The organism is Lelliottia sp. WB101 (assembly GCF_003051885.1).
Lineage (GTDB): Bacteria > Pseudomonadota > Gammaproteobacteria > Enterobacterales > Enterobacteriaceae > Enterobacter > Enterobacter nimipressuralis.
In genome coordinates this window covers 690,267-747,937 of the sequence record NZ_CP028520.1, presented here as the reverse complement: position 1 = coordinate 747,937, position 57,671 = coordinate 690,267, and the positions used below count along the sequence as shown (strand labels likewise).

Here is a 57,671-nt window from a genome sequence, read left to right as displayed (position 1 = left end):
CGGAACAGTGCTGCGAAACCACCGCGCGAGTGGCCTCGGATTTGGGCTATGCGGTGACCTTCGTCACTGAAGCGACGCTGACCTTCCCGATGACCTGGAAGGGCATCACGCTCGATACCCACGAGCTACGCCATCGTACCGAAACGGTACTGGCCGGGCGTTTTGCAGAAATTAAAACTGTGGCGGAGACGCTGGAGTCGCTCTGATGAGTATCGACGTCTGGTTTGTGATGTTGCCGGGAGTACTCGCGCTGGATATGTCCGGCCCGGCAGAAACCTTTGTGCTGGCAGGCGATGCGTTTCGCCTGCATTACATCGGCCCGCAGCCGGAGGTCCCCACTTCGATTGGCCTGACGATGGGCGGAATTGCGCCTCTTCCCGAGACGCTGCCCGAAGGAAGTTTGCTGGTTTTGCCGGGCGTGAGCGATTCGCGCCATCAGTTTTCGACGCCTCAGGCACAGAGCGTTCAGCACTGGCTGATGCGCCTGCAGCCCGAGATTCACCGTCAGGCCATCACCGTTATGTGCGTTTGCTCCGGAGCACTGCTGGCAGCGAAGTCGGGTTTACTCAATGGCAAGCAGTGCACAACGCATCACGATGTTATCGGGCGTCTTCGCGACGCGGCCCCCGGTGCGCTAATCAAAGAGAATCGTATTTTTGTGCAGGACGGTAACATCTGGACCAGTGCCGGGATCACCTCAGGGATTGATCTCGCTCTGCACCTGATGAGCCGCCTGTGTGGGCCGGAAAAGGCGCTGGCTGTAGCCCGAGAAATGGTGGTGTGGTTCCGACGTTCGGGCGACGATCCGCAGCTCTCGCCGTGGTTGCGTTATCGCAATCATCTGCACCCGGCCATCCATCGCGCGCAGGATGCGCTGACCGCCGAACCGCAAAAAGGCTGGCAACTGGCCGATATTGCGGCTCTGGCGCATGTCAGCCCCCGTCATTTAACACGTCTTTTTCAGGAACATCTGGGGATTAGCGTGCGCGATTATCTGGAGCAGCTGCGGCTGGCGATTGCACAGCAGTGGCTGTTGCAGGGGCGCGGCGTGGAGCAGGCGTCCATCGCCGCAGGGTTTTCGTCTCCACGCCAGTTTCACCGGGCAAAGCAGCGTGCAATCAGCTGACAAACCGGCGCGTGTCCACGCGCTGCAGTAGCATCGATAGCAGTAGGCTGATGAGCAACGTCGCGGCGAAAATCCAGACGATATCCAGCAACGGCCAGCTTTTCAGCTCAAGTCCCCGCGTGCGCAGGGCGTGGATCACCAGTGCGTGAAAGCCATAAATCCCGAGGGAGTGGCGTGAAATCAGCCCCAGTACCGGAAGCGGGCGCGCGTTCAGGGTGTTTTTGACCAGCGTCAGCAGCGAAACGGCGCAGATAAAGACCATCGGGCCGCAGTACACATACCAGGTGTCGGCAAAATTCCCGCGCCAGCGCAGCTCATAGAGGGTTCCGCGTGAGATCACAAACACCGCCCCGATGAATAGCGCGGCGCAAAGCCACGTCAGCCAGGGCTTGCGCGTATCCAGCATTCCGATTGCCCGCCCGAGCATTCCATAAATCACGTAGTAAAACGTGTCGCCGTTAATATAGAGATTGATCGGCAGCCATTCGAAGCCGCCTATTTTCTGCGAGACGGTATTAGGGTTGGCGAGCAGTCCAATCACCACCATCAGCGCCAGTAGCATCTTCCCGCCGACGTTTTTGACCTGAATCAGCGGGGAGACCAGATAAATTACGATGATGGCGAAGAAAAACCACAGATGGTAGAAAACAGGTTTTTGCAGCAAATTCTTCAGCGACAGTTCGGCGTTTATCGACGTAAACAGGCTGATATAAAGCAACGCCACGGCGCTGTAAAACAGCAGGCACAGGCCAATGCGCAGGAAATGGCGCGGTTGTGCGCTGCGCTCACCGAAAAACAGATAACCGGAAATCATGAAAAACAGCGGGACGCTGACGCGCGATGCCGAGTTGAGGATATTGGCGATATCCCAGTTCATAGGGCTGATGCTGTGGGCATTGGTGATGTACCAGGTCGTGGTATGAATCATCACGACCATCAAACAGGCTATCCCTCGCAAATTATCAATCCAGCTAATTTTTGACTGCATCAGTTCCTCTGTTTTGGTGGTAAATACGGTCTGACTGTCATTGTGTGCTAGCCTCTCACTGGATAATTCTGAGTTTGCCTGGGCGCGCTTGAACGAAAGTCGCGAGATTCGCAGAATGCCGGGCCATAATCTATAAAGTTTTAATACTAAAAATAACAGCCAGAAAATAGGGCGGTAATAAAAATGATGATCACGCGCGCTGCGTCACTGATTCTGCTGGTTTTACTTGCAGGGTGCAGCTCACAGGAAGACGCTCCGGTACAGCGGGCGCAGAAAAGCAAAGTCAGCCCGGAACGTTCGTTAAATATGGAGCAGCTGTGTAAGGATCAGGCCGCCCATCGCTATAATACCGGCACTCAGAAAATTGATGTGACAGGCTTTGAGCAATTTCAGGGCAGCTATGAGATGCGCGGGTCTACGGCACGTAAAGAGGGCTTTGTCTGCTCTTTTGACGCAGACGGGCAGTTTTTGCATCTCTCAATGCGCTAAGCGCCTTATTTCCCCAATTTTCCCTAAACAAACCCGTTTCGTACTGTATATCTTGCAGTCAGCGGGTATACTGATCCCTTCCATTTAAAACCACACGTATCCAGCACGAAATACTATGCAAAAGTTTGATACCAAGACCTTCCAGGGCCTGATCCTGACGTTACAGGATTACTGGGCTCGTCAGGGCTGCACCATTGTTCAACCTTTGGACATGGAAGTTGGCGCCGGCACTTCACACCCGATGACTAGCCTGCGTGCGCTGGGGCCTGAACCTATGGCAACCGCGTATGTGCAACCATCCCGTCGTCCGACCGATGGCCGCTATGGCGAAAACCCGAACCGCTTACAGCACTATTACCAGTTCCAGGTGGTGATTAAGCCTTCTCCGGATAATATCCAGGAGCTGTACCTCGGTTCCCTGAAAGAGCTGGGCGTGGATCCAACCATTCATGACATTCGCTTCGTGGAAGATAACTGGGAAAACCCAACGCTGGGTGCCTGGGGTCTGGGCTGGGAAGTATGGCTGAACGGCATGGAAGTGACGCAGTTCACTTACTTCCAGCAGGTTGGCGGTCTTGAGTGTAAGCCAATCACCGGTGAGATCACCTACGGTCTGGAACGTCTGGCCATGTACATTCAGGGCGTAGACAGCGTTTACGACCTGGTCTGGAGCGACGGCCCGCTGGGTAAAACCACCTATGGCGACGTGTTTCATCAGAACGAAGTGGAGCAATCCACCTATAACTTCGAATACGCGGATGTGGACTTCCTGTTCACCTGCTTCGAGCAGTACGAGAAAGAAGCGCAGCAGCTGCTGGCGCTGGAAACTCCGCTGCCGCTGCCAGCCTACGAGCGTATTCTGAAGGCCGCCCATAGCTTTAACCTGCTCGACGCCCGTAAAGCCATCTCCGTGACTGAACGTCAGCGCTATATTTTGCGCATTCGCACGCTGACCAAAGCCGTTGCAGAAGCTTACTACGCGTCCCGTGAAGCCCTTGGCTTCCCGATGTGCAATCGAAATAAATAAGAGGCGGCCATGTCTGAGAATACTTTCCTGGTGGAAATCGGCACTGAAGAGCTGCCACCAAAAGCCCTGCGCAGCCTGGCGGAATCCTTCGCTGCAAATGTCACGGCTGAGCTGGATAACGCTGGCCTGGCGCACGGTAAAATCGAATGGTTTGCGGCTCCACGCCGTCTGGCGCTGAAAGTTGCAAATCTCGCAGCCTCCCAGCCAGACCGTGAAGTCGAAAAACGCGGCCCGGCCATTGCTCAGGCGTTCGACGCGGAAGGCAAACCGAGCAAAGCCGCCGAAGGCTGGGCACGTGGTTGCGGTATCACCGTTGACCAGGCTGAGCGTCTGGCGACCGACAAAGGTGAATGGCTGCTGTATCGCGCCCATGTGAAAGGCGAAAGCGCAGAAGCGCTGCTGCCAAACATGATTGCCACGTCGCTGGCTAAACTTCCAATCCCGAAACTGATGCGCTGGGGCGCGAGCGACGTGCACTTTGTGCGTCCGGTTCACACCGTGACCCTGCTGCTGGGCGACAAGCTGATCCCTGCGACAATCCTGGGTATTCAGTCCGATCGCGTGATCCGTGGCCATCGCTTTATGGGCGAGCCTGAGTTCACCATCGAGCACGCCGATCAGTATCCGCAGATCCTGCTGGAACGCGGCAAAGTCATTGCCGATTACGAGCAGCGTAAAGCCAAAATCAAAGCAGATGCGGAAGAAGCGGCACGCAAAATCGGTGGCAATGCCGATCTAAGCGAAAGCCTGCTGGAAGAAGTGACCTCGCTGGTGGAATGGCCAGTGGTCCTGACGGCGAAGTTCGAAGAGAAATTCCTCGCCGTTCCGGCTGAAGCGCTGGTTTACACCATGAAGGGTGACCAGAAGTACTTCCCGGTTTACGCGGCGGACGGCAAACTGCTGCCAAACTTTATCTTTGTGGCGAATATTGAGTCGAAAGATCCGAGCCAGATTATCTCCGGTAACGAGAAAGTGGTTCGTCCTCGTCTGGCGGATGCTGAGTTCTTCTTCAATAGCGACCGTAAAAAACGTCTGGAAGATCACCTGCCGCGCCTGCAAACCGTTCTGTTCCAGCAACAGCTCGGCACGCTGCGCGACAAAACCGATCGTATCGCGGAGCTGTCTGGTTGGATCGCCCGTGAAATCGGTGCCGATGTTAACCACGCGACTCGCGCGGGCCTGCTCTCCAAGTGCGACCTGATGACCAACATGGTGTTCGAATTTACCGACACCCAGGGTGTGATGGGCATGCACTACGCACGTCACGACGGCGAAGCGGAAGATGTCGCGGTTGCGCTGAATGAGCAGTATCAGCCACGCTTTGCGGGCGATGAACTGCCGTCTAATCCGGTGGCCTGTGCCGTCGCGATTGCCGATAAAATGGATACCCTTGCGGGGATCTTTGGTATCGGTCAGCATCCAAAAGGCGACAAAGACCCGTTTGCACTGCGTCGTGCGGCGCTCGGCGTGCTGCGTATCATCGTTGAGAAGAACCTGAATCTGGATCTGCAGACGCTGACTGAAGAAGCGGTGCGTCTGTATGGCGACAAGCTGACCAACGCCAAAGTAGTGGATGACGTTATCGACTTTATGCTGGGCCGTTTCCGCGCCTGGTATCAGGACGAAGGCTACACCGTCGATACCATTCAGGCCGTTCTGGCACGCCGTCCAACGCGTCCGGCAGATTTTGATGCACGCATGAAGGCGGTTTCGCACTTCCGTACGCTGGAAGCCGCGTCTGCGCTGGCTGCGGCTAACAAGCGTGTTTCCAATATTCTGGCGAAGTCCGATGAACAGCTCACCGAACGTGTCAACGCCGCCACCCTGAAAGAGCCAGAAGAGATCGCGCTGGCGATGCAGGTTGTGGTATTGCGCGACAAGCTGGAGCCGTTCTTCGCGGAAGGCCGCTACCAGGAAGCGCTGGTGGAACTGGCGGAACTGCGTGACGTGATCGATGCCTTCTTCGAAAAAGTGATGGTGAACGTTGAGGATAAAGAGCTGCGTATTAACCGCCTCTCGATGCTCGAAAAACTGCGTGAACTGTTCCTGCGCGTGGCGGATATTTCGCTGCTGCAGTAATCGGTTATCGATATAAAAAACCCGCTGAAAGGCGGGTTTTTTATTTTCTGAACGTGTTCTCTTTTAAAGAATATATGATCTGTCAGACACTATTCAGTGTGTGAAAGAGTAATATAATGATGCTCATTTAATTGGCTCAGGGAATGTTGCCAGATAAGGACATCAACATATGAGTAATACCGTTTATTTAAGGATGAAAGGCGAACGTCAGGGTGAAATATCTTCAGGCTGCGGAACAGAAAAATCCATTGGTAATCGCTACCAGTATCAGCATCGGGATGAAATTCTTGTTTACCAGCTTGCCTCCAGTATGACGAGCACCGCATATGGCATGAACCACCCGGGCCTGCGCTTTACTAAACCGATAGATAAAAGTACGCCATTACTGACGACAGCGATTAATGAGAATGAAAAGCTGCAGCTGATCTTCGATTTTTATCGCACTAATCGCTACGGGCGACAGGAGAAATACTATCAGATAGAACTCCGTGGGGCATCTGTTCAGGGGATTATGCATTCTATAAATCCGGGTGTTCTCGATAGCGAAAATATCACTGTGAGTTATGAATATATTCGCAGCAAACATCTTAGCGCTAACACGGAATACAGTGACCTGATCCTACCGGATAACTATAAACAGCTTTTTCCGCCGAATGAAAAGCCGCAGCCAGAAATACGTCATATTATTTTGACACTGGGCGTCTTTTTTGATGGAACCGGTAATAATGCCGTGAACACGCAGAATATGTTAGCTGCCTGTACCGCTGCCCATTTCGAACTCTCCGATCCGGATGCTGAAATTATTCTGGCCCGTACTGCCGAGGAAAAGATGGGCATTTCAGGTACCAGCGCTACCAGCTATATCGGGGGCTATACAAATATTCACTGGTTAAATACGTTGTACAAAACGGATATCCCCATTGATACAGGGCAAGTGCAGGCAGCAATTTATGTGGAAGGGATTGGTACTGAAGCGGGCAAACCGGACAGTATGCTTGGCCTGACCTTAGGCGTGGCGGATACCGGGGTGATTGCGAAGACGGACCTTGCGGTGAAGCAGATTGCGGGGGCGATAAATAGGTTTTTTGACGAAATCGGAAAAGTTGTCTCCCTACCTTCACTTAAGGTCACAGAGCTGAGGTTTGATATCTTTGGTTTTAGCCGTGGGGCTGCTGCCGCACGCCATTTTGCCAACCGTATTCAGGATAAAGACAGAGTGATCGCCAATGCCATTCGCTACGGAATGGGGGAGGTCAATTATGTCGGTGCGCCAGCCGGGAAAACGCGTTTCATCGGCATTTTCGATACAGTCGCCGCCATCGGCACGCCACAGAACGGCCTGAACCCGCACACGGCGAACACCGGCGAGGTCAATATCATGCTGCGTCCTGGCGTGGCGGAGAAAGTGTTTCATATCACGGCACAGAACGAATGCCGCTTTAACTTTGCGCTGAACAGTGTCCAGCCCGCCTGGCCTGAACTGGCGCTGCCCGGCGCTCACTCCGATATTGGCGGTGGTTATTTGCCAGTGGTGCGCGAAAATATCTTCCTTACACGCCCCGAGGGTGAAACGGTGCCACTCAATACACCTCCTCACAAGTCGCGGGCGTACCGTCATGCCGTAGCACAATTGTCTGTACTTGAGGCTTCCGCAGTAGTGGCCCCGCTTATCCGCACCAACGACATTAGCGCGGATGTGTGGGAAGACGAGCGAATGCCAGCCCATCATATCGAGGGGATGCAAAAACGGGCATTTGCGGCGCTGACCATGAAGCAAAGGCTGGTGAAGAACGACTGGTCCAAAGTGGTGCTACGGGTCATGCTCGATGCGGCGCAGGAGGCGGGAGTCGTGTTTGATCCAATTAAAACATCAGATAAGGAGTTGAGCTTTGCTTCTACCCTTATCCCGCTTTTTACAAAAGCGATTGAATCAGGAAAGGCCATTCGTGAAGGAGGTAACGGATTACTTTTAACCTCGTCTGACATAGATCTTCTGGCAAAAGAGTTTGTCCACTGCTCGGCAAACTGGAACAGCATTACTCTCGACTCACACAGGAAGATTTATGGTGGTATGTCTCCCTCGCAGATAATTGGTTTTGTAAATCGCCCGGATGATAGCTGGAAACGGACAACTTATGACATGGATGGGAATAAAAAATGAAAATGGGCAAACAGTTCTTTTTTTTACTCTTGCTTGCTGTTGCAGGTTGCCATTCGACCGAAGCCATAACCCCGGAAGATACCGGTGAAATGCCTTATGGAATGTGGGAATTTGCGTTTTTTACACCGAAAGCGCTTCCGGCTTTTGTCAATTATGTTGGCATTATTGATGATAAAAACATCCTATACTCATTCAGAACGCTGGACAGTACTCAGGATAGCTACCTGACCGTTGGGAAATGGAATAATAAGGTCGGACGGCATGGTCAATTTAATAAAGCTCGTCATCCACCTGTGGCTATGTTGTTTTGCTGGGATTCGATTATTGATAAAAAAACCTATGAGACGCGTATCATTTTCCCTGCGTCCATGAGGGAAAAAATGGGCATTGCGACAGGGATAGACCGTTTAGGACAAAAGGCCTGGTACAACACTATTCTCTTTGGCCTGGCACCAGAGGGTAAGGTCAAAGTCTGGTTGCAAAACAGTGGCGGGGGAGACAACCTGCCGGTAGAACCTAAAAAAATTACAACGCTGTCAGGCGATAAACTGGAGGGATGTAAAGGGATAAGTCGGCTTGATATGTCTTACAAAATTCCGGAGGGATATGATCCGGATACAAAAGACTTTATCAAGGGCAAAACCTACCCTTATGGCAACTGGTGAGGCTGTGAACTCACGTTTAACTCCATGGATGGCAATAAATGAAATCTGGCAAACGGTTCTTTCTTTCACTCTTTCTTGCTGTTGCAGGTTGCCAATCGGCTGGATCTCTAATTCCGGAAGAAACCGGTGAGATGCCTTATGGGATGTGGGAATTTGCATTTTTTACACCCAAGGCTTTACCCGCTGATGTGACTTATGTCGGCATTATCGATGATAAAAATATTCTCTACTCATTCAGAACGCTGGACAGTACTCAGGATAGCTGGGTCACAGTTGGCACATGGAGTAATAAGGTAAGACGGCATGCACAATTCAACAAAGCCCGCCATCCCCCTGTCGCTATGCTGTTTTGCTGGGACTCAACAATCGATAAAAAAACGTATGAAACGCGCATTATATTTCCTGAATCACTTAGGAGCAGAATGAGTGTTTCGACAGGAGTTGATCGCTATGGCGAAAAAGCCTGGTATGACACTCTATTGTTTGGGCTTGCGCCCGGGGGAAAGGTAAAGATCTGGTTGCAAAATACCGTTGGGGGTAATGGAAGCATCGAGGTGGAGCCAAAAAAAATCACCACATTATCAGACGATAAGTTGGATGGTTGTAAGGGGATAACCCAACATCCAAATGGTTATGTGTATTTTGGTGAAACACCCGAATTTATCAAAGGCAAAACCTACCCTTATGGCAACTGGTGAGGCTGTGAATTCACGTTTAACACCATGGATGTTTAGCAAACAGTTCTTTCTTTCACTCTTACTTGCAGTTGCAGGCTGCCACTCGGCTGAATCTATAACCCCTGAAGAAACCGGTGAAATGCCTTATGGGCTATGGGGATTTGTGTTTTTTACACCAAAAGCACTTCCAGCACGAGTGACGTATGTTGGCATTATTGATGAAAAAAAGGTCCTTTACTCCTTTAGGACTCTTGACCGAGTTAATGGAGATTATTCAAGCATCAGGAAATGGGATAACCGCTACATGAATTTCGCGCAATTTAACAAAGCACGCCATCCACCGGTGGCCATGCTGTTTTGCTGGGATTCGATTATCGATAAAAAAACCTACGAGACGCATATTATTTTCCCGGCGTCTATGAGGGAACAAATGAACACCTCAACGGGCCTGGACTGGCTGGGTAAAGAGGCCTGGTACAGCACCATCCTGTTTGGTCTGGCTCCCGAGGGGAAGGTCAAAGTCTGGTTGCAAAATAGCGGAGGGGGCGACAACCTGCCGGTCGATCCTAAAAAAATCACGACCCTCTCTGGGGATAAACTGGATGGATGCAAGGGGAGCACTCTGGCGAATTTCGACTACGAAATCCCTGATGGATATCCTGAAGAAACTAAAGACTTCATTAAAGGCAAATCCTACCCCTACGGTAACTGGTGAGGCTGGAAACTCACGTTTAACACTATGGATGGTAATAAATGAAATCTGGCAAACGGTTCCTCCTTTCACTCTTACTTGCAGTTGCAGGCTGCCACTCGGCTGGATCTATAACCCCAGAAGAAACCGGTGAGATGCCTTATGGGCTGTGGGAGTTTGCATTTTTTACGCCGAAAGCACTTCCGGCCCTCGTGACATATGTCGGCATTATCGATGATAAAAATATTCTCTACTCATTCAGAACGCTGGACAGTACTCAGGATAGCTACCTGACCGTCGGCACATGGAATGACAAGGTCGGTCGGCATGGGCAATTTAACAAAGCGCGTCATCCGCCTGTAGCCATCCTTTTTTGTTGGGATTCCAGTATTGATAAAAAAACCTATGAGACGCGTATTATTTTTCCAGCATTCATGAGGGTAAAAATGAGGATATCTACAGGGATAGACCGCTTAGGAGAAAGGACCTGGTACAACACCATCCTGTTTGGTCTGGCTCCCGAGGGGAAGGTCAAAGTCTGGTTACAAAACAGTGGCGGGGGAGACAACCTGCCGGTAGAGCCTAAAAAAATCACAACGCTGTCAGGCGACAAACTGGATGGTTGTAAAGGCATCACCAAACATTCAAAAGGGTATCGGTATTCGAAGACGACGCAGGAATTTATCAAAGACAAAACCTACCCATATGGCAACTGGTGAGGCTGGAAACTTACGTTTAACACCATGGATGGCAATAAATGAACTTTAGCAAACAGTTCTTTCTTTCACTCTTACTTGCAGTTGCAGGCTGCCACTCGGCTGGATCTCTAACTCCGGAAGAAACCGGTTAATCACTGCCTAACTTTTAACCTTGAAACCTTGGCCCGAATGCGGCTATCCTTTGTCGCGACGAACCCTTCGTCATTTCTGGAGCACATAACGAAAAATGAACAATCACGACTGATGAATTTCGATCCTTGCTAAACGCTTGTGCGTCGGCAGGGGATGTTTTGATTTCATTCAGGAGTGCTTATGGCTCATTTTTGTGCGCAATCCCCCTCTTTTATTTTGCATCAGGTCACCTGTCAGTTTGCGACGGGCGATACCCTTTTTGGTCCGCTGAATTTAGCGCTGGAACCGTCGCTATGTGCGCTGGTCGGGCGTAACGGCAGCGGCAAAACACGCCTGTTACGCCTGCTGGCCGGGCTGGACTCACCGACAAGTGGTCATATCGAGCGTCGCGGGTCGCATGTTTACGTCGCGCAGCAGCATGATATTTCTGCGCAGACCACCCTGGCCGAACTGCTTGGCTACGACGACATCTTCGCGGCCCGCCGACGCATCGACAGCGGTGACTATCAGCCGGACGATCTGGAACGTCTCGACGGTTACTGGGACTTAGCTGAACGGTTAACCGCGGCGTTTCTCACGGCCAATCTTCCTCCTTTCGATCCCGAAAACCTCGCTTCTTCCCTTAGCGGCGGCGAACGCGTGCGGGCTTTGCTGTGCGGGGCTTTTACCGCTAATGCCGATTATCTGCTGCTTGATGAGCCGACGAACCACCTCGACAGGCAGGGGCGTGAATGGTTTTACGCCCAGCTCGCGCGTTGTAGCTGCGGCGTGATGGTCGCGACTCACGATCGCGAATTACTGGCGCAGGTGCCGCGCATACTGGAACTTAGCGGTACCGGGCTGCACGTTTATGGCGGCAATTACGACGACTATGAACGCCAGCGGGATGCCGAACAGCAGGCGGCGCGTGCGGCGCTGGACCATGCTGCCACAGAGCGCAAACGCACCCGCGCCCGTATGCACAAAGAGCATGACGCCAGCCAGCGGCGGTCGGCGCAAACGCTGCGCACGGTCGATTCCATGAACATCGCCTCCTTTGAGCGGATTAAATATAAAATGGCGGCGAAGGAGCGGCCCGGTACGTGGCGCAAGCAGCATCATGAACAAACTGACGCCCTGAATACTGCCGTAAAACAGGCGCGTGAGCGGGTGGAGGAAGAGAATCCGGTGATGTTTACCCTGCCGGGCAGTTGCATTGCCGAGGGCAAACAGGCGATCGTCCTGCAGGAGCTGGTTCTTCCGTACGTGAACATGCCCCCTGTTAACTGGCGCATGGACGGGCCGATGCGCGTGGCGCTACGCGGGCCGAACGGCTGCGGGAAATCGACATTATTGAAGATTATTCTCGGTGAGCTGGAAGCTGTTTCAGGAACCTGCCGCGTGTCGGTGCAAAGTGCGTATCTCGATCAGCACCTGTCGCAGCTGGATCTTACACAGTCCGTCATGACGCATCTCAATCTGCATGACACGCCGCTGGAAGAGGGCGTGTTGCGCAGTCGTCTGGCGCAGCTTCAATTGGGTGCGGATAAAGTCTCCCTGCCGCTGAGGGAGCTGAGCGGCGGCGAACGTCTGAAAGCGGCGTTGGCGTGCGTCCTGTGGCGGGAAGAGGCTACCCAACTACTACTGCTGGATGAACCGACGAACCATCTGGATTTGGCGTCTGTACAGGCGATTGAAGCGGCGCTGGCCGGTTTTCCCGGTGCGCTGCTGGTGGTGTCCCACGATCAGGCTTTCCTTAATGGACTCCAGCTGACCCATGAGATGGTGTGGGATGAGAAAGGATGGCGTTGTGAACGGCTCTAGAATACAAACCCCCGCAATTGCGGGGGCGATAAGATGAACGTCTTACTGCGTACTGACTGTTCGAGCGACCTGAATCATGCGCATCAGTTTCAGCTCGGTCGTGGAGGGTTTTACACGTTTTGATTCCCACTCATGGACCAAGGCCACACTGACGCCCATCTCTCGGGCGAAATCATCAATTTTTAACCCTGTCCCTTTGCGTAATCGCTCAAATTCAGTAAAGGGATTCGTCTTTTGGGACGGGGTAACGGTCTGCGATAAATCTTTAAAAACAATTTGTTCCAGGCTGCTTAACAGCTCAAGCATAGGATCTTTAGATTCCATTAAGAACTCCTCTTAAATCACACAGCGGGATCGTGAACATCAGAGAGCCAATTAAGGATAGCCTCAAAAGAGTGCAAAAGATTGTCACGTCTGTGATTAATCGTGCGGTAACGATCGCCTTATTCGTTTCAGCAAAAGAGAGCGTGACGCTAATTGCCTGATTAATCGAAACAGGCTTTGCGCAGTATTTTTTTGTAAATCGTAAGAAATAAACCGGCAATAGCCGTTTTGCATGAAAAGAGTATCCTGACGGCCTGACCTGGACTATCCTAATCAGCGTCGGGCACGCGTGTGCCGGTGTGCGTTTTTTGGGTGAAAGGAGTATTAAAATGGCGACAGGAAAGTCCTGCTCTCGCTGGTTTGCGCCTATTGCGGCGTTGTTGATGGTAGTTAGCCTGAGTGGGTGTTTCGATAAAGAAGGCGATCAGCGTAAAGCGTTTATCGATTTTCTACAAAATACCGTGATGCGCAGTGGCGAGCATCTGCCGACGCTGACTGCGGATCAGAAAAAACAGTTTGGTCCCTTCGTTTCCGATTACGCCATCCTTTATGGTTATTCACAGCAGGTGAATCAGGCGATGGATTCCGGTTTGCGTCCGGTTGTGGACAGCGTTAACGCAATCCGCGTTCCACAGGACTATATGACTCAGCGTGAACCGCTGCGTCAGTCTAACGGTGCGCTCGGCGTGCTGAGCCAGCAGCTGCAGAATGCGAAAATGCAGGCTGATGCGGCGCGTTCTGCGCTGAAACAGGGTGAAGATCTGAAACCTGTGTTTGATCAGGTGTACGAGAAAGTTGTCACCAAACCATCAGATGCGATGCAGCCGCTGATCCCAGCCGCGCAGATCTTTAGCCAGCAGCTGGTACAGGTGGGTGATTTTATCTCCCAGCAGGGGACGCAGGTGAGCTTTGTCTCTAACGGCATTCAGTTCCCAACGTCTCAGCAAGCCAGCCAGTACAACACGCTGATTGGGCCGCTTGCCTCTCAGCACCAGGCCTTTAGCCAGGCGTGGAGCGCGGCAGTCACCGCGACGGAATAAAAGAAAACCCCGCCTGGTGCGGGGTTTTTTACAAGCTGATAAAAATAATGCTTGTCATTCATCTACCACATCGGTATAACTATTCCTGTCGGTTTGTTACACAGACCTAAAGCAGTTTAGTTAAGTAGTCCAGATGAGTTATCCAAAGATACCTTCGTAGTGACCCTTCCTTCATCGCTTAAAAATCTGTAACACATTCCATCATCGCGCCGGAAGGCAAAACGTATTTTAAAAAGGTAATTTCTATGTCTGGTAAAATGACTGGTCTGGTAAAATGGTTCAACGCTGATAAAGGCTTCGGCTTCATCACTCCTGACGATGGCTCTAAAGATGTATTCGTACACTTCTCTGCTATCCAGAACGAAGGCTACAAATCTTTGGACGAAGGTCAGAAAGTTTCCTTCACCATCGAAAGCGGCGCTAAAGGCCCAGCAGCTGGTAACGTTGTAAGCCTGTAAGCTTCCAACTCAGCAGCACAAGAATTTAAAAACCCGCCTCTGGCGGGTTTTTTTCGTTTCAGGCTTTGTGATTATTTTACCTGCGGGTTCACGCAGTTCTTCTCAACTTTCCCGTTAAGCGCATCGATCAGGTTATCCACCGCCGTGGACGCCATATTGTATCGCGTCTCATGAGTGGCCGAACCGATATGCGGCAGCGCAACCACGTTAGGCAATGTCAGCAGCGGCGAATCGATCGGCAGCGGCTCCTGCTCGAACACATCCAGACCCGCCGCGTGGATCTCACCCTGTTGCAAGGCTTCAATCAACGCTTTCTCATCCACGACTGGCCCACGGCCTGCGTTGATGAAAATGGCCGTTTTTTTCATTTTCTTAAACTCAGCTTTACCGATCAGATGATGTGTCTCATCCGTCAGCGGCAGGATCAGGCAGACATAATCCGCTTCCTGTAGCAGCGTATCCAACTCACAGTAACGGCCATTGAAACGCTCGTCAGCTTCTTTATGCTGACGGCGTGCATTGTAGAGAATCGGCATGTTAAAGCCGAAATGCGCGCGCTGAGCCAGCGCCAGCCCGATCCGGCCCATGCCGACAATCCCCAGCGTTTTGCCGTGAACGTCCACACCAAACCAGTCGGGACCGATGCTTTTAGTCCATTCGCCTGCTTTCACGCGCTCAGCCACTTCCACAACGCGACGCGCGGTGCTCAACACCAGCGCCATCAGCGTATCCGCAACCGTCTCGGTGAGTGCGGTTGGCGTGTGCATCAGCAGAACATTGCGTGCGTTAAGCGCCTCGACGTCAAAGTTGTCGTAGCCGACAGAGATCGTCGAAGTCGCACGAAGCTTCGGCATTTTCTCCAGCAATGCGCTATCCACTTTTTCGCTTGAGCCCAGCAGCCCCTCCGCGCTGGCAAAGGCTTCCGCGTGCTGCGCCACGGTCTCCTGGCTCAGGTTTTTCACCTGCGTGACGGTGAAATGTTCCTCAAGACGTTTGTGTAGATCGTCGGGCAGTGCTTTATACAAAATGACGGACGGCTTCATGCTAATCTCCGTTGATTATAAAAGGTTCAGGCGTGACGTGCGCCAGCAGGAATTTGTTGATTATTAGCAGGCTTAACAATCAAAGTAAGCCACACAGAAGCGAAAAGTGCCACCCCCATAAATATGTACGAGGCTGCCGGGCTGCCGGTGGCACCGTTGAGATAGCCAACAAACCACGAGCCGAAGAACGAACCTAACGCTCCCATGCTGTTGATCAGCGCCATCGCGCCACCGGCTACGTTACGCGGTAGCATTTCCGGGATGATGGCAAAGAACGGACCATATGGCGCGTACATGGCCGCACCAGCGATCACCAGCAGCGTGTAAGAGACCCAGAAATGGTTTGCGCCTACCGCCCATGAACCGATAAAGGCGAAAGCGGCAATCAACAGCAGCGGCCAGACGAATAATTTACGGTTTTGCAGCTTATCCGAGGCCCACGACACCACGATCATCGCAATCGTTGCCGCCAGATACGGTACCGACGACAGCCAGCCCACTTCCACCATGCCGAGGTTTTCGCCGCCGCTGCGAATAATCGACGGCAGCCACAGCACGAAACCGTACACCCCGATGCTCCATGCGAAATATTGCATACACAGCAGGATAACGTTGCGCGAACGGAAAGCTTCACCGTAGTTACGCACCGCTTTCAGCCCCTGCTGTTCTTTATCCAGCTCGGCCTGCAGCGCGGCTTTTTCACTGGTGGAAAGCCAGGTCGCCTGCGACGGTTTATCTTTCACCAGCACCCACCAGCAGAATGCCCAGATGATCGCCGGGAATCCTTCGATGATGAACATGTGACGCCAGCCGAATGACTGAATCAGATAACCCGAAACCACGGACATCCACAGGACCGTCACCGGGTTACCGAGGATCAGGAACGTATTGGCGCGTGAGCGTTCAGATTTGGTAAACCAGTTGCTGATGTAAATCAGCATCGCAGGCATCACGGCGGCTTCAACGACCCCGAGAATAAAACGAATGGCGGCCAGTGCCGGGATATTATTGACCATCCCGGTGAGGGATGCGCAGGCGCCCCACAAAATCAGGCAGACAAAGATCAGTTTGCGCACGCTGCGGCGCTCGGCGTAAATCGCTCCAGGGATCTGGAAGAAGAAATAGCCAAGGAAGAACAGGGCGCCTAACAGGGACGAGACGCCTTTGGTGATCCCCAAATCTTCGGTGATCCCTGCGGCAGACGCGAAGCTGAAGTTCGCGCGATCAAGGTACGCCAGGCTGTACGTGATAAACACGATAGGCATGATGTACCACCAGCGTTTAACTGCATTGGTCGATGTGTTCATGGGCTTGCCTCTGTTGTTGAGGTTTATACCGCCGTTGTCTGTAGGGTACACGGTGGCTGATTATTGTTACTCGGACAGTTGTGCGCGGGTCGGCAATCCTTCGCTGTCGCCTTGCACCTGAATGGCCAGCGATCCGATCTTATTCCCGCGTGCGACGGCCTGTTGTAGCGTTTTGCCTTCCAGCAGGGCGCTAATCACCCCGACTGCGAATCCATCTCCTGCGCCGACGGTGTCGACAACGTTATCGACTTTCACCGCAGCGACAGCACCTTTCTCGCCGCTGGCGGTTTTGAACCAGGCCCCGTCAGCGCCAGTTTTCAGCACCACGGCTTGCACGCCGTGCGCCAGATAAAAATCGGCGATACCTTCCGGGGTTTTCTGCCCGGTGAGGATCATGCCCTCTTTCAGACCGGGCAGAACCCAGTTTGCCTGGAAGGCCAGGTGATTGAGCTTTTCAACCATCTCGGCTTCGCTTTTCCACAGCACCGGGCGTAGGTTCGGATCGAAAGAGATCGTCTTACCCTGGGCTTTCAGGGTACTGGCCGCGTGATCGAGCAGATCGTACGAGCTGGCCGACAGCGCCGCTGCGACGCCACTCAAATGCAGGTGCCGCGCTGAAGAAAAGTAAGCAGGATGAAAATCTTGCGTGGAAAGATGGCTGGCGGCAGAGCCTTTGCGGAAATACTCCACAATGGGATCGGTTCCATTTTCGACTTTAGATTTGAGCTGAAAGCCGGTCGCGAAACGGTTGTCGAGAGTGACGCCCGCCGCGTCGATCCCCTCTTTTTTCAGCGAATCCAACACAAAATGGCCAAAACTGTCGTCGCCCACGCGGCTGACCCAGCCAACGTTGAGTCCCAGGCGCGCCAGGCCGGTTGCTACGTTCAGCTCTGCGCCGGCAACGCGTTTGATAAAGTGTTCAACCGAGCGCAGCTCGCCCGTTTCCGTGGCCACAAACATGGCCATGGCTTCACCGATGGTGATGACATCCAAAGAATCAGACATGGCGTGTCTCCTCACGCAGCAGATTGACGTAATGGCGGGTGACCGCCGCTAAATCTGGCCCTTCCAGCGGGAATTCAATGCCGCGAGGGGCGTCGGCCGGAAGCTGGTTCAGCAGATCCATCCAGCGGGCATCGGCATTATCCGGTGGAATAGCGCGGAAGTGTTGGTGATGCGGGACAGCCGCTTTGACATGGATATAGCTCACCGCCGGGGCCAGATGGCGCGCGGCTTCTTCCGGCGATTCGCCGACCCACAGCCAGTTTCCGGTATCGAAGGTGAGGGTGACAGGCAGTTCCATCACCCGGCAGGCCGCCTTGAAACGCTGCATTGGCGCAAGCTGCCCGCAGTCGGTCTGATCATTTTCCACTACCAGCGTCATCCCGCTTTCCAGCAGCAGTTCGCGTAAGGCTTCAAGGGGCTGCTTATCGCGAAAATGCCCCAGCGAGACTTTCAGCCACAGGGCATTGAGGGTGCTGGCTTCTGCGAGATAGCGCGGCAGATCCGGGTTCAGTGTGCCGTCTGGCATCAGTAACGCGGCGGGGGCGGAGTAACAGGCGAACAAACCGAGCAGTTCGATAGACTGAGCCAATGTCGGCAACGCCTGTAGCTCCTCATCATTAAACAGCTCCCGGCGGATCTCGACGCCGTCGGCTCCCCCGGCGGCAATGACCGGTAATATGGCCCGCTGGCCGCCCACCTGACGGACGTGATCTGCGCCATACGCGGCGGTGACGACGATGATTTTCCTGCCCATTGGCTGACTCCCATTCATAGCTGATAGGTATTACGCTAGATGGAACCGGTTCCAAAGAAAAGGTCAGGATGTTGAATTTATGATCGTCATCACGAAGGGGGGTTAACGCGACGTCGAGCCGCGTACGATCAGCTCACCGGAAAAGACCTGCTCGCGCACGGTGTCGGTAATGCCTTCGATGCGGCGCACCACCTGCTCGACGGCGGCGTAGCCAATCTGCCAGGTCGGCTGTTTGAGAGTGGTAATGCCAACGCCTGCCAGCTCGGCCCATTCGAGTTCGTCGAATCCGAGCAGGCCAATATCGCTGCCCCAGTTCAGGCCAATACGTTTGAGGGAGCGGGCCACCTGCAGCGTGAGCGCGCCGTTGGCGGAAATGACCGCTTTGCGCATCCCGCGATGACGGGTATGGAACTGGCGCAGGGTATTATCCATTTGATCGGCTTCGTGCAGCGGAATTTCGGCATTCTCGGCGATCACGCCAGGATAACGCGCCAGGGTGGCGCGAAATGCGCTGAGACGGTCGCGACGGGTATTCACCATGCCCAGCGGCTCGCTCATGAACAAAATCGCTTCGAAACCTTGCTCGATCAGGTGCTCTGTTGCCGTTGTGGCGGCCTGAGTGTTGTCCAGCCCTACCACGTCGCAGGCGAATTCCGGGATTTTGCGATCAATCAGCACCATCGGCAGGGACGACTGTTGCAGGCGGTTAAGCCCCTCTTCGCGCATCCCCACGGCATTAACTACGATGCCTTCGACCTGGTAGCTGCGCAGCAGATCGAGGTAGTGCAGCTCCTGGTCCACTTCGTTGTTGGTGTTACACACCAGCGGGGTGAAGCCCTTTTCGCGGCACGCGGCTTCGATGCCACTGAGCACGTTGACGGAGTAGGGGTTGGTGATGTCGGCGATGATCAGACCGATGAGGCGAGTGCGACCATGCTTCAGGCCGCGAGCCATCAGGCTTGGGCGGTAATCCAGTTCGGCGATGGCTTGTTCAATACGGGCCAGCAGCGCGTCGGAAAGCAGATGTTTCTCGCCATTAAGATAGCGCGAAATACTGGTTTTTCCGGTTTTGGCGGCTTTCGCCACGTCGCTGATGGTGGGCCGTGCTGATTTGCTCATCGCTGATTCCCTTAAGATTAGTGAGAACACCTTAGCGGGAAAATCAACGATGGCAAGCGCTTCATGCCGGATGGCGCAGCCGCCACCCGGCATTTCAATTACTGAATGGGGCTTAATGTGATCTCAACGCGGCGGTTCTGCGCTTTGCCTTCTGCCGTGCTGTTGCTGGCGATTGGATTCGCCGGGCCCATGCCGCTGGTGCGGATGCGGTTTGCGGCAACGCCCTGAGTGATCAGCGAGCTGGCGACGGAATCCGCGCGCTGCTGAGACAGACGCATGTTCAGGTCCTGGCTCCCGGTGCTGTCGGTGTAGCCAATAACGTTAACGGCTGTTTTGCTGTACTCTTTGAGCACCGTTGCCACGCCGGTCAGCGTGTTGGCTCCCGCCGGTTTCAGCGTTGCGCTGCTGCTGTCGAAGGTCACGTTGTTCGGCATGTTCAGAATGATGTTGTCGCCACTTCGCGTCACGCTCACGCCCGTTCCCTGCATTTTGTCGCGCAGTTTAGCTTCTTGCACATCCATGTAATATCCTACGCCGCCGCCCAATGCGGCACCCGCTGCAGCACCGATCAGCGCGCCTTTGCCGCGATCTTTCTTCGAGGAAGAGAGTGCGCCAACGCCTGCGCCGACCAATGAGCCAATACCCGCGCCAATGCCGGATTTGCCCGCTTCACGTTCGCCGGTGTAAGGGTTGGTTGTGCAGCCAGAAACCGCCAGTGCTCCACTGACCAGAGCCGCAATGACAAGTACGCGTTTATTCATCTTATTTCCTTAATCCTTTTTATTCTTTGCCACGAAGCGTGTGGCGGTTGATTATGACGCCCTAAGAGGAAGAAAATTCCAGGGCTAACTCTGAAATTTGTGTCCAAATCTTAAATAGCCTCAAAGAAGGCCGTCATACCTGCAACAGACAAACCCAGGAGCGCACGCTTGACCACTTCAATAAAAACGATTCTGACCGCCGCCCACTGGGGCCCGATGCTGGTTGAAACCGATGGCGAGAATGTCCTGTCCTCGCGCGGGGCGCTGCCAACGCAGCACCCTAATTCGTTACAAACTGTGGTGCGCGATCAGGTGCACAGCAAAACCCGCGTGCGCTGGCCGATGGTGCGTAAGGGTTTTCTGGCCTCGCCGGATAATCCGCAGGGTACGCGCGGGCAGGATGAGTTCGTTCGGGTGAGCTGGGACGATGCGCTGGCGTTGATCCACACGCAGCACAAACGTATTCGTGAAACCCATGGCCCGGCGTCTATTTTTGCGGGTTCTTATGGCTGGCGTTCGAACGGTGTGCTGCACAAAGCGGCGACGCTCCTGCAGCGCTATATGAGCCTGGCGGGGGGATACACCGGGCATCTCGGTGACTACTCAACCGGCGCAGCGCAGGCGATCATGCCGTACGTTGTCGGCGGAAATGAAGTTTATCAGCAGCAGACCAGCTGGCCGCTGGTGCTGGAGCACACGGATGTGGTGGTGCTGTGGAGCGCCAACCCGCTCAACACGCTCAAAATCGCGTGGAACGCGAGCGATGAGCAGGGGATTCCCTATTTCGATGCGCTGCGTAAAAGCGGTAAACGCCTGATTTGTATTGACCCGATGCGCTCCGAAACCGTCGATTTCTTCGGCGATAGCGTCGAGTGGCTGGCCCCGCACATGGGGACCGACGTCGCGATGATGCTGGGTATCGCCCATACGCTGGTGGAAAACGGCTGGCACGACCAGGCGTTTCTCGCCCGCTGCACAACCGGGTATGACAAATTCGCTGACTACCTGACGGGCAAAACCGACGGAATCGCCAAAACCGCCGAGTGGGCAGCGGACATTTGCGGCATTGATGCGGCGAAAATCCGCGAACTGGCGGCGCTGTTCCACGAAAATACCACTATGCTGATGTCCGGGTGGGGAATGCAGCGCCAGCAGTTTGGCGAGCAGAAACACTGGATGCTGGTGACCCTGGCGGCGATGCTCGGCCAGATTGGTACGCCGGGCGGTGGCTTTGGTTTGTCGTATCACTTTGCTAACGGCGGAAACCCGACCCGTCGCGCTGCGGTTCTGGCCTCGATGCAGGGTTCCGTGCAGGACGGGATTGATGCGGTAGATAAAATCCCGGTGGCGCGCATCGTCGAAGCGCTGGAAAATCCTGGTGGTTTCTACCAGCATAACGGCCTGGACCGCCACTTCCCGGATATCCGTTTTGTCTGGTGGGCGGGCGGCGCAAACTTCACCCATCATCAGGATACCAACCGACTGATCCGCGCCTGGCAAAAGCCGGAGCTGGTGGTGATTTCCGAATGCTTCTGGACGGCGGCAGCCAAACACGCCGATATCGTTCTGCCAGCGACCACCTCCTTTGAGCGTAACGATCTCACCATGACCGGCGACTACAGTAATCAGCACATGGTGCCGATGAAGCGCGTCGTTGCGCCGCGCGATGAAGCCCGGGATGACTTTGAGGTGTTTGCGGAGCTGAGCGAACGCTGGGAAGAGGGCGGTCGTGAGCGTTTCACCGAAGGGAAATCCGATCTCGAGTGGCTGGAGACGTTTTATCAGATTGCCGCGCAGCGCGGTGCCGCTCAGGGGGTAACATTGCCGCCGTTTGCCCAGTTCTGGGAAGCGAATGAGATCGTCGAAATGCCGGAGAGTGAGCAGAACGCGCAGTTTGTTCGCTTCGCGGACTTCCGCCGCGACCCACAATCTCATCCGCTGAAAACCGAAAGCGGCAAAATTGAGATCTACTCGCAACGTATCGCCAGCTTTAACTATGCCGACTGCCCACCACACCCGATGTGGCTGGAGCCGGATGAGTGGCACGGCAATGCGCAGCCAACACAGTTGCAGGTGCTCTCTGCGCACCCGGCGCACCGTCTTCACAGCCAACTGAACTATTCGTCCCTGCGCGAACAGTACGCCGTGGCCGGACGCGAGCCGATCACGCTGCATACCCTTGATGCGAAAGCGCGCGGAATTGCCAATGGCGATGTGGTGCGCGTCTGGAACGCTCGCGGGCAGGTGCTGGCCGGGGCGGTGGTGAGTGAGGGCATTAAACCGGGCGTGATCTGTATCCACCAGGGGGCGTGGCCGGATCTGGAACTCACGGCAGGCGGGATTTGCAAAAACGGCGCAGTAAACGTGCTCACCAAAGATCTCCCCAGCTCGAAGCTGGGGAACGGGTGCGCGGGGAACACGGCGCTGGCGTGGGTGGAGAAATATCAGGGCCCTGAGCTGACGCTTACGGCGTTTGATCCGCCTGCCAGCTCATAATCCACGTCGGGTGTTGAGTCTCTTCTTGCCAGGCGCTGTCTTCAATGCGAAAACCCTGAGCATGGTAGAAATTCACCGCCCGACTGTTTTTCTGGTAAACCTCGAGACTGAGATAGGGGTACTGCTGCTGCACGTGGTGGATCAGCGCGTGGCCGATGCCTTTCCCCGCATGAGCGGTGGCGACAAAGAGCGCGCCGATAAACTGTGACTCCATCACGCTGATTAACCCACGCACGTCGCCTTCCTCTTCCCATACCCAGGTTTCTGCACCGGGGAGATAGGTGTCGCGTACCAGCGGTTCACTCTCAATCCAGTATTGCGCGTCGATAAACGGGTGCGCCTCGGTGGTGCTTTCAAGCCATAAACTGAGCAGCGGCGCAGTGTTTTCACTTTGCCATTTGCGAATCATGTTGGCCTCCTGGGTGGCAAAAACAGGCCGTGATGTGATCGTTCACCAGACCGCAGGCCTGCATAAATGAGTAGCAAATCGTGGTGCCAACAAATTTGAAACCACGCTTTTTCAGTGCCTTAGACAGGGCATCGGAGGCGGACGTGGAGGTCGGGATTTCACCCATCGTCGCGGCCTGTGTCACCTGCGGCGTGTTGTCGACAAACGACCAGACAAAATCGGAGAAAGGCTCGCCGTTTTCGGCCATCGCCAGGTACGCTTTTGCGTTGCCAATAATGGCCTGAATTTTCCCGCGATGCCGGATAATACTGGCATCCAGCACCAGCCGTTCAACGTCTTCCTCAGTCATGGTGGCCACCGCAACGGGATCGAACTGATGGAAGGCGTTGCGATAGTTTTCCCGTTTTTTTAGCACCGTAATCCACGATAAACCCGCCTGCTGGCCTTCCAGGCAGATCATCTCAAAGAGCTTTTTACCGTCGGTCTCCGGCACGCCCCATTCTTTATCGTGATAGTCGATATAGAGCTGATCCTGGCTTACCCATCCGCAACGTTGCATTGGTTTTCATCCTTAATGATTTAACCCGTAAAAAAATCAACCCACCTGGCTTGACGTGTGCCTCAAAAAGACAATATTTAATTAAGGGCTTTGCCCTCATACCTCTTTCTAACAATGACAAATATCGCCGAATTCGGCTCTTTCTGGAGTCGCTTTGATGATGATAAAAATAATCAGTGGTCGCCATGCTGTTACTGGCCTGGCGGGAGTCTCTGTCTGTTTGTTTTTTTGTAGCACAGCTTACGCCTGGCAACAGGAATATATCGTTTCGGATGCGCAAAATAATACGACCGAACGCTATACATGGGACGCCGATCACCAACCGCGTTATGACGATATTCTCGCGGAGCGTATTCGTTCTTCCCAGAACGTTCCGGGGCTGGCGTTGAACATGCCGGAAAATTATCCTGCGGAATCTGACAGTACCCTGTCGCTGAGCCTGACGATTCCGGTGACGCAGAAGGTGACCACGGGGCCAGTTGCCGCGTGGCATTACGACGGTTCGTCGCCCATGGCGTACAACGAATACGGTGACAATGGCAGCCAGTCGCTTACCGACCCGCTGTGGCATGCCAGCGTGAGTACGCTCGGCTGGCGCGTCGATACGCGCGTGGGCAGTTTTCGGCCATGGGCGCAGATTAGCTACAACCAGCAGTTTGGTGATAATCAGTGGAAGCCGCAGTCGGGGATGAGCCGCCTGCCGGCCTCCATGCAGTACGATAACTGGATGGATGTGACCGTGGGTGCCGACGTGCTGCTTTACCCGCATATGGCCGCGTACGCCTCTTTGTCTCAGGCGGATAACACCATGACCGGCGCGGATTATTTATATACCCTGGGTGTGAGCGCCAGATTTTAATATTGTTATATAATTCAACCTTGCTGTAACATCTTAAATACAAGAATGGCCGTGCTTGTGGCGATAGCGGGCACTAACAAACTCGTTATCTTTCGCCCGGCAAGGTCATTCATTCCTGATTCCAGGCATTTCATTCCGTCTCCACTGCATTTCATGCCGTTTTCCCCCAGGCCTTTTGAGGTTTTGTTTATCGTTGTCTGCAGCGAATTCCTTTAATTTCTCTTGCAGGACAACTGCCATGAACACATCAACATACAACCGCACTCGTTGGCTGACCCTATTTGGCACCATCGTGACGCAATTTGCGTTGGGATCGGTTTATACCTGGAGCCTGTTTAACAGCGCGCTCTCTGACAAACTCGGCGCGCCGGTGAGCCAGGTGGCGTTCTCGTTCGGCTTGCTGAGCCTGGGGCTGGCGTTGTCCTCGTCCATCGCCGGGAAATTGCAGGAGCGTTTTGGCGTGAAACGCGTGACCATGGCTTCGGGCATCCTGCTGGGCGTCGGCTTCTTCCTGACGGCGCACTCCAGTAACCTGATGATGCTCTGGCTGAGCGCCGGGGTGCTGGTGGGGCTGGCAGATGGCGCGGGCTACCTGCTGACCCTGTCGAACTGCGTGAAGTGGTTCCCGGAGCGTAAAGGCTTAATCTCAGCTTTCTCCATTGGCTCTTATGGTCTGGGTAGTCTCGGGTTTAAATTTATCGATTCGCACCTGCTTGCCTCCGTGGGCCTGGAAAAGACCTTTATGATCTGGGGCGCTATCGTGCTGGTGATGATTCTGTTCGGCGCGACGCTGATGAAAGATGCCCCGATGCAGGAAGTGAAAACCGTTAACGGCGTAGTGGAAAACGACTTCACCCTGGCGCAGTCCATGCGCAAACCTCAGTACTGGATGCTGGCGGTTATGTTCCTGACAGCCTGCATGAGCGGTCTGTATGTAATTGGCGTGGCGAAAGATATCGCCCAGGGGATGGTGAAACTGGATGCGATGACTGCGGCGAATGCAGTAACGGTGATTTCCATTGCCAACCTGTCTGGTCGTCTGGTGCTGGGTATTCTCTCCGACAAAATCGCCCGTATCCGTGTGATTACGCTGGGGCAGGTGATCTCCCTGGTCGGTATGGCGGCCCTGCTGTTTGCGCCACTTAATGAGATGACCTTCTTCGCGGCGATTGCCTGCGTGGCCTTCAATTTTGGCGGCACCATTACCGTGTTCCCGTCACTGGTGAGCGAGTTCTTTGGCCTGAATAATCTGGCGAAGAATTATGGGGTGATTTACTTAGGTTTCGGTATCGGCAGCATCTGCGGGTCCCTCATCGCCTCGCTGTTCGGCGGCTTCTATGTCACGTTCTGCGTCATCTTCGCCCTGCTGATTATCTCACTGGCGCTCTCCACTACGATTCGCCAGCCGCAGCGGCAGGTATTTAACGAAGCGCATGCGTGATGACTGACTGAAAAGGCTGGATTTTCCGGCCTTTTCTTTTATCAACATGCTGAGCGTTCTTTGACCCAATCTGCTTTCGAACTTGATTTTTTGTAAATATCTACTGCAATCACACTCTCTGCTGCCACTTTTTCCTGTCACTGTGGTCTACTTACCACGCTTTAGACGTTTCTGATAACGATCCCCTGAGCGAATATCTACTCTGTTCACTTTTAAAGCTAAAAGTGGATGGCGTGACTGTCCCTTTTTTCGGGTAGCCTGCATGAAATACATTAAATCGATGACGCAACAAAAGCTGAGCTTTTTGCTGGCGTTGTACATCGGCCTGTTTATGAATGGCGCTGTTTTTTTCCGTCGGTTTGACGGGTTCGCGCAAGACTTTACCGCCTGGAAAGGAATCGCAGCGGTTGTTGAGTTGGTTGGTACCGTTCTGGTTACCTTTTTCTTATTACGTCTCCTCTCACTGTTTGGACGCCGCATCTGGCGCGTTCTGGCATCTCTGGTGGTGCTCTGCTCGGCAGGTGCCAGCTATTACATGACTTTTATGAACGTGGTTATTGGCTACGGCATTATTGCCTCAGTCATGACGACGGATATTGACCTCTCGAAAGAGGTGGTCGGCCTGCACTTTATCCTGTGGCTGGTGGGCGTCAGTGCGCTGCCGCTGCTGCTCATCTGGAGTAACCGCTGCCGCTATACCCTGCTGCGTCAGATGCGCACGCCAGGGCAACGCGTCCGAAGCGTCGCGGTGGTACTGCTGGCGGGGCTGATGGTCTGGGGCCCGATTCGTCTGCTTGAAGTGAAGCAGAAGAGTGACGAACGTACTTCTGGCGTGGATTTGCCGAGCTACGGCGGCGTGGTGGCGAACTCCTATCTGCCTTCTAACTGGATTTCCGCGCTGGGCCTGTACGCTTGGGCGCAGGTGGATGAGTCTTCCGATAATAAATCTCTCCTCAATCCGGCGAAGCAGTTCACCTACGAAGCGCCTAAAGATATCGACGATACCTATGTGGTCTTTATCATCGGTGAAACGACGCGCTGGGATCATATGGGGATTTTAGGCTACGACCGCGATACCACGCCGAAACTGGCGCAGGAGAAGAACCTGATCGCTTATCGGGGCTACTCATGTGATACGGCGACCAAGCTGTCGCTGCGCTGCATGTTTGTTCGCGAGGGCGGGGCGGATGACAATCCGCAGCGTACCCTGAAAGAGCAGAACGTCTTCTCGGTGCTGCATCAGCTTGGATTCAGTTCTGATCTCTACGCGATGCAGAGCGAGATGTGGTTTTACAGCAACACGATGGCGCAGAACATTGCCTATCGTGAGCAGATCGGCGCTGAGCCGCGTAACCGCGGCAAGAGCGTTGACGATATGCTGCTGATCGATGAGATGAAAGGCTCGCTGAGCAACAATCAGGATGGGAAGCATATGATCATCCTGCATACCAAAGGTTCGCACTTTAACTACACCCAGCGTTACCCGCGCAGTTTTGCCAAATGGACGCCGGAGTGTGTGGGCGTAGACAAAGACTGCACCAAAGAGCAGCTGATTAACTCTTACGATAACTCGGTGATGTATGTGGATCACTTTATCGAGAGCGTGATTGACCAGGTGCGCGACAAGAAAGCGATTGTTTTCTATGCCGCCGACCACGGTGAGTCGATCAACGAGTATGAGCACTTGCACGGCACGCCGCGCAAGATGGCGCCACCGGAGCAGTTCCGCGTGCCGATGATGGTGTGGATGTCGGATAAATATCTGGAAAACCCGGATAAAGAGAAGATGTTCCAGCACCTGAAACAGCAGGCTGAGATGAAGGTGCCTCGCCGTCACGTTGAGCTGTATGACACCATCATGGGTTGTCTCGGCTATACCTCGCCAGACGGCGGGATTAATGAGAACAACAACTGGTGCCATGTCCCTGATGGTCCGGCGAAAGCCACTAAGTAACCGAGCTGGCGAGTTTCTCGCCAGTCGAATGGCTTTTTGAAGATAAGGGATTGACGAGGGCGCACCCCAGCAGTAAGATGCGCTCCGCATTCGGCGAGTAGCGCAGCTTGGTAGCGCAACTGGTTTGGGACCAGTGGGTCGGAGGTTCGAATCCTCTCTCGCCGACCACATTTAAAAAAGGGCTAACCGCAAGGTTGGCCCTTTTTGCATTATGGACTTATCCACGCCGACTCCCTAAAACGCTCCTTATCCCCGCATTACCCTGCCTGTTAACGATTTTGTGACATAATCCATTGTATTTTTTTATATATGGATTGATCTTTTTTCGCGTTGCTTATGGATAACCTCAGCATTTTCCGCTGTGCGTTTTAACGTTCGCGGCATTTACTGCTCAGATAATCACCATTCTGTAAGAAAATTTACGCGATCTGAATAAATGTTAATCACTGATTGTTGCGAAATATGAAGAGATTTGTGCTGCAAGATGGCGAGTAGCATAAATTTCCCTGCTGAAAATAGGTGACTAAAGTTTTTTTAATCTTTGTTTGCCGTTTCTCACCCTCAACGTAAATCCCCGTCACCTGTATTGACGTTTTCACATTCTGTTGACAGATTGTAGGGCACGAGGGGCATTTCAGGGAGGATCTGCGCTGCAACTCCGACGCTCTTCTGAAAGGAATCTCCATCCCTTATCACGCCTTCGGGCATCACCGACCGGACCGGGTAAAAAATAAATAAAGGTCAGGCGGCGTAACACAACAAAGCAAAACATCACATTGGAGCAGAATAATGAGTATTTCCTTGAAGAAGTCAGGGATGCTGAAGCTTGGTCTGAGCCTGGTCGCTCTCACCGTCGCGGCAAGCGTGCAGGCAAAAACCCTGGTTTACTGTTCTGAAGGCTCGCCGGAAGGCTTTAACCCACAGCTGTTCACCTCTGGTACAACCTACGACGCTAGCTCTGTACCAATCTATAACCGTCTGGTTGAATTCAAAATCGGTACCACGGAAGTTATTCCGGGTCTGGCTGAGAAGTGGGAAATCAGCGAAGACGGCAAAACCTATACCTTCCACTTACGCCAGGGCGTGAAGTGGCAGGACAATAAAGATTTCAAACCAACGCGTGAACTGACTGCGGATGACGTTGTGTTCTCCTTCGACCGTCAGAAAAACGCACAGAACCCGTACCATAAAGTTTCTGGCGGCAGCTACGAATACTTCGAAGGGATGGGTCTGCCGGACCTGATCACCGAAGTGAAAAAAGTGGACGACAAAACCGTTCAGTTCGTTCTGAGCCGTCCTGAAGCGCCATTCCTTGCTGACCTGGCTATGGACTTCGCCTCTATTCTGTCAAAAGAGTATGCGGACAACATGCTGAAAGCAGGCACCCCGGAAAAAGTGGATCTGAACCCAATCGGTACCGGTCCATTCCAGCTGCAGCAGTACCAGAAAGACTCCCGTATTCTGTACAAAGCATTCGAAGGTTACTGGAGTACCAAGCCGCAGATCGACCGTCTGGTCTTCTCCATCACGCCTGACGCGTCCGTGCGTTACGCGAAACTGCAGAAAAACGAGTGCCAGGTGATGCCGTACCCGAACCCGGCTGATATCGCTCGCATGAAGCAGGACAAAAATATCAACCTGCTGGAGCAGGCGGGCCTGAACGTAGGTTACCTCTCCTTCAACACCGAGAAGAAACCGTTTGATGACGTGAAAGTGCGTCAGGCGCTGACTTACGCGGTGAACAAAGAAGCGATCATTAAAGCGGTTTACCAGGGTGCAGGTATTGCTGCCAAGAACCTGATCCCACCAACCATGTGGGGCTACAACGACGACGTTAAAGACTACACCTACGATCCTGAGAAAGCGAAAGCGCTGCTGAAAGAAGCGGGCCAGGATAAAGGCTTTACCGTTGAGCTGTGGGCAATGCCTGTTCAGCGTCCGTACAACCCGAACGCTCGCCGTATGGCTGAGATGGTTCAGGCTGACTGGGCTAAGGTAGGCGTTCAGGCCAAGATCGTCACTTACGAGTGGGGCGAGTACCTGAAGCGTGCTAAAGCTGGCGAACACCAGGCGGTGATGATGGGCTGGACCGGGGACAATGGGGATCCGGACAACTTCTTCGCCACCCTGTTCAGCTGCGCGGCTGCGAAAGATGGTTCTAACTACTCTCGCTGGTGCTACAAGCCGTTTGAAGATCTGATTCAGCCGGCGCGCGCAACGGACGACCACAACAAGCGTATTGAACTCTACAAACAGGCTCAGGTAGTGATGCATGACCAGGCTCCGGCGCTGATCGTGGCTCACTCCACCGTTTACGAGCCAGTGCGTAAAGAAGTCAAAGGCTATGTGGTTGATCCGCTGGGCAAACACCACTTCGAAAACGTCTCTGTTGAATAATTAAAAGCGTCAGGGGTGCATGAGCACCCCGTGCCGGCGGCGCTGCGCGAGCGCGGACCTACAGCGGTAGGCCGGGTCAGCGCAGCGCCCTCCGGCAGCAGTGCTTTATTCCCTCTTCGCGGAGGGAATAAGATTTGTGAGCAATACAGACGTCACCGCCTGCGGGCAGTACGTCATTAGAGAGAATCCGGGATATGTTGCAGTTCATCCTCCGACGTCTGGGACTTGTCATCCCCACGTTTATCGGTATCACCCTTCTCACTTTTGCCTTCGTCCATATGATCCCCGGCGACCCGGTAATGATTATGGCGGGTGAGCGTGGTATCTCCCCTGAACGCCATGCGCAGCTGCTGGCCGAACTCGGCCTCGATAAGCCGATGTGGCAGCAGTATCTCCATTACATTTGGGGCGTCCTGCACGGTGATTTAGGGATTTCGCTGAAAAGCCGTCTTCCGGTGTGGGACGAGTTTGTGCCGCGTTTTAAAGCGACGCTGGAACTCGGTATCTGCGCCATGATTTTTGCCGTTGCTGTCGGTATCCCCGTTGGTGTTCTGGCTGCCGTTAAGCGCGGTTCAATCTTCGATCACACCGCGGTTGGCCTGGCGCTGACCGGTTACTCCATGCCTATCTTCTGGTGGGGCATGATGCTGATCATGCTGGTCTCCGTGCAACTCAACCTGACGCCGGTCTCTGGACGGGTGAGCGACATGGTGTTCCTTGATGATTCCAACCCGCTCACCGGCTTTATGCTGATTGATACGGCCATCTGGGGCGAAGAGGGCAACTTCATTGATGCGCTGGCGCATATGATCCTGCCTGCGATGGTGCTCGGGACAATTCCTCTGGCTGTAATTGTACGTATGACGCGCTCGTCAATGCTGGAAGTACTGGGAGAGGATTACATCCGTACCGCCCGCGCCAAAGGTCTGACCCGTATGCGCGTCATCATCGTCCATGCGTTGCGTAACGCGATGCTGCCTGTCGTGACGGTGATCGGCTTGCAGGTGGGGACATTGCTGGCCGGGGCGATCCTGACCGAAACCATCTTCTCCTGGCCGGGCCTGGGACGTTGGCTGATCGATGCGCTGCAACGCCGTGACTATCCGGTTGTGCAGGGCGGTGTACTGCTGGTGGCGACGATGATTATCCTCGTCAACCTGCTGGTCGATTTGCTGTACGGCGTGGTGAACCCGCGTATTCGTCATAAGAAGTAAGGGGCCATCATGTCACAAGTTACTCAAAATAAAGCTGTTGCTGCCCCGGTGCCAATGACGCCGATGCAGGAGTTCTGGCATTACTTCAAACGCAACAAAGGCGCCGTGGTCGGACTGGTGTATGTCACCATCATGATCATTATCGCCGTGTTTGCGAACGTGCTGGCGCCGTATAACCCGGCGGATCAGTTCCGCGACGTGCTGCTGGCTCCGCCAGCCTGGCAGGATGGCGGGACCTTCGCCCATCTGCTCGGCACGGATGACGTGGGCCGCGATGTGTTATCGCGTCTGATGTACGGTGCGCGTCTGTCGCTGCTGGTAGGGTGCCTGGTGGTGGTACTGTCGCTGATCCTCGGGGTTATCCTCGGACTGGTTGCCGGCTACTTCGGCGGTCTGATCGACAACATCATTATGCGTGTGGTCGACATCATGCTGGCCCTGCCAAGCCTGCTGTTGGCGCTGGTCCTTGTGGCGGTGTTTGGGCCATCGATAGGTAACGCGGCGCTGGCCCTGACGTTCGTGGCACTCCCTCACTACGTACGATTAACACGTGCGGCGGTGCTGGTGGAAGTGAACCGCGATTATGTCACCGCTTCACGTGTGGCGGGCGCGGGCGCGCTGCGCCAGATGTTCGTCAATATTCTCCCGAACTGCCTTGCGCCGCTGATCGTTCAGGCGTCGCTCGGTTTCTCTAACGCCATTCTCGATATGGCTGCTCTTGGCTTCCTTGGCATGGGTGCGCAACCGCCAACACCGGAGTGGGGCACGATGCTCGCCGATGTGTTGCAGTTCGCGCAAAGCGCATGGTGGGTCGTGACCTTCCCGGGTCTGGCGATTCTGCTGACGGTGCTGGCATTTAACCTGATGGGTGATGGTCTGCGTGATGCACTTGATCCCAAACTGAAGCAGTAAGAGGCACGAGATGGCGTTATTAAATGTAGATAAATTATCGGTGCACTTCGGTGACGTGGGCTCCGAGTTTCGTGCCGTAGACCGTATCAGCTACAGCGTGAATCAGGGTGAAGTGGTTGGCATTGTGGGTGAGTCTGGCTCGGGTAAATCTGTCAGCTCACTGGCGATCATGGGTCTTATTGATTACCCCGGCCGCGTGATGGCGGAAAGCCTGGAGTTCAACGGCCAGGATCTGAAGCGCATCTCCGAGAAGCAGCGCCGCCAGCTGGTGGGCGCTGAAGTGGCGATGATCTTCCAGGACCCAATGACCAGTCTGAACCCGTGCTATACCGTCGGTTTCCAGATTATGGAAGCGATCAAAGTGCATCAGGGTGGGAATAAGAAAACCCGTCGCCAGCGCGCGATCGACCTGCTTACGCAGGTGGGGATTCCCGATCCGGCATCACGTCTGGATGTTTATCCGCACCAGCTGTCTGGTGGGATGAGCCAGCGCGTGATGATCGCTATGGCGATTGCCTGTCGACCGAAGCTGCTGATTGCGGATGAACCGACCACGGCGCTGGACGTGACCATTCAGGCGCAGATCATCGAGCTGCTGCTGGAATTGCAGCAGAAAGAGAACATGGCGCTGGTGCTGATTACCCACGATCTGGCGCTGGTGGCCGAAGCCGCTCACAAAATTATCGTGATGTATGCCGGTCAAGTCGTGGAGGCCGGAAGCTCGCACGATATTTTCCGCGCGCCGCGTCACCCGTATACCCAGGCGCTCCTGCGTGCGCTGCCGGAGTTTGCTCAGGATAAAGCACGTCTGGCGTCGTTGCCGGGCGTCGTCCCAGGTAAATATGACCGCCCGACGGGCTGTCTGCTGAATCCGCGCTGCCCGTACGCGACAGATAAGTGTCGTGCTGAAGAGCCAGAACTGAACACCCTCCCAGGTGGTCGTCAGTCTAAATGTCACTACCCACTTGATGATGCCGGGAGGCCAACACTATGAGTACGCAAGAGGCCGCCAAACAACAGCCGCTGTTGCAGGCCATCGATCTGAAAAAACACTATCCGGTGAAAAAGGGGATTTTTGCCCCTGAACGCCTGGTGAAAGCGCTGGATGGGGTGTCGTTCACTCTGGAACGTGGCAAAACGCTGGCTGTGGTCGGTGAATCGGGCTGTGGTAAATCCACGCTGGGTCGTCTGCTGACGATGATTGAAACCCCGACCGGTGGCGAGCTGTACTATCAGGGCCAGGATCTGCTCAAGCACGATCCCCAGGCACAGAAGCTGCGCCGTCAGAAAATCCAGATTGTGTTCCAGAACCCGTACGGTTCTCTGAACCCGCGTAAAAAAGTGGGACAGATTCTGGAAGAGCCGCTGCAAATTAACAGCGATCTCAACAAAGAGCAGCGCCGTGAAAAAGCGCTGGCGATGATGGCGAAAGTGGGTCTTAAAACCGAGCACTACGATCGCTATCCGCACATGTTCTCTGGCGGTCAGCGTCAGCGTATCGCTATCGCGCGTGGTCTGATGCTGGACCCAGACGTGGTGATTGCCGATGAACCGGTCTCTGCGCTCGACGTGTCCGTGCGTGCGCAGGTGCTGAACCTGATGATGGATTTGCAGCAGGATCTGGGGCTGTCGTATGTGTTTATCTCCCACGACCTGTCCGTGGTGGAGCACATTGCTGATGAAGTGATGGTGATGTATCTCGGGCGCTGCGTGGAGAAGGGGACCAAAGACCAGATCTTTAATAATCCTCGTCATCCGTATACGCAAGCACTGCTGTCGGCCACACCGCGTCTGAATCCGGACGATCGCCGTGAGCGTATTAAGCTGACGGGCGAGCTGCCAAGCCCGCTGAATCCACCGCCGGGTTGTGCGTTCAACGCCCGCTGCCGTCGCCGCTTTGGTCCTTGTACTCAGTTACAGCCGCAGTTGAAAGATTACGGCGGTCAACTGGTGGCCTGCTTTGCGGTCGATCAGGATGAAAACGGTGAGAAACCGCACGCATAATGCGTAAACAAAAAAACCGGCGATTATCGCCGGTTTTTTTATGTCTGCTAATCCACTATTTTCGCAGGCGAATCTGGTCTACGGCGTGGTTTTCACTTTTCGTTAGAATCAGGCTCGCGCGCTCGCGCGTCGGCAGGATGTTCTCTTTCAGGTTCACGTAGTTAATCTCATTCCAGAGCGATGTCGCTACGTTGACCGCTTCCTCTTCAGAAAGCTGGGCGTAGTTATGGAAGTAAGAGTCAGGGTCGGTAAACGCCCCTTCACGGAACTTCAGGAAACGGTTGATATACCAGTTTTGCAGCAGATCTTCCGGCGCATCGACATATATAGAGAAGTCGACGAAGTCGGAGACAAACACATGATGTGGGTCGTGCGGGTAATCCATGCCGCTTTGCAGCACGTTTAGCCCTTCGAGGATCAGAATATCCGGTTGTGCCACCGTTTTATCGCCATCTGGGATGCGGTCGTAAATCAGATGGGAATAGACCGGCGCCGTGACGTTTGGTGCGCCAGATTTCAGATCTGAAACGAATTTCACCAGGCGGTGCATATCGTATGAAAGAGGAAAGCCTTTCTTCTTCATCAGGCCGCGCTCTTTCAGCACCTCGTTCGGATGCAGGAAGCCGTCTGTGGTGATCAGCTCGACGCTGCGATGTTCAGGCCAGCGGCTCAACAGCGCTTGCAGAACACGTGCAGTAGTACTTTTACCGACCGCCACGCTGCCCGCGATGCTGATGATATAAGGAATACGCTGGCCGTTAGTGCCAAGGAACTGCTCCAGTACCGCCTGACGACGCAGGTTGGAGCTTATATAGAAGTTAAGCAAGCGGGACAGTGGCAGATAGATCTCTGCAACCTCCTCCAGCGACAGGTCTTCGTTGATCCCCTTTAACCGCGCAATTTCCCCTTCCGTTAAGGTCATGGGGACGGAGTCACGCAGAGCGGCCCACTGGCTGCGGTTAAACTGAAGATAGGGTGTCATTAACGATTGCTCTTTTTTGCTCATAAGCGTGTTCAGTGAACCCTTTGTCTGCGCGGCAACGCGTTCGTGGCGGCAGCGGTTCATCACTTAGTAGTTAAATTTGGACAATGGGCAGGAGGTTAACACCAGATGGCGGGAATAATAAGAAAAAATATAGACAAGTGATGCTTTACGCGGAGGGCATCACGATACGCTATAGGTGGGTTATTTGCGGTGCTTATGCTGAATATTTGAACGGCAATGAACGAAATATCAGCGTTTTTCCCTTCTGGCGCACAAAATCTGAGCGAAAGAACATTTTATGCAATTTTTTAGTTGCATGACTGCTCATGCCCCCATAGAATGCGCGCTACTTGATGCCGACTTAGCTCAGTAGGTAGAGCAACTGACTTGTAATCAGTAGGTCACCAGTTCGATTCCGGTAGTCGGCACCATCAAGTCCGGTGGGGTTCCCGAGCGGCCAAAGGGAGCAGACTGTAAATCTGCCGTCACAGACTTCGAAGGTTCGAATCCTTCCCCCACCACCACTTTCTGGCAGCGTTATCGCCGCCTGAGCTGGCTAAAACATTAATCAGCTCAAAACATAAAAAGAGAGAAATCTCTTTTTTGTTACAGAAAGAACTGGGTAGCCGAGTTTCAGGATGCGGGCATCGTATAATGGCTATTACCTCAGCCTTCCAAGCTGATGATGCGGGTTCGATTCCCGCTGCCCGCTCCAAGACGTGCTGATATGGCTCAGTTGGTAGAGCGCACCCTTGGTAAGGGTGAGGTCCCCAGTTCGACTCTGGGTATCAGCACCACTTCACTTCTCCTCCCTGTTTCTCTCTGTTACCTTTAAAAAGCATTCAACAGTTCAGGCATATTGCCTGGTTGATGTGGTGATATCACCGATTTATCCGTGTCTTAGAGGGACAATCGATGTCTAAAGAAAAGTTTGAACGTACAAAACCGCACGTTAACGTCGGTACTATCGGCCACGTTGACCATGGTAAAACAACGCTGACCGCTGCAATCACTACCGTTCTGGCTAAAACCTACGGTGGTTCTGCTCGTGCATTCGATCAGATCGATAACGCACCAGAAGAAAAAGCTCGTGGTATCACCATCAACACTTCCCACGTTGAATATGACACCCCGACTCGCCACTACGCACACGTAGACTGCCCGGGCCACGCCGACTATGTTAAAAACATGATCACCGGTGCTGCTCAGATGGATGGCGCAATCCTGGTTGTTGCTGCGACTGACGGCCCTATGCCTCAGACTCGTGAGCACATCCTGCTGGGTCGTCAGGTTGGCGTTCCTTACATCATCGTGTTCCTGAACAAATGTGACATGGTTGATGACGAAGAGCTGCTGGAACTGGTTGAAATGGAAGTTCGTGAACTTCTGTCCCAGTACGACTTCCCAGGTGATGATACTCCAATTATCCGTGGTTCTGCTCTGAAAGCGCTGGAAGGCGAAGCAGAGTGGGAAGCTAAAATCGTTGAGCTGGCTGGCTTCCTGGATTCTTACATCCCAGAACCAGAGCGTGCGATTGACAAGCCGTTCCTGCTGCCTATCGAAGACGTATTCTCCATCTCCGGCCGTGGTACTGTTGTTACCGGTCGTGTAGAGCGCGGTATCGTTAAAGTTGGCGAAGAAGTTGAAATCGTTGGTATCAAAGAGACTGCTAAGTCTACCTGTACTGGCGTTGAAATGTTCCGCAAACTGCTGGACGAAGGCCGTGCTGGTGAGAACGTTGGTGTTCTGCTGCGTGGTATCAAACGTGAAGAAATCGAACGTGGTCAGGTACTGGCTAAGCCAGGCTCTATCAAGCCGCACACCAAATTCGAATCTGAAGTTTACATCCTGTCCAAAGATGAAGGCGGCCGTCATACTCCGTTCTTCAAAGGCTACCGTCCACAGTTCTACTTCCGTACAACTGACGTGACCGGTACCATCGAACTGCCAGAAGGCGTAGAGATGGTAATGCCAGGCGACAACATCAAAATGGTTGTTACCCTGATCCACCCAATCGCGATGGATGACGGTCTGCGTTTCGCAATCCGTGAAGGCGGCCGTACTGTTGGTGCAGGCGTTGTTGCTAAAGTTCTCGGCTAATCGCTGATAACATTTGACGCAATGCGCAATAAAAGGGCATCATTTGATGCCCTTTTTGCACGCTTTCGAACCAGAACCTGGCTCATCAGTGATTTTTTTTGTCATAATCATTGCTGAGACAGGCTCTGTAGAGGGCGTTTAGTCCGAAAAGCGATTGGTTTTTCGGGTTGGATCGCCTCGCTCTCGCGGGGTGAAATTGTTTGTAGAATACTTCTGACAGGTTGGTTTATGAGTGCGAATACCGAAGCTCAAGGGAGCGGTCGCGGCCTGGAAGCGATGAAGTGGGTAGTTGTGGCCGTGCTGCTGATTGTGGCTATTGTTGGCAACTACCTCTATCGTGACATGATGCTGCCGTTGCGTGCGCTGGCCGTAGTAATTCTTATTGCTGCAGCGGGTGGTGTCGCGCTGTTGACGACAAAAGGTAAAGCGACCGTTGCTTTTGCCCGCGAAGCGCGAACCGAAGTTCGCAAGGTCATTTGGCCGACTCGCCAGGAAACATTGCACACCACGCTGATTGTGGCAGCAGTGACAGCAGTCATGTCACTGATTCTGTGGGGACTGGATGGTATTCTGGTTCGCCTGGTTTCCTTTATCACTGGCCTGAGGTTCTAAGATGTCTGAAGCCCCTAAAAAGCGCTGGTACGTCGTTCAGGCGTTCTCCGGTTTTGAAGGCCGCGTAGCCACTTCGCTGCGTGAGCATATCAAATTACACAATATGGAAGAGTTGTTTGGTGAAGTCATGGTTCCGACCGAAGAAGTGGTCGAGATCCGTGGTGGCCAGCGTCGCAAAAGCGAGCGCAAATTCTTCCCGGGTTACGTGCTGGTTCAGATGGTGATGAACGATGCAAGCTGGCACCTGGTGCGCAGCGTCCCGCGCGTAATGGGCTTTATCGGCGGCACGTCCGATCGTCCGGCACCAATCAGCGACAAAGAAGTTGATGCGATTATGAACCGCCTGCAGCAGGTTGGTGATAAGCCGCGTCCGAAAACGCTGTTTGAACCGGGTGAAATGGTTCGTGTTAGCGACGGTCCGTTTGCTGACTTTAACGGCGTGGTTGAAGAAGTGGACTACGAGAAGTCCCGCCTGAAAGTTTCTGTTTCTATCTTCGGTCGTGCGACCCCGGTAGAACTGGACTTTGCCCAGGTAGAAAAAGCCTAAGCAGCCGATCAAAAAAGCGGCGATTTAATCGTTGCACAGGGCGCGAGATTGGAATACAATTTCGCGCCTTTTGTTTTTATGGGTTCCGACCCGTAAAACGATATTTATCACGGGGAGCCTCCTTGAGGCGCTATAACCCATTTAGAGGATTTTAGAATGGCTAAGAAAGTACAAGCCTATGTCAAGCTGCAGGTTGCAGCTGGTATGGCTAACCCAAGTCCACCAGTTGGTCCAGCTCTGGGTCAGCAGGGTGTTAACATCATGGAATTCTGTAAAGCGTTCAACGCAAAAACTGAATCCCTTGAAAAAGGTTTGCCAATTCCGGTTGTTATCACCGTATATGCTGACCGTTCTTTCACTTTCGTTACCAAGACCCCGCCGGCAGCAGTACTGCTGAAAAAAGCGGCTGGTATCAAGTCTGGTTCCGGTAAGCCGAACAAAGATAAAGTTGGTAAAATTTCCCGCGCTCAGCTGCAGGAAATCGCGCAGACCAAAGCTGCCGACATGACTGGTTCCGACATTGAAGCGATGACTCGCTCCATTGAAGGTACTGCACGTTCCATGGGCCTGGTAGTGGAGGACTAAGAAATGGCTAAACTGACCAAGCGCATGTCCGTGATCCGTGACAAAGTTGATGCGACCAAACAATACGACATCACCGAAGCTATCGCTCTGCTGAAAGAACTGGCTACCGCTAAGTTCGTTGAAAGCGTTGACGTTGCTGTAAACCTCGGTATCGACGCTCGTAAATCTGATCAGAACGTTCGTGGCGCAACTGTACTGCCACACGGTACTGGCCGTTCCGTACGCGTAGCTGTATTTGCTCAGGGTGCAAACGCTGAAGCTGCTAAAGCTGCTGGCGCTGAACTGGTAGGTATGGAAGATCTGGCTGATCAGATCAAAAAAGGCGAAATGAACTTTGACGTTGTTATTGCTTCCCCGGATGCAATGCGCGTTGTTGGCCAGCTGGGCCAGGTTCTGGGTCCACGCGGCCTGATGCCAAACCCTAAAGTTGGTACTGTAACTCCTAACGTTGCTGAAGCGGTTAAGAACGCTAAAGCGGGTCAGGTTCGTTATCGTAACGACAAAAACGGCATCATCCACACTACCATCGGTAAAGTGGACTTCGACGCTGACAAATTGAAAGAAAACCTGGAATCTCTGCTGGTTGCGCTGAAAAAAGCAAAACCAACTCAGGCGAAAGGCGTGTACATCAAGAAAATTAGCATCTCCACCACTATGGGTGCAGGTGTTGCAGTTGACCAGGCTGGCCTGAGCGCTGCTGCAAACTAATACCTTTACGTGGGCGGTGGATTTGTCTACAATCTTACCCCCACGTTTGCTAACAAAAGTTAGCAGGTAAAAAGATTTGTTCGTTGGAGCCTGGCCTAATCCAGGCCTCCGTCGAAGACCGCAGGTGTCTCGAAAGAGGCTTAATGCCCTGCGTAGACGGTGACAGAACGCTAAGATTATTTCTGATACTCTGGCTTGTTTCTGCTCACCGTATTAAGACGCTCTTTCCGTTGGGAAGAGTGAAGTGAGTTCCGGAACATGAGTTCCGGCAAACATCCAGGAGCAAAGCTAATGGCTTTAAATCTTCAAGACAAACAAGCGATTGTTGCTGAAGTCAGCGAAGTAGCCAAAGGCGCGCTGTCTGCAGTAGTTGCGGATTCCCGCGGCGTAACTGTAGACAAAATGACTGAACTGCGTAAAGCAGGTCGCGAAGCCGGCGTATACATGCGTGTTGTTCGTAACACCCTGCTGCGCCGTGTTGTTGAAGGTACTCAGTTTGAGTGCCTGAAAGACGCGTTCGTTGGTCCGACCCTGATTGCATATTCTATGGAACACCCGGGCGCAGCTGCTCGTCTGTTCAAAGATTTCGCGAAAGCGAATGCAAAATTTGAGGTCAAAGCCGCAGCCTTTGAAGGTGAGTTGATCCCGGCATCGCAAATCGATCGCCTGGCAACCCTGCCGACCTACGAAGAAGCAATTGCACGCCTGATGGCAACCATGAAAGAAGCTTCGGCTGGCAAACTGGTTCGCACTCTGGCTGCTGTTCGCGATGCAAAAGAAGCTGCTTAATAGCCGTTTTCTTTATCAAGCATTCGCTTACGTATAAACTTATTCTGATTTTCAGGAACAATTTAAATGTCTATCACTAAAGATCAAATCATTGAAGCAGTTGCAGCTATGTCCGTAATGGACGTTGTAGAACTGATTTCTGCAATGGAAGAAAAATTCGGTGTTTCCGCTGCTGCTGCTGTAGCTGTAGCTGCTGGCCCGGCTGAAGCTGCTGAAGAAAAAACTGAATTCGACGTAATTCTGAAAGCTGCTGGCGCTAACAAAGTTGCTGTAATCAAAGCAGTACGTAGCGCAACTGGCCTGGGTCTGAAAGAAGCTAAAGACCTGGTAGAATCTGCTCCAGCCGCTCTGAAAGAAGGCGTGAGCAAAGATGACGCAGAAGCACTGAAAAAATCTCTGGAAGAAGCTGGCGCTGAAGTTGAAGTTAAATAAGCCAACCCTTCCGGTTGCAGCCTGAGAAATTAGGCTGATGGCTGGTGACTTTTTAGTCACCAGCCTTTTTGCGCTGTAAGGCGCCAGTAGCATTTCACACTGTTTGACTGCTGGTTGTCCTGACAATGCTTGTTTCTATCGACGCCTTAATATACTGCGACAGGGTGCTCGCTCTGTGTAAATCGCAACGAAATGGTTTAAGCGTGATAGCAACAGGTATTGCGGAAAGTATTCAATTTTCCGATCAACAAAACGGTGTTGCACAAACTGTCCCTTCGTCGGACAGATGGGTCGACTTGTCAGCGAGCTGAGGAACCCTAATGGTTTACTCCTATACCGAGAAAAAACGTATTCGTAAGGATTTTGGTAAACGTCCACAAGTTCTGGATATACCTTATCTCCTTTCTATCCAGCTTGACTCGTTCCAGAAGTTTATCGAGCAAGATCCTGAAGGGCAGTATGGTCTGGAAGCAGCCTTCCGTTCCGTATTCCCAATCAAAAGCTATAGCGGTAATTCTGAGCTGCAATACGTCAGCTACCGCCTTGGCGAACCGGTATTTGACGTTCAGGAATGTCAGATCCGTGGTGTGACCTATTCCGCACCGCTGCGCGTCAAACTGCGTCTGGTTGTCTATGAGCGCGAAGCGCCAGAAGGCACCGTTAAAGACATTAAAGAACAAGAAGTCTACATGGGTGAAATTCCACTCATGACGGACAACGGTACTTTTGTCATCAACGGCACAGAGCGTGTTATCGTTTCCCAGCTGCATCGTAGCCCGGGTGTCTTCTTCGACAGCGATAAAGGTAAAACACACTCTTCCGGTAAAGTACTGTATAACGCGCGCATCATTCCTTACCGTGGTTCATGGCTGGACTTCGAGTTCGATCCGAAAGACAACCTGTTTGTCCGTATCGACCGTCGTCGTAAACTGCCAGCGACCATCATTCTGCGTGCGTTGAGCTATACCACTGAGCAGATCCTTGACCTGTTCTTCGAGAAAGTGATCTTTGAGATCCGCGACAACAAGCTGCAAATGGAGCTGCTGCCGGAACGTCTGCGTGGCGAAACCGCGTCGTTCGACATCGAATCCGACGGCAAAGTGTACGTGGAAAAAGGTCGCCGTATCACTGCGCGCCATATCCGCCAGCTGGAAAAAGATGAAATCAAACACATCGAAGTTCCGGTTGAATACATCGCGGGCAAAGTGGCAGCAAAAGATTACGTTGATGCTTCAACTGGCGAACTGATCTGCCCGGCTAACATGGAGCTGAGCCTGGATCTGTTGGCTAAGCTGAGCCAGTCTGGTCACAAACGTATCGAAACGCTGTTCACCAACGATCTGGATCACGGTCCGTACATCTCTGAGACTGTACGCGTCGACCCAACTAACGATCGTCTGAGCGCGCTGGTAGAAATCTACCGCATGATGCGCCCTGGTGAGCCACCAACGCGTGAAGCGGCTGAAAGCCTGTTTGAGAACCTGTTCTTCTCCGAAGACCGCTACGATCTGTCCGCGGTTGGTCGTATGAAGTTCAACCGTTCTCTGCTGCGTGACGCGATCGAAGGTTCCGGTATCCTGAGCAAAGAAGACATCATCGAAGTGATGAAAAAGCTCATTGATATCCGTAACGGCAAAGGCGAAGTGGATGATATCGACCACCTCGGCAACCGTCGTATCCGTTCCGTAGGCGAAATGGCGGAAAACCAATTCCGTGTTGGCCTGGTACGTGTTGAGCGTGCGGTGAAAGAGCGTCTGTCTCTGGGCGATCTGGATACCCTGATGCCTCAGGATATGATCAACGCCAAGCCAATTTCTGCCGCAGTGAAAGAGTTCTTTGGTTCCAGCCAGCTGTCTCAGTTCATGGACCAGAACAACCCACTGTCTGAGATTACGCACAAACGTCGTATCTCTGCACTCGGCCCAGGCGGTCTGACCCGTGAACGTGCAGGCTTTGAAGTTCGAGACGTACACCCGACTCACTACGGTCGCGTATGTCCAATCGAAACGCCTGAAGGTCCAAACATCGGTCTGATCAACTCCCTGTCCGTGTACGCACAGACTAACGAATACGGTTTCCTTGAGACTCCGTACCGTAAAGTGACTGACGGTGTTGTAACCGACGAAATTCATTACCTGTCTGCTATCGAAGAAGGTAACTACGTCATCGCTCAGGCGAACACCAACCTGGACGAAGAAGGTCGTTTCGTTGACGATCTCGTTACCTGCCGTAGCAAAGGCGAATCCAGCCTGTTCAGCAATGATCAGGTGGACTACATGGACGTTTCCACGCAGCAGATCGTTTCTGTTGGTGCGTCCCTGATTCCATTCCTGGAACACGATGACGCCAACCGTGCATTGATGGGTGCGAACATGCAACGTCAGGCGGTTCCGACTCTGCGCGCTGATAAGCCGCTGGTTGGTACCGGTATGGAACGTGCTGTTGCCGTTGACTCCGGTGTAACCGCGGTTGCTAAACGTGGCGGTACTGTTCAGTACGTTGATGCTTCCCGTATCGTTATCAAAGTTAACGAAGACGAGATGTATCCGGGCGAAGCAGGCATCGACATCTATAACCTGACGAAGTACACCCGTTCTAACCAGAACACCTGCATCAACCAGATGCCGTGTGTGTCTCTGGGTGAGCCGGTTGAGCGCGGCGACGTGCTGGCAGATGGTCCGTCTACCGATCTCGGTGAACTGGCGCTCGGTCAGAACATGCGCGTAGCGTTCATGCCGTGGAACGGTTACAACTTCGAAGACTCCATCCTCGTGTCCGAGCGTGTGGTCCAGGAAGATCGTTTCACCACGATTCACATTCAGGAACTGGCATGTGTGTCCCGTGACACCAAGCTGGGGCCAGAAGAGATCACTGCTGACATCCCGAACGTGGGTGAAGCTGCGCTCTCTAAACTTGATGAATCCGGTATCGTTTACATCGGTGCAGAAGTGACCGGCGGCGACATTCTGGTTGGTAAGGTAACGCCGAAAGGTGAAACCCAGCTGACGCCAGAAGAGAAACTGCTGCGTGCCATCTTCGGTGAGAAAGCGTCTGACGTTAAAGACTCTTCTCTGCGTGTACCAAACGGTGTTTCCGGTACGGTTATCGACGTTCAGGTCTTTACTCGCGATGGCGTAGAAAAAGACAAACGCGCGCTGGAAATCGAAGAGATGCAGCTGAAGCAGGCGAAAAAAGACCTGTCTGAAGAACTGCAGATCCTCGAAGCTGGCCTGTTTAGTCGTATCTATGCTGCGCTGGTCTCCGGTGGCATCGAAGCTGAGAAGCTCGACAAACTGCCTCGCGACCGCTGGCTGGAACTGGGCCTGGCCGACGAAGAGAAACAAAGTCAGCTGGAACAACTGGCTGAGCAGTACGACGAACTGAAACACGAGTTCGAGAAAAAACTCGAAGCGAAACGCCGCAAAATCACTCAGGGCGACGATCTGGCACCAGGCGTGCTGAAGATTGTTAAGGTTTATCTGGCCGTTAAACGTCAGATTCAGCCTGGTGATAAAATGGCAGGTCGTCACGGTAACAAAGGTGTTATCTCCAAGATCAACCCGATCGAAGATATGCCTCACGATGCTAACGGTACGCCGGTAGATATCGTGCTGAACCCACTGGGTGTACCGTCTCGTATGAACATTGGTCAGATCCTTGAAACTCACCTGGGTATGGCTGCGAAAGGTATCGGCGAGAAAATCAACGCCATGCTGAAGCAGCAGGAAGAAGTCGCGAAACTGCGCGAATTCATCCAGCGTGCGTACGATCTGGGCACTGATGTTCGTCAGAAAGTTGACCTGAACACCTTCAGCGATGACGAAGTTCTGCGTCTGGCTGAGAACCTGAAAAAAGGCATGCCGATCGCAACACCGGTCTTCGATGGTGCGAAAGAGTCTGAAATCAAGGAACTGTTACAGCTGGGTGGCCTGCCGACTTCCGGTCAGATCACACTGTTCGACGGTCGTACCGGTGAGCAATTCGAGCGCCAGGTTACCGTTGGCTACATGTACATGCTGAAACTGAACCACCTGGTTGATGACAAGATGCATGCGCGTTCTACCGGTTCTTACAGCCTGGTTACTCAGCAGCCGCTGGGTGGTAAGGCGCAGTTCGGTGGTCAGCGCTTCGGTGAGATGGAAGTGTGGGCGCTTGAAGCATATGGCGCGGCATACACCCTGCAGGAAATGCTTACCGTTAAGTCTGATGACGTGAACGGCCGTACGAAGATGTATAAAAACATCGTCGACGGTAACCATCAGATGGAACCGGGCATGCCGGAATCCTTCAACGTACTGTTGAAAGAGATCCGTTCCCTGGGTATCAACATCGAGCTGGAAGACGAGTAACTCTCGCTCAAACAGGTCACTGGTGCCGGATTAATAACCCGGCACCAGATTGTGCTAACTCCGACGGGAGCAAATCCGTGAAAGACTTATTAAAGTTTCTGAAAGCGCAAACTAAAACCGAAGAGTTTGATGCGATCAAAATTGCTCTGGCATCGCCAGACATGATCCGTTCATGGTCTTTCGGTGAAGTTAAGAAGCCGGAAACCATCAACTACCGTACGTTCAAACCTGAGCGTGACGGCCTTTTCTGTGCGCGTATTTTCGGGCCAGTAAAAGATTACGAGTGCCTGTGCGGTAAGTACAAGCGCCTGAAACACCGTGGTGTGATCTGTGAGAAGTGCGGCGTTGAAGTGACCCAAACTAAAGTGCGCCGTGAGCGCATGGGCCACATCGAGCTTGCGTCTCCGACTGCTCACATTTGGTTCCTGAAATCTCTGCCGTCCCGTATCGGTCTGCTGCTGGATATGCCGCTGCGCGATATCGAACGTGTTCTGTACTTCGAATCTTATGTTGTTATCGAAGGCGGGATGACGAATCTGGAACGTAACCAGATTCTGACCGAAGAACAGTATCTGGACGCGCTGGAAGAGTTCGGTGACGAATTCGACGCGAAAATGGGTGCGGAAGCTATTCAGGCCCTGCTGAAAAGCATGGATCTGGAGCAAGAGTGCGAGCAGCTGCGTGAAGAGCTGAACGAAACCAACTCCGAAACCAAGCGTAAAAAGCTGACCAAGCGTATCAAGCTGCTGGAAGCGTTCGTTCAGTCTGGTAACAAACCAGAGTGGATGATTCTGACCGTTCTGCCGGTTCTGCCGCCAGATCTGCGTCCACTGGTTCCGCTGGATGGTGGTCGTTTCGCGACTTCCGACCTGAACGATCTGTATCGTCGCGTGATCAACCGTAACAACCGTCTGAAACGACTGTTGGATCTGGCTGCGCCTGACATCATCGTACGCAACGAAAAACGTATGCTGCAGGAAGCGGTCGACGCCCTGCTGGATAACGGTCGTCGCGGTCGTGCGATCACCGGTTCTAACAAACGTCCTCTGAAATCTTTGGCCGATATGATCAAAGGTAAACAGGGTCGTTTCCGTCAGAACCTGCTCGGTAAGCGTGTTGACTACTCCGGTCGTTCTGTAATCACCGTAGGTCCATACCTGCGTCTGCATCAGTGCGGTCTGCCGAAGAAAATGGCACTGGAACTGTTCAAACCGTTCATCTACGGCAAGCTGGAACTGCGTGGCCTGGCCACCACTATCAAAGCCGCTAAGAAAATGGTTGAGCGCGAAGAAGCTGTCGTTTGGGATATCCTGGACGAAGTTATCCGCGAACACCCGGTACTGCTGAACCGTGCACCAACTCTGCACCGTTTGGGTATCCAGGCGTTTGAACCGGTTCTGATCGAAGGTAAAGCAATTCAGCTGCACCCGCTGGTTTGTGCGGCATATAACGCCGACTTCGATGGTGACCAGATGGCTGTTCACGTACCGCTGACGCTGGAAGCCCAGCTCGAAGCGCGTGCGCTGATGATGTCTACCAACAACATCCTGTCACCTGCGAACGGCGAGCCAATCATCGTTCCTTCTCAGGACGTTGTACTGGGTCTGTACTACATGACCCGTGACTGTGTTAACGCCAAAGGCGAAGGCATGGTGCTGACTGGCCCTAAAGAAGCTGAGCGTATTTACCGAGCTGGCCTGGCCTCTCTGCATGCGCGCGTTAAAGTGCGTATCACTGAATACGAAAAAGATGCGAGCGGCGAATTCGTTGCGAAAACCAGCCTGATCGATACGACTGTTGGTCGTGCGATTCTGTGGATGATCGTGCCGAAAGGTCTGCCTTTCTCCATCGTCAACCAGGCGCTGGGCAAGAAAGCGATCTCCAAAATGCTGAACACCTGTTACCGCATTTTGGGTCTGAAACCGACCGTTATCTTCGCTGACCAGACGATGTACACCGGCTTTGCTTATGCAGCGCGTTCAGGTGCATCTGTTGGTATCGATGACATGGTGATCCCACAGAAGAAATACGAGATCATCAGCGAAGCCGAAGCTGAAGTGGCCGAAATCCAGGAGCAGTTCCAGTCTGGTCTGGTTACCGCGGGCGAACGCTACAACAAAGTTATCGATATTTGGGCTGCGGCGAACGATCGCGTTTCCAAAGCGATGATGGACAACCTGCAAACTGAAACCGTCATTAACCGTGAAGGTAAAGAAGAGCAGCAGGTTTCCTTCAACAGCATCTACATGATGGCCGACTCCGGTGCGCGTGGTTCCGCAGCACAGATTCGTCAGCTGGCAGGTATGCGTGGTCTGATGGCGAAACCAGATGGTTCCATCATCGAGACGCCAATCACCGCGAACTTCCGTGAAGGTCTGAACGTACTCCAGTACTTCATCTCCACGCACGGTGCGCGTAAAGGTCTGGCGGATACCGCACTGAAAACAGCAAACTCCGGTTATCTGACGCGTCGTCTGGTTGACGTTGCTCAGGATCTGGTGGTGACTGAAGACGATTGTGGCACCCTCGAAGGTATCACCATGACCCCGGTTATCGAGGGTGGTGATGTTAAAGAGCCACTGCGCGATCGCGTTCTGGGTCGTGTGACTGCTGAAGACGTACTGAAACCAGGTACCGCAGACATTCTGGTTCCACGCAACACTCTGCTGCACGAACAGTGGTGTGACCTGCTGGAAGAGAACTCTGTCGACTCCGTGAAAGTGCGTTCTGTCGTATCCTGTGACACCGACTTTGGTGTATGTGCGCACTGCTATGGTCGTGACCTGGCGCGTGGCCACATCATCAACAAAGGTGAAGCAATCGGCGTTATCGCGGCACAGTCCATCGGTGAGCCGGGTACACAGCTGACGATGCGTACGTTCCACATCGGTGGTGCGGCATCTCGTGCGGCTGCTGAATCCAGCATCCAGGTGAAAAACAAGGGTAGCATCAAGCTGTCTAACGCCAAGTCGGTTGTTAACTCCGCTGGCAAGCTGGTTGTGACCTCTCGTAACACCGAGCTGAAGCTGATCGACGAATTCGGTCGTACCAAAGAGAGCTACAAAGTACCTTACGGTGCTGTGATGGCGAAAGGCGATGGCGAACAGGTTGCTGGCGGCGAGACCGTAGCAAACTGGGATCCGCACACCATGCCGGTAATCACCGAAGTGGCGGGATTCATTCGCTTCACCGATATGATCGATGGCCAGACGATTACTCGTCAGACCGACGAACTGACCGGTCTCTCCTCTCTGGTAGTTCTGGATTCTGCAGAACGTACCGCGGGTGGTAAAGATCTGCGTCCGGCACTGAAAATCGTTGATGCTAACGGTAACGACGTTCTGATCCCAGGCACCGATATGCCTGCTCAGTACTTCCTGCCAGGTAAAGCGATTGTCCAGCTGGAAGATGGCGTACAGATCAGCGGTGGTGACACCCTGGCGCGTATTCCACAGGAATCTGGCGGTACCAAGGACATCACCGGTGGTCTGCCACGCGTTGCTGACCTGTTCGAAGCACGTCGTCCGAAAGAGCCAGCTATCCTTGCGGAAATCAGCGGCATCATTTCCTTCGGTAAAGAGACCAAAGGGAAACGTCGTCTGGTTATCACTCCGTTAGACGGTAGCGAACCATACGAAGAGATGATTCCTAAGTGGCGTCAGCTCAACGTGTTCGAAGGTGAACGTGTAGAACGTGGTGACGTGGTTTCCGATGGTCCAGAAGCGCCGCACGACATTCTGCGTCTTCGTGGTGTTCACGCGGTAACGCGTTATATCACCAACGAAGTACAGGACGTTTACCGTCTGCAGGGCGTTAAGATTAACGATAAACACATCGAAGTTATCGTTCGTCAGATGCTGCGTAAAGCAACCATCGATAGCGCTGGCAGCTCGGACTTCCTGGAAGGCGAGCAGGTGGAATACTCCCGCGTCAAGATTGCAAACCGCGATCTGGAAGCGAACGGCAAAGTGGCGGCGCTCTACTCCCGCGACCTGCTGGGTATCACCAAAGCGTCTCTGGCAACCGAGTCCTTCATCTCTGCAGCATCCTTCCAGGAGACCACGCGTGTCCTGACCGAAGCAGCTGTTGCGGGTAAACGTGATGAACTGCGCGGTCTGAAAGAGAACGTTATCGTGGGTCGTCTGATCCCGGCTGGTACCGGTTATGCTTACCACCAGGATCGTATGCGTCGTCGTGCTGCGGGCGAACTGCCAGCTGCACCTCAGGTAACTGCGGAAGATGCTTCTGCAAGCCTGGCAGAACTGCTGAACGCAGGTCTGGGCGGCTCTGACAACGATTAATCGTTGATGCCCGGCGGTGAAAATCGCCGGGTAACGAAACCCAGGTCGGAAAAGCGCTAGCGCCAATCGACAACAAAAAACCCGCCTCGGCGGGTTTTTTTATATCTCTATTTTTTCAGTTCAGCAGCGGCAGGCGACGATAAAGCTCAATCATGTCTCCCGCCAGATCCTGAATCACCATCGCGTTCATCAGGTGGTCCTGCGAATGAACGGTAATGAGATTCACCGGGAGTTTGCCGGTGCCTTCATCAAGGCCAATCAGCTGGGTCTGGATGGTATGCGCGTGCTTCACATATTCACGCGACTCTTCCATCGCTTGTTCCGCGCCCTCGAAGTCACCTTTACGTGCCAGTTGTAGCGCGGTCAACGCCGCACTGCGCGCCGCCCCGGCGTTTACCAGCAACTCCATGATGGTTGTTTCTAAATCTTCCATGTTTTACTCCAACAGTTTGAGTGCTTTTTCGAGCACGGCATCGCCTTTCATCATGCCGTAATCCATCATGTCGATCACCGCGACCTTTTTGCCCAGCGGTTCCGCCTGAGCCTGAAGTTTTGCCAGTTCGTATTTAACCTGTGGCCCCAGTAATACGATGTCGGCGGTGGCAATATTGTCTTTAAATTCAGCAACCGGCACGGCTTTAATGGTTACTTCAACGCCTTTTTTATCTGCGGCGTCTTTCATACGTTGAACCAGCATGCTGGTAGACATACCCGCCGCACAGCATAAAACGATGTTCTTCATAGTCAGCCTCGATGTACATGTGTTTATTGATAATTATCCCGTGCAGGCGGCTTCAACAACCGCTTTTAGGCGATTGTGTGTGAGGCATCACAAAGAAATCTGCTTTTTCTGAAACCGGTTACAATTTTAACGGATTACGCGGTGCGCCCGCCAAAGCGGGCACAGAGAAAGCGGTGTCATGCATGAGTGGAAGAGAGAAGCGTGCGGTTTTTACCCTGCTGTTTGGCTTCGTAGAGAGCTGCGTCCACGCTGCCCACTAACTGCTCCAGCGGCTCGAAGTGCCACTCTCCCAGGCCGGCGCTAAAGGTGACGTGCAAACCCTCTTCCCGCCAGGTGCGATCTGCAACCTGAAGACGCCATTTTTCCAGCAGGCTAAAAGCTGACTCACTATGTTCTGCCGGGAAGACAACGGCAAACTCCTCACCGCCGTAGCGATACACGGAAATATGCTGGGGTTGCATGACCTGGATGCCCTCCCGGGCGACATTACGCAGCACAATGTCACCGCTCAGATGACCCCAGGTGTCATTGATGGATTTAAAGTTATCAATATCAACCAGCGCGAGGGCAAAGGGCTGATGCTCTTTCATCAATGCCGCAACATCGCTGTCGAAGGCGCGGCGATTCTTACAGCCGGTGAGCGCGTCTACGGTCGCCTGCCGCACATAATCCCGCTCGCGCTCTTTGTTCGTCAGAATGGTTTTACTGAGCATCGCTTCCAGTCGCGGCGCTTGATTCACCTCGCCGGTTTTAATGGCATTGATGATGTTCATCAGTACTGTACGTGATGCGTGGCGCAGATACAGGCCAAACAAGACAATCACGATGGCGGCCAGCGCAAATCCCCAACTGACAATGTTCGTTTCGTGACGTGTGATGTCGGTGAGCGTGGTATTAGAAACGCGGTAAATGACGAGCCAGTCCGGGTTCGTAAAGGCGTAGTAGTAGTACCAGAAGCCGGTTTTACGATCGTAGGTGTGCCCCTCGCCGCTGGTCATCTGGTCCATCAGCTCTTCACTGACATAAGTTTTAAACAAGGCTCGGGTATCCGGATGCAGCACCACCTTTCCATCGCGCTCCACCACGAAGAATTCCCCATGCATGGGGGCGACCATCTGGCGAAGGGTATATCCCATGGAAGCCAGGTCGAGATGAAATCCGAGAGTCCCTTTAACGCGACCTTCCGGCGAAATGACGGGCCGGTAGAGGGTAACGGTAAGCTGATGAGTAAAGTAATCCATATAAGGGCTGGTATAGCGGCTTAAGGTACTCGCCTGCGCCTGACCGACAAACCACGGGCGGACGCGGGGATCAAACTTTTTGCTGCTGTCATCCGCCAGGACTTCGGGGGCACGCAGGTAGTGTCCCTGGGCGTCAGCCAGAGAGATAGCCGAAACGTTCGGCATCATGTTTTGCAACTGCATCAGGGCCTGCAATCCGTTCTCGCGATCGACATTCACCGTGTTCTCAAGCTGGTCATTGCGGGAGAAGAATGTGACAGCCCGGCCAAGAATATGGTCATTTTCACGCAGGATCGATTCCGTATAGTTCACCGCCAGGTTATGCGTGAAATTGAGGTTAATATTATGATAATCCTCAACAAAATCTTTTCTCTGCGTCAGCGTGATAAACACGGCGATCAGCACAAAACTGAGCAATATCCCCGCAAAGCTCACCAGGATAGGTGTCGTAAAAGAGAGTTTTTTACTGTGGACAGGCATGGGTTGTCAGAGATCCAGAAGAGGTGATAGTCCAAATGTATGCTGGTTAATTATACTTCCCAGATTTTAAGGCAGGATGATTTATCTTAATAACTGACCAGAAACTGCTTATTTTTGTGAAGGCAGGGCGAAACGAGGAAGAAGCTTTTCGCCCTGGTCAGCGTCCGCTGCTGACGTTTGCAGATTAAAAAAACGCAGATGATTCGACAACTGCTCAATGGTGACACTCCGAGGCTCCTCGAGAACATTTCGCCTCGTTGCATCGCGTTTCAACGTAACTGCGAGACGCGCCCCAGCCAGCTATCCCAGTCTTTCCAGACGGGCTGTAACCCCTGGGTGCTGAGCGCGTGGGCAACCTCTTCAGGCCGACGGCCATCGTGTGGGGCGAACTGCTCCAGTTCCGGATGATTATCGGCATAACCGCCCGGCTGGGTTTTGGAAAAGGCGCTGACGTTGTTAATGGCTAATGGAATGACCCGATCGCGAAACTCTGGCGATTCCCGTGTTGATAGCGACAGCTCCACTTCCGGTGCCAGCAGGCGAAACGCGCAGATCGTTTGCACCAGTTGGCGTTCATCCATGATCGACGCCGGTTCGATACCGCCAGCGCAGGGGCGCAGCCGCGGGAAAGAGATGGAGTAGCGGCTCTGCCAGTAGTGCTGCTGGAGCCACAACAAATGCTCCGCCACCATAAAACAGTCGACCCGCCAGCTGTCTGACAGCCCAATCAACGCGCCGAGACCGATTTTGTCGATTCCCGCGCGACCGAGTCGGTCCGGCGTTTCCAGGCGGAAGAAAAAATCCTGCTTTTTTCCTTTCAGGTGGTGCCGGGCGTACATCGCTTCGTGATAGGTCTCCTGATAGACCATCACGCCGTCCAGCCCAAGGGATTTCAGCTCCACGTACTCCTCTTCAGAGAGTGGCTGAACCTCCATCTGCAAGGACGAAAACCGGCGACGTATGGCCGGAATGTGCTGACGGAAATAGTCCATGCCCACTTTTCCCTGATGTTCACCGGTGACCAGCAACAGATGTTCAAAGCCCATCTCCCGGATGGCGCCACACTCACGGGCAATCTCATCCTCATCGAGGGTTTTTCGCTTAATGCGATTGCTCATGGAAAAGCCGCAGTAGGTGCAATCATTGGCGCACAGGTTGGAGAGGTAGAGCGGCACGTAAAAGCTCACTGTGTTGCCAAAACGCTGGCGAGTGAGCCGTTGCGCGCGCTGGGCCATTGGCTCCAGATAGGCGCTGGCGGCGGGGGAGAGCAGGGCCATCAGATCTTCGCGGGAGACATGGCGCGCGTTCAGGGCGCGCTCGACGTCTCCGGCGGTTTTGCTGTTGATTCGCAGACGAATATCGTCCCAGTCCAGTTCCCGCCAGCGGTCGACGAAGGTGCTCATGAGTACGCCTCCAGAAAGCCCGTTAGCGGGCTGGTGGCCTGCGCCTGATAACTGCGCGAGCCAGGCACAGACTGACGCGCCAGCAGACCTGCCTCTACAGCCAGACGAAACGCGCGCGCCATCATCACCGGATCATCAGCCACTGCAATTGCGGTGTTGACCAGCACGGCGTCGGCGCCCATCTCAAGCGCCTGCGCCGCATGGCTCGGCACGCCGATACCCGCATCTACCACCACCGGAACGGTGGCCTGTTCAATGATAATTTCAAGCATCGCGCGGGTTTCCAGCCCCTGGTTGGAACCAATCGGCGCACCCAGCGGCATCACCGCCGCGCAACCGACTTCCTCGAGCCGTTTACAGAGCACCGGGTCCGCGCCGCAGTAGGGCAAAACCGTGAACCCTTGCTTGACGAGAATATCGGCTGCTTTCAGGGTTTCGATGGGATCGGGCAGCAGCCAGCGCGCGTCGGGATGGATTTCCAGTTTCAGCCAGCTGGTGCCCAGCGCTTCGCGTGCCAGTTGGGCGGCAAACACCGCCTCTTCTGCCGTTTTCGCCCCGGACGTGTTGGGCAGAAGCGTCACGCCCGCCGCCAGAAGCGGGGCCAGGATCGCATCGCTGTGATGACGTAAATCCACACGTTTCATCGCCAGCGTCACCAGCTCGCTGCCGCTCTCGCGAATGGCATCGACCATCAGCTGTGGCGAAGCGAATTTTCCGGTGCCGGTGAAAAGGTGTGATTCAAAGAGTTTATCTGCAATACGTAACATATCAGCCTCCCGCGATGACCTGAAAAAGCAGGATCTGATCGCCTTCGCGCACCTGCTGATATTCCCACTGCTCACGCGGCAGGATCTGTTGATTAAGGGCCAGCGCCATACCCGGCTTCAGCTGGCGTAGCTGGTCGAGAAGGGCTGCGACGGTAAGCCCCGAAACGCACTGCATCGGCTCATCGTTAAACAGAATGCGCATGCTGTCCTCCGCATATCGGGCACCCGCTGGCGCGCTGCAATGCCAGATGTCGCCAGTTTCCTGAACGGGCATCGAACATCCTCAGCGTATTGCGCGGGGTCGCCATTTTGCTGATGAGTTTGATCGCCTCCAGCGCCTGCAAGGTGCCCATCACGCCGACGACCGGCCCGAGGATCCCCGCCGTACGGCAGTTGCGCTGCGGCTCTTCATCGTCCGGCCACAGGCAGCGGTAGCAGCCCTGCGTCCACGGCGGCGTCAGCACCATCATCTGCCCGCCAAACCCAACGGCGCTGGCGGTAATGAGCGGCGTATCGAGGGCCACGCAGGCGGCGTTGATCGCCTGACGTGTCGCCATATTGTCGGTGCAATCCAGCACCACATCGGCGCGGGCGACCTCCTGATGGAGCGCGTCTCCCTCCAGCCGCTTCTGCACGGCAATGAGCGTAATGTCAGGGTTGAGCGCATTCAGCCGCTGGGTGGTGATCTGCGCTTTTGGCTGGTTAATGTCCTCGGTGGTGAACAGGATTTGCCGCTGCAAATTGCTCAGATGGACATCGTCGTCGTCGGCTAACACCAGCGTGCCGACGCCTGCGCCAGCCAGATAGAGCGCAGCAGGCGCGCCCAGTCCTCCGAGGCCGATGATCAACACCCGGCTGTCGAGCAGTGTTTGCTGACCCTCGACGGCGATATCGTCGAGCAGGATCTGGCGGCTGTAGCGCATGAAATCAGTGTCATTCATCGCGCGCTCCCGCCAGCTGCAACAGCTGTTCAGTGGCCGCCCGCCAGTCTGCTGCCTGCGTAATGGCGCTGACCACCGCGATACTGCCGACGCCGGTTTCCAGCACTGCCGGAGCACGCGCCAGGCTGATACCGCCGATAGCGACGGTCGGGTAATCGCCCAGACGAGCGATATGGCGCGCCAGCTGCGCCAGCCCTTGCGGGGCTGACGGCATCTGTTTAGTTTGCGTGGGGAAGACGTGGCCGAGCGCGATATAGGAGGGGCGAGCGGTGAGCGCCACGTCGATCTCCATATCATCATGAGTCGACACGCCCAGGCGCAGGCCTGCCTCGCGAATGGCGCTCAGATCGGTGGTCTCGAGATCTTCCTGACCCAGATGCACACCGTAGGCCTGATGCTTAATCGCCAGCTGCCAGTAATCGTTGATAAATAACCGGGCGTCAAAGCGGCGCCCCAGTTCGATGGCAGCTATCACGTCGCTTTCCACCTCTTCATCACGCTTGTCTTTGATACGCAGCTGGAGCGTTTTGACGCCCGCCTGAAGCAGGCGCTCAATCCATTCCACGCTGTCGACGACCGGGTAAAGCCCTAAGCGCAGGGGCACCGGGGGGAAATCGGGCTGGTACATTACGCCTCCTCTTTTTTGAGGTAGATTTCGCCGCCTTTAGCGCGGAAGTTTTCTGACATGTCAGCCATGCCCACTTCGATCACCTGTTTTGCGGCGTAGTCGCGCACTTCCTGGCTGATTTTCATTGAGCAGAATTTTGGCCCGCACATGGAGCAGAAGTGCGCCACTTTGCCGGACTCCTGCGGCAGGGTTTCATCGTGGTAGGCGCGCGCGGTGAACGGGTCGAGCGCCAGATTGAACTGGTCTTCCCAGCGGAATTCAAAGCGGGCTTTCGACATGGCGTTATCGCGGATCTGCGCGCCCGGGTGGCCTTTGGCTAAATCCGCCGCGTGGGCGGCGATTTTGTAGGTGATCAGCCCCTGCTTCACGTCCTCTTTGTTCGGCAGGCCGAGATGCTCTTTCGGGGTGACATAGCAGAGCATGGCGCAGCCAAACCAGCCGATCATCGCCGCGCCGATACCAGAGGTGAAGTGGTCGTAGCCCGGTGCAATATCGGTGGTCAGCGGCCCAAGGGTGTAGAACGGTGCTTCGTGGCAGTGCTCCAGCTCTTCAGTCATATTGCGGCGAATCATCTGCATTGGCACGTGGCCAGGGCCTTCAATCATCACCTGCACGTCATATTCCCAGGCGATTTTGGTCAGCTCGCCCAGGGTGTGTAGCTCAGCAAACTGTGCTTCGTCGTTGGCATCGCGAATAGAGCCAGGACGCAGGCCGTCGCCAAGCGACAGGGAGACGTCGTACGCGGCGCAGATTTCACAAATCTCGCGGAAGTGTTCGTAGAGGAAGTTTTCCTGATGATGCGACAGGCACCATTTCGCCATGATTGAGCCGCCGCGCGAGACAATCCCGGTCAGGCGTTTGGCGGTCATCGGCACGTAGCGCAGCAGTACACCGGCGTGGATGGTGAAGTAATCTACCCCCTGTTCGGCCTGTTCCAGCAGCGTATCGCGGAACGCTTCCCAGGTGAGATCTTCGGCGATCCCGTTTACCTTCTCCAGCGCCTGGTAGATCGGGACCGTGCCGATCGGCACCGGGCTGTTACGCAGGATCCACTCGCGGGTTTCGTGGATGTAGCGCCCGGTGGAGAGATCCATCACCGTGTCCGCGCCCCAGCGGGTGGACCACACCAGTTTTTCGACCTCTTCTTCGATGGAGGAGGTGACCGCAGAGTTGCCGATATTGGCGTTCACCTTCACCAGGAAGTTGCGGCCAATAATCATCGGTTCCGATTCCGGGTGGTTTATGTTGGCAGGGATAATCGCCCGGCCAGCGGCCACTTCGTCACGCACGAATTCCGGCGTAATGTTCTCCGGCAGGCGAGCGCCAAAACCTTCGCCCGGATGCTGGTGGCGCAGAACTTCGCTGCGAATGCGCTCGCGCCCCATGTTTTCGCGGATGGCAATGAATTCCATCTCCGGCGTTACGATCCCCTGGCGCGCATAGTGCAG

51 protein-coding genes and 5 tRNA genes (2 of these 56 cut by a window edge) are annotated in these 57,671 nt (G+C 53.9%); 36 read left to right on the top strand and 20 right to left on the bottom strand.

The window, feature by feature from the left end; translation table 11 throughout:
• Positions 1-206, top strand: partial view of a cysteine hydrolase family protein gene (locus DAI21_RS03550; protein ID WP_107702501.1) — the 3' end only. Its footprint begins 334 nt before the window's first position; 206 of the gene's 540 nt are visible here — the last part of the coding sequence; its start codon lies off the left edge, out of view; the stop codon is at positions 204-206.
• Positions 206-1,126 (top strand): GlxA family transcriptional regulator, encoded by a 921-nt coding sequence (locus DAI21_RS03545; protein ID WP_107702500.1) that lies wholly within the window; start codon positions 206-208, stop codon positions 1,124-1,126. Before DAI21_RS03550 ends, DAI21_RS03545 begins: the two co-directional genes overlap by 1 nt.
• Here DAI21_RS03545 and DAI21_RS03540 read toward each other — a convergent pair.
• On the bottom strand, positions 1,119-2,114 hold the full coding sequence (locus DAI21_RS03540; protein ID WP_107702499.1) for an acyltransferase: 996 nt from the start codon (positions 2,112-2,114) through the stop codon (positions 1,119-1,121). The two genes, DAI21_RS03545 and DAI21_RS03540, sit on opposite strands and share 8 nt — an antisense overlap.
• A 183-nt stretch (positions 2,115-2,297) precedes the next feature.
• Here DAI21_RS03540 and DAI21_RS03535 point away from each other — a divergent pair, with 183 nt between their 5' ends.
• The 9 genes from DAI21_RS03535 (at position 2,298) to DAI21_RS03495 (ending at position 12,557) form a co-directional block, all read left to right on the top strand.
• Positions 2,298-2,603, top strand: a complete 306-nt coding sequence (locus DAI21_RS03535) for a YsaB family lipoprotein (protein ID WP_100778137.1) — start codon at positions 2,298-2,300, stop codon at positions 2,601-2,603.
• 115 nt (positions 2,604-2,718) lie between these two features.
• Positions 2,719-3,630 (top strand): glycine--tRNA ligase subunit alpha, encoded by a 912-nt coding sequence (gene glyQ / locus DAI21_RS03530; protein WP_011915428.1) that lies wholly within the window; start codon positions 2,719-2,721, stop codon positions 3,628-3,630.
• A 9-nt stretch (positions 3,631-3,639) separates the two neighbouring features.
• Positions 3,640-5,709 (top strand): glycine--tRNA ligase subunit beta, encoded by a 2,070-nt coding sequence (gene glyS / locus DAI21_RS03525; RefSeq protein WP_107702498.1) that lies wholly within the window; start codon positions 3,640-3,642, stop codon positions 5,707-5,709.
• A 169-nt stretch (positions 5,710-5,878) separates the two neighbouring features.
• Positions 5,879-7,870, top strand: coding sequence for a type VI secretion system tube protein TssD (tssD, locus tag DAI21_RS03520; RefSeq protein ID WP_107702497.1), 1,992 nt, complete (start codon positions 5,879-5,881; stop codon positions 7,868-7,870).
• Entirely contained in the window at positions 7,867-8,535 is a 669-nt protein-coding gene (locus DAI21_RS03515) for a DUF2931 family protein (RefSeq protein WP_234419515.1), read from the top strand. The genes tssD and DAI21_RS03515 overlap by 4 nt, the downstream gene beginning before the upstream one ends.
• Positions 8,536-8,573: 38 nt before the next feature.
• Positions 8,574-9,233 carry a DUF2931 family protein gene (locus DAI21_RS03510; RefSeq protein ID WP_107702496.1) on the top strand — a complete coding sequence of 220 codons (660 nt, stop codon included), beginning with the start codon at positions 8,574-8,576 and terminating at the stop codon, positions 9,231-9,233.
• A gap of 28 nt (positions 9,234-9,261) precedes the next feature.
• Complete coding sequence (locus DAI21_RS03505; RefSeq protein ID WP_107704212.1) at positions 9,262-9,927, top strand: DUF2931 family protein; 666 nt, start codon at positions 9,262-9,264, stop codon at positions 9,925-9,927.
• A gap of 38 nt (positions 9,928-9,965) precedes the next feature.
• Positions 9,966-10,622 (top strand): DUF2931 family protein, encoded by a 657-nt coding sequence (locus tag DAI21_RS03500; RefSeq protein ID WP_107702495.1) that lies wholly within the window; start codon positions 9,966-9,968, stop codon positions 10,620-10,622.
• A gap of 312 nt (positions 10,623-10,934) precedes the next feature.
• Positions 10,935-12,557, top strand: coding sequence for an ABC-F family ATP-binding cassette domain-containing protein (locus DAI21_RS03495; RefSeq protein ID WP_107702494.1), 1,623 nt, complete (start codon positions 10,935-10,937; stop codon positions 12,555-12,557).
• A gap of 42 nt (positions 12,558-12,599) precedes the next feature.
• Here the strand turns inward: DAI21_RS03495 and DAI21_RS03490 are convergent, their stop codons facing one another.
• Positions 12,600-12,881, bottom strand: coding sequence for an HTH-type transcriptional regulator (locus DAI21_RS03490; RefSeq protein WP_100778131.1), 282 nt, complete (start codon positions 12,879-12,881; stop codon positions 12,600-12,602).
• A 329-nt stretch (positions 12,882-13,210) separates the two neighbouring features.
• On the opposite strand from DAI21_RS03490, the gene DAI21_RS03485 reads away from it, so the two are divergent.
• Together DAI21_RS03485 and cspA are read left to right on the top strand one after the other, a co-directional pair.
• Positions 13,211-13,921: a DUF3053 domain-containing protein gene (locus DAI21_RS03485; protein WP_100778130.1), complete on the top strand. Its 711-nt coding sequence runs from the start codon at positions 13,211-13,213 to the stop codon at positions 13,919-13,921.
• A 245-nt stretch (positions 13,922-14,166) separates the two neighbouring features.
• Entirely contained in the window at positions 14,167-14,379 is a 213-nt protein-coding gene (gene cspA / locus DAI21_RS03480; protein ID WP_006177792.1) for an RNA chaperone/antiterminator CspA, read from the top strand.
• A gap of 71 nt (positions 14,380-14,450) precedes the next feature.
• On the opposite strand, the gene ghrB is transcribed toward cspA, so the two are convergent.
• The 6 genes from ghrB to DAI21_RS03450 all read right to left on the bottom strand — a co-directional run bounded on the left by ghrB (position 14,451) and on the right by DAI21_RS03450 (position 20,368).
• Positions 14,451-15,422 (bottom strand): glyoxylate/hydroxypyruvate reductase GhrB, encoded by a 972-nt coding sequence (gene ghrB, locus DAI21_RS03475; protein ID WP_107702493.1) that lies wholly within the window; start codon positions 15,420-15,422, stop codon positions 14,451-14,453.
• 26 nt (positions 15,423-15,448) lie between these two features.
• Positions 15,449-16,729: an MFS transporter gene (locus DAI21_RS03470; protein WP_100778128.1), complete on the bottom strand. Its 1,281-nt coding sequence runs from the start codon at positions 16,727-16,729 to the stop codon at positions 15,449-15,451.
• Between the two features lie 66 nt (positions 16,730-16,795).
• Complete coding sequence (locus DAI21_RS03465; RefSeq protein ID WP_107702492.1) at positions 16,796-17,734, bottom strand: sugar kinase; 939 nt, start codon at positions 17,732-17,734, stop codon at positions 16,796-16,798.
• Positions 17,727-18,488 (bottom strand): sugar phosphate isomerase/epimerase, encoded by a 762-nt coding sequence (locus tag DAI21_RS03460; RefSeq protein WP_107702491.1) that lies wholly within the window; start codon positions 18,486-18,488, stop codon positions 17,727-17,729. Before DAI21_RS03460 ends, DAI21_RS03465 begins: the two co-directional genes overlap by 8 nt.
• Before the next feature lie 102 nt (positions 18,489-18,590).
• Entirely contained in the window at positions 18,591-19,607 is a 1,017-nt protein-coding gene (locus DAI21_RS03455; RefSeq protein ID WP_107702490.1) for a LacI family DNA-binding transcriptional regulator, read from the bottom strand.
• Positions 19,608-19,705: 98 nt separating this feature from the next.
• Positions 19,706-20,368, bottom strand: coding sequence for an OmpA family lipoprotein (locus DAI21_RS03450; protein ID WP_100778124.1), 663 nt, complete (start codon positions 20,366-20,368; stop codon positions 19,706-19,708).
• Positions 20,369-20,584: 216 nt separating this feature from the next.
• On the opposite strand from DAI21_RS03450, the gene DAI21_RS03445 reads away from it, so the two are divergent.
• Entirely contained in the window at positions 20,585-22,864 is a 2,280-nt protein-coding gene (locus DAI21_RS03445) for a molybdopterin guanine dinucleotide-containing S/N-oxide reductase (RefSeq protein WP_233210365.1), read from the top strand.
• Here DAI21_RS03445 and DAI21_RS03440 read toward each other — a convergent pair.
• Positions 22,833-23,273 carry an N-acetyltransferase gene (locus DAI21_RS03440; protein ID WP_107702489.1) on the bottom strand — a complete coding sequence of 147 codons (441 nt, stop codon included), beginning with the start codon at positions 23,271-23,273 and terminating at the stop codon, positions 22,833-22,835. The genes DAI21_RS03445 and DAI21_RS03440 overlap by 32 nt on opposite strands.
• Entirely contained in the window at positions 23,251-23,832 is a 582-nt protein-coding gene (tag, locus tag DAI21_RS03435; protein ID WP_107702488.1) for a DNA-3-methyladenine glycosylase I, read from the bottom strand. The genes DAI21_RS03440 and tag overlap by 23 nt, the downstream gene beginning before the upstream one ends.
• Before the next feature lie 157 nt (positions 23,833-23,989).
• Between tag and DAI21_RS03430 the strand changes: the two genes are divergently transcribed.
• The 9 genes from DAI21_RS03430 to dppF all read left to right on the top strand — a co-directional run bounded on the left by DAI21_RS03430 (position 23,990) and on the right by dppF (position 34,613).
• Positions 23,990-24,691 carry an autotransporter domain-containing protein gene (locus DAI21_RS03430; RefSeq protein WP_107702487.1) on the top strand — a complete coding sequence of 234 codons (702 nt, stop codon included), beginning with the start codon at positions 23,990-23,992 and terminating at the stop codon, positions 24,689-24,691.
• A gap of 238 nt (positions 24,692-24,929) precedes the next feature.
• Entirely contained in the window at positions 24,930-26,132 is a 1,203-nt protein-coding gene (locus DAI21_RS03425) for an MFS transporter (protein WP_100778119.1), read from the top strand.
• Between the two features lie 262 nt (positions 26,133-26,394).
• The gene (gene eptB / locus DAI21_RS03420) at positions 26,395-28,086 is read left to right on the top strand and encodes a kdo(2)-lipid A phosphoethanolamine 7''-transferase (protein ID WP_107702486.1); all 1,692 of its coding nucleotides are present in this window, start codon (positions 26,395-26,397) and stop codon (positions 28,084-28,086) included.
• A gap of 91 nt (positions 28,087-28,177) precedes the next feature.
• A tRNA-Pro gene (locus DAI21_RS03415) sits at positions 28,178-28,254 on the top strand.
• 621 nt (positions 28,255-28,875) lie between these two features.
• Positions 28,876-30,483, top strand: a complete 1,608-nt coding sequence (dppA, locus tag DAI21_RS03405; RefSeq protein WP_107702485.1) for a dipeptide ABC transporter periplasmic-binding protein DppA — start codon at positions 28,876-28,878, stop codon at positions 30,481-30,483.
• Between the two features lie 194 nt (positions 30,484-30,677).
• Positions 30,678-31,697: a dipeptide ABC transporter permease DppB gene (gene dppB, locus DAI21_RS03400; RefSeq protein ID WP_100778115.1), complete on the top strand. Its 1,020-nt coding sequence runs from the start codon at positions 30,678-30,680 to the stop codon at positions 31,695-31,697.
• Positions 31,698-31,706: 9 nt separating this feature from the next.
• Positions 31,707-32,609, top strand: coding sequence for a dipeptide ABC transporter permease DppC (gene dppC / locus DAI21_RS03395; protein WP_100778114.1), 903 nt, complete (start codon positions 31,707-31,709; stop codon positions 32,607-32,609).
• Positions 32,610-32,619: 10 nt separating this feature from the next.
• Positions 32,620-33,603 (top strand): dipeptide ABC transporter ATP-binding protein, encoded by a 984-nt coding sequence (gene dppD / locus DAI21_RS03390; protein WP_100778113.1) that lies wholly within the window; start codon positions 32,620-32,622, stop codon positions 33,601-33,603.
• Positions 33,600-34,613 carry a dipeptide ABC transporter ATP-binding subunit DppF gene (gene dppF / locus DAI21_RS03385; RefSeq protein ID WP_100778112.1) on the top strand — a complete coding sequence of 338 codons (1,014 nt, stop codon included), beginning with the start codon at positions 33,600-33,602 and terminating at the stop codon, positions 34,611-34,613. Before dppD ends, dppF begins: the two co-directional genes overlap by 4 nt.
• A 55-nt stretch (positions 34,614-34,668) precedes the next feature.
• On the opposite strand, the gene coaA is transcribed toward dppF, so the two are convergent.
• The gene (coaA, locus tag DAI21_RS03380) at positions 34,669-35,619 is read right to left on the bottom strand and encodes a type I pantothenate kinase (protein ID WP_100778111.1); all 951 of its coding nucleotides are present in this window, start codon (positions 35,617-35,619) and stop codon (positions 34,669-34,671) included.
• Positions 35,620-35,953: 334 nt separating this feature from the next.
• Between coaA and DAI21_RS03375 the strand changes: the two genes are divergently transcribed.
• From DAI21_RS03375 to rpoC, 13 genes are all read left to right on the top strand, one after another.
• Positions 35,954-36,029, top strand: a tRNA-Thr gene (locus DAI21_RS03375).
• An 8-nt stretch (positions 36,030-36,037) separates the two neighbouring features.
• Positions 36,038-36,122 (top strand) — tRNA-Tyr (locus DAI21_RS03370).
• Positions 36,123-36,238: 116 nt separating this feature from the next.
• Positions 36,239-36,313 (top strand) — tRNA-Gly (locus tag DAI21_RS03365).
• A gap of 6 nt (positions 36,314-36,319) precedes the next feature.
• A tRNA-Thr gene (locus DAI21_RS03360) sits at positions 36,320-36,395 on the top strand.
• Between the two features lie 118 nt (positions 36,396-36,513).
• Positions 36,514-37,698: an elongation factor Tu gene (gene tuf / locus DAI21_RS03355; protein ID WP_100778110.1), complete on the top strand. Its 1,185-nt coding sequence runs from the start codon at positions 36,514-36,516 to the stop codon at positions 37,696-37,698.
• Positions 37,699-37,926: 228 nt separating this feature from the next.
• Positions 37,927-38,310, top strand: coding sequence for a preprotein translocase subunit SecE (gene secE / locus DAI21_RS03350; protein WP_003862342.1), 384 nt, complete (start codon positions 37,927-37,929; stop codon positions 38,308-38,310).
• A 1-nt stretch (position 38,311) separates the two neighbouring features.
• On the top strand, positions 38,312-38,857 hold the full coding sequence (gene nusG / locus DAI21_RS03345; RefSeq protein ID WP_002438628.1) for a transcription termination/antitermination protein NusG: 546 nt from the start codon (positions 38,312-38,314) through the stop codon (positions 38,855-38,857).
• Positions 38,858-39,013: 156 nt separating this feature from the next.
• Positions 39,014-39,442, top strand: a complete 429-nt coding sequence (rplK, locus tag DAI21_RS03340; RefSeq protein WP_004097640.1) for a 50S ribosomal protein L11 — start codon at positions 39,014-39,016, stop codon at positions 39,440-39,442.
• A gap of 3 nt (positions 39,443-39,445) precedes the next feature.
• Positions 39,446-40,150 (top strand): 50S ribosomal protein L1, encoded by a 705-nt coding sequence (gene rplA, locus DAI21_RS03335; protein ID WP_100778109.1) that lies wholly within the window; start codon positions 39,446-39,448, stop codon positions 40,148-40,150.
• A 291-nt stretch (positions 40,151-40,441) separates the two neighbouring features.
• Complete coding sequence (rplJ, locus tag DAI21_RS03325; RefSeq protein WP_007704673.1) at positions 40,442-40,939, top strand: 50S ribosomal protein L10; 498 nt, start codon at positions 40,442-40,444, stop codon at positions 40,937-40,939.
• Between the two features lie 66 nt (positions 40,940-41,005).
• The gene (rplL, locus tag DAI21_RS03320) at positions 41,006-41,371 is read left to right on the top strand and encodes a 50S ribosomal protein L7/L12 (protein WP_095280280.1); all 366 of its coding nucleotides are present in this window, start codon (positions 41,006-41,008) and stop codon (positions 41,369-41,371) included.
• A gap of 320 nt (positions 41,372-41,691) precedes the next feature.
• Positions 41,692-45,720 (top strand): DNA-directed RNA polymerase subunit beta, encoded by a 4,029-nt coding sequence (gene rpoB, locus DAI21_RS03315; protein ID WP_102105780.1) that lies wholly within the window; start codon positions 41,692-41,694, stop codon positions 45,718-45,720.
• A gap of 77 nt (positions 45,721-45,797) precedes the next feature.
• Positions 45,798-50,021: a DNA-directed RNA polymerase subunit beta' gene (gene rpoC / locus DAI21_RS03310; protein WP_100778107.1), complete on the top strand. Its 4,224-nt coding sequence runs from the start codon at positions 45,798-45,800 to the stop codon at positions 50,019-50,021.
• Positions 50,022-50,136: 115 nt separating this feature from the next.
• Here rpoC and DAI21_RS03305 read toward each other — a convergent pair whose 3' ends face one another.
• From DAI21_RS03305 to thiC, 9 genes are all read right to left on the bottom strand, one after another.
• Positions 50,137-50,454, bottom strand: coding sequence for a PTS lactose/cellobiose transporter subunit IIA (locus DAI21_RS03305; protein ID WP_100778106.1), 318 nt, complete (start codon positions 50,452-50,454; stop codon positions 50,137-50,139).
• A 3-nt stretch (positions 50,455-50,457) separates the two neighbouring features.
• Complete coding sequence (locus DAI21_RS03300) at positions 50,458-50,763, bottom strand: PTS sugar transporter subunit IIB (RefSeq protein WP_100778105.1); 306 nt, start codon at positions 50,761-50,763, stop codon at positions 50,458-50,460.
• 176 nt (positions 50,764-50,939) lie between these two features.
• Positions 50,940-52,484: a sensor domain-containing diguanylate cyclase gene (locus DAI21_RS03295; protein ID WP_107702484.1), complete on the bottom strand. Its 1,545-nt coding sequence runs from the start codon at positions 52,482-52,484 to the stop codon at positions 50,940-50,942.
• Positions 52,485-52,753: 269 nt separating this feature from the next.
• Complete coding sequence (thiH, locus tag DAI21_RS03290; protein WP_107702483.1) at positions 52,754-53,887, bottom strand: 2-iminoacetate synthase ThiH; 1,134 nt, start codon at positions 53,885-53,887, stop codon at positions 52,754-52,756.
• Positions 53,884-54,654 carry a thiazole synthase gene (thiG, locus tag DAI21_RS03285; protein WP_107702482.1) on the bottom strand — a complete coding sequence of 257 codons (771 nt, stop codon included), beginning with the start codon at positions 54,652-54,654 and terminating at the stop codon, positions 53,884-53,886. The genes thiH and thiG overlap by 4 nt, the downstream gene beginning before the upstream one ends.
• A 1-nt stretch (position 54,655) precedes the next feature.
• The gene (gene thiS, locus DAI21_RS03280) at positions 54,656-54,856 is read right to left on the bottom strand and encodes a sulfur carrier protein ThiS (protein WP_107702481.1); all 201 of its coding nucleotides are present in this window, start codon (positions 54,854-54,856) and stop codon (positions 54,656-54,658) included.
• The gene (gene thiF / locus DAI21_RS03275) at positions 54,840-55,595 is read right to left on the bottom strand and encodes a thiazole biosynthesis adenylyltransferase ThiF (RefSeq protein ID WP_107702480.1); all 756 of its coding nucleotides are present in this window, start codon (positions 55,593-55,595) and stop codon (positions 54,840-54,842) included. Before thiF ends, thiS begins: the two co-directional genes overlap by 17 nt.
• Positions 55,588-56,223: a thiamine phosphate synthase gene (thiE, locus tag DAI21_RS03270; RefSeq protein ID WP_107702479.1), complete on the bottom strand. Its 636-nt coding sequence runs from the start codon at positions 56,221-56,223 to the stop codon at positions 55,588-55,590. Before thiE ends, thiF begins: the two co-directional genes overlap by 8 nt.
• Positions 56,223-57,671: the 3' portion of a phosphomethylpyrimidine synthase ThiC gene (gene thiC / locus DAI21_RS03265; RefSeq protein ID WP_107702478.1), read on the bottom strand. The gene runs 447 nt beyond the window's last position; the window shows 1,449 of its 1,896 coding nt (coding positions 448-1,896); the start codon falls outside the window, past its right edge; the stop codon is at positions 56,223-56,225. The genes thiE and thiC overlap by 1 nt, the downstream gene beginning before the upstream one ends.

What these genes read in the sequence shown, in the direction of transcription:
- DAI21_RS03545 (WP_107702500.1), top strand. Translation starts at nt 206, where the DNA reads ATGAGTATCGACGTCTGGTTTGTGATGTTGCCGGGAGTACTCGCGCTG.
- DAI21_RS03540 (WP_107702499.1), bottom strand. Translation starts at nt 2,114, where the DNA reads ATGCAGTCAAAAATTAGCTGGATTGATAATTTGCGAGGGATAGCCTGT.
- DAI21_RS03535 (WP_100778137.1), top strand. Translation starts at nt 2,298, where the DNA reads ATGATGATCACGCGCGCTGCGTCACTGATTCTGCTGGTTTTACTTGCA.
- glyQ (WP_011915428.1), top strand. Translation starts at nt 2,719, where the DNA reads ATGCAAAAGTTTGATACCAAGACCTTCCAGGGCCTGATCCTGACGTTA.
- glyS (WP_107702498.1), top strand. Translation starts at nt 3,640, where the DNA reads ATGTCTGAGAATACTTTCCTGGTGGAAATCGGCACTGAAGAGCTGCCA.
- tssD (WP_107702497.1), top strand. Translation starts at nt 5,879, where the DNA reads ATGAGTAATACCGTTTATTTAAGGATGAAAGGCGAACGTCAGGGTGAA.
- DAI21_RS03515 (WP_234419515.1), top strand. Translation starts at nt 7,867, where the DNA reads ATGAAAATGGGCAAACAGTTCTTTTTTTTACTCTTGCTTGCTGTTGCA.
- DAI21_RS03510 (WP_107702496.1), top strand. Translation starts at nt 8,574, where the DNA reads ATGAAATCTGGCAAACGGTTCTTTCTTTCACTCTTTCTTGCTGTTGCA.
- DAI21_RS03505 (WP_107704212.1), top strand. Translation starts at nt 9,262, where the DNA reads ATGTTTAGCAAACAGTTCTTTCTTTCACTCTTACTTGCAGTTGCAGGC.
- DAI21_RS03500 (WP_107702495.1), top strand. Translation starts at nt 9,966, where the DNA reads ATGAAATCTGGCAAACGGTTCCTCCTTTCACTCTTACTTGCAGTTGCA.
- DAI21_RS03495 (WP_107702494.1), top strand. Translation starts at nt 10,935, where the DNA reads ATGGCTCATTTTTGTGCGCAATCCCCCTCTTTTATTTTGCATCAGGTC.
- DAI21_RS03490 (WP_100778131.1), bottom strand. Translation starts at nt 12,881, where the DNA reads ATGGAATCTAAAGATCCTATGCTTGAGCTGTTAAGCAGCCTGGAACAA.
- DAI21_RS03485 (WP_100778130.1), top strand. Translation starts at nt 13,211, where the DNA reads ATGGCGACAGGAAAGTCCTGCTCTCGCTGGTTTGCGCCTATTGCGGCG.
- cspA (WP_006177792.1), top strand. Translation starts at nt 14,167, where the DNA reads ATGTCTGGTAAAATGACTGGTCTGGTAAAATGGTTCAACGCTGATAAA.
- ghrB (WP_107702493.1), bottom strand. Translation starts at nt 15,422, where the DNA reads ATGAAGCCGTCCGTCATTTTGTATAAAGCACTGCCCGACGATCTACAC.
- DAI21_RS03470 (WP_100778128.1), bottom strand. Translation starts at nt 16,729, where the DNA reads ATGAACACATCGACCAATGCAGTTAAACGCTGGTGGTACATCATGCCT.
- DAI21_RS03465 (WP_107702492.1), bottom strand. Translation starts at nt 17,734, where the DNA reads ATGTCTGATTCTTTGGATGTCATCACCATCGGTGAAGCCATGGCCATG.
- DAI21_RS03460 (WP_107702491.1), bottom strand. Translation starts at nt 18,488, where the DNA reads ATGGGCAGGAAAATCATCGTCGTCACCGCCGCGTATGGCGCAGATCAC.
- DAI21_RS03455 (WP_107702490.1), bottom strand. Translation starts at nt 19,607, where the DNA reads ATGAGCAAATCAGCACGGCCCACCATCAGCGACGTGGCGAAAGCCGCC.
- DAI21_RS03450 (WP_100778124.1), bottom strand. Translation starts at nt 20,368, where the DNA reads ATGAATAAACGCGTACTTGTCATTGCGGCTCTGGTCAGTGGAGCACTG.
- DAI21_RS03445 (WP_233210365.1), top strand. Translation starts at nt 20,585, where the DNA reads ATGCTGGTTGAAACCGATGGCGAGAATGTCCTGTCCTCGCGCGGGGCG.
- DAI21_RS03440 (WP_107702489.1), bottom strand. Translation starts at nt 23,273, where the DNA reads ATGATTCGCAAATGGCAAAGTGAAAACACTGCGCCGCTGCTCAGTTTA.
- tag (WP_107702488.1), bottom strand. Translation starts at nt 23,832, where the DNA reads ATGCAACGTTGCGGATGGGTAAGCCAGGATCAGCTCTATATCGACTAT.
- DAI21_RS03430 (WP_107702487.1), top strand. Translation starts at nt 23,990, where the DNA reads ATGATGATAAAAATAATCAGTGGTCGCCATGCTGTTACTGGCCTGGCG.
- DAI21_RS03425 (WP_100778119.1), top strand. Translation starts at nt 24,930, where the DNA reads ATGAACACATCAACATACAACCGCACTCGTTGGCTGACCCTATTTGGC.
- eptB (WP_107702486.1), top strand. Translation starts at nt 26,395, where the DNA reads ATGAAATACATTAAATCGATGACGCAACAAAAGCTGAGCTTTTTGCTG.
- dppA (WP_107702485.1), top strand. Translation starts at nt 28,876, where the DNA reads ATGAGTATTTCCTTGAAGAAGTCAGGGATGCTGAAGCTTGGTCTGAGC.
- dppB (WP_100778115.1), top strand. Translation starts at nt 30,678, where the DNA reads ATGTTGCAGTTCATCCTCCGACGTCTGGGACTTGTCATCCCCACGTTT.
- dppC (WP_100778114.1), top strand. Translation starts at nt 31,707, where the DNA reads ATGTCACAAGTTACTCAAAATAAAGCTGTTGCTGCCCCGGTGCCAATG.
- dppD (WP_100778113.1), top strand. Translation starts at nt 32,620, where the DNA reads ATGGCGTTATTAAATGTAGATAAATTATCGGTGCACTTCGGTGACGTG.
- dppF (WP_100778112.1), top strand. Translation starts at nt 33,600, where the DNA reads ATGAGTACGCAAGAGGCCGCCAAACAACAGCCGCTGTTGCAGGCCATC.
- coaA (WP_100778111.1), bottom strand. Translation starts at nt 35,619, where the DNA reads ATGAGCAAAAAAGAGCAATCGTTAATGACACCCTATCTTCAGTTTAAC.
- tuf (WP_100778110.1), top strand. Translation starts at nt 36,514, where the DNA reads ATGTCTAAAGAAAAGTTTGAACGTACAAAACCGCACGTTAACGTCGGT.
- secE (WP_003862342.1), top strand. Translation starts at nt 37,927, where the DNA reads ATGAGTGCGAATACCGAAGCTCAAGGGAGCGGTCGCGGCCTGGAAGCG.
- nusG (WP_002438628.1), top strand. Translation starts at nt 38,312, where the DNA reads ATGTCTGAAGCCCCTAAAAAGCGCTGGTACGTCGTTCAGGCGTTCTCC.
- rplK (WP_004097640.1), top strand. Translation starts at nt 39,014, where the DNA reads ATGGCTAAGAAAGTACAAGCCTATGTCAAGCTGCAGGTTGCAGCTGGT.
- rplA (WP_100778109.1), top strand. Translation starts at nt 39,446, where the DNA reads ATGGCTAAACTGACCAAGCGCATGTCCGTGATCCGTGACAAAGTTGAT.
- rplJ (WP_007704673.1), top strand. Translation starts at nt 40,442, where the DNA reads ATGGCTTTAAATCTTCAAGACAAACAAGCGATTGTTGCTGAAGTCAGC.
- rplL (WP_095280280.1), top strand. Translation starts at nt 41,006, where the DNA reads ATGTCTATCACTAAAGATCAAATCATTGAAGCAGTTGCAGCTATGTCC.
- rpoB (WP_102105780.1), top strand. Translation starts at nt 41,692, where the DNA reads ATGGTTTACTCCTATACCGAGAAAAAACGTATTCGTAAGGATTTTGGT.
- DAI21_RS03305 (WP_100778106.1), bottom strand. Translation starts at nt 50,454, where the DNA reads ATGGAAGATTTAGAAACAACCATCATGGAGTTGCTGGTAAACGCCGGG.
- DAI21_RS03300 (WP_100778105.1), bottom strand. Translation starts at nt 50,763, where the DNA reads ATGAAGAACATCGTTTTATGCTGTGCGGCGGGTATGTCTACCAGCATG.
- DAI21_RS03295 (WP_107702484.1), bottom strand. Translation starts at nt 52,484, where the DNA reads ATGCCTGTCCACAGTAAAAAACTCTCTTTTACGACACCTATCCTGGTG.
- thiH (WP_107702483.1), bottom strand. Translation starts at nt 53,887, where the DNA reads ATGAGCACCTTCGTCGACCGCTGGCGGGAACTGGACTGGGACGATATT.
- thiG (WP_107702482.1), bottom strand. Translation starts at nt 54,654, where the DNA reads ATGTTACGTATTGCAGATAAACTCTTTGAATCACACCTTTTCACCGGC.
- thiS (WP_107702481.1), bottom strand. Translation starts at nt 54,856, where the DNA reads ATGCGCATTCTGTTTAACGATGAGCCGATGCAGTGCGTTTCGGGGCTT.
- thiF (WP_107702480.1), bottom strand. Translation starts at nt 55,595, where the DNA reads ATGAATGACACTGATTTCATGCGCTACAGCCGCCAGATCCTGCTCGAC.
- thiE (WP_107702479.1), bottom strand. Translation starts at nt 56,223, where the DNA reads ATGTACCAGCCCGATTTCCCCCCGGTGCCCCTGCGCTTAGGGCTTTAC.